We start from the raw sequence: 40549 nt of genomic DNA on the forward strand, positions 1-40549 counted from the left end.
GCTCGCGCAAGGAAACCCTGGTCGAGTACGGTTTCCGCCTGCCCTCGGCCCTGGACAACCGCCCGCTGCGCTTCGACGAGTTCGAGCGGCTGGCGCCGCAGACCATCTTCGTCTCCGCCACGCCGGGGCCCTACGAGCAGGCGCACGCCGGGCAGGTGGTGGAGCAGGTGGTGCGGCCGACCGGGCTGGTGGACCCGGAAGTGGAGGTGCGGCCGGTGGCCACCCAGGTGGACGACGTGCTGTCGGAGATCCGTGCCCGGGTCGCGGCCGACGAGCGGGTGCTCATCACCACCCTCACCAAGCGCATGGCAGAGGACCTGACCGAGTATCTGGCCGAGCACGGGGTGCGGGTGCGCTATCTGCACTCGGACATCGACACCGTCGAGCGCGTGGAGATCATCCGCGACCTGCGCCTGGGCGAATTCGACGTGCTGGTTGGCATCAACCTGCTGCGCGAGGGGCTGGACATGCCCGAGGTCTCGCTGGTAGCCATCTTCGATGCCGACAAGGAAGGCTTCCTGCGTTCCGACCGCTCGCTGATACAGACCATCGGCCGCGCCGCGCGCAACGTCCACGGCAAGGCGATTCTCTATGCCGACGAGATCACCGGCTCCATGCAGCGCGCCATCGAGGAGACCGAGCGCCGGCGCGCGAAGCAGATCGCCCACAACGAGGCCCATGGCATCACCCCGCGCAGCATCTGCAAGGGCGTGGCGGACATCATGGAAGGCGCCACGCCCGCGGCGCCGGGCATGCCGCGGGCGGCGAAGCAGGTGGCCGAGCCCGCGGCAGAGTACGCGGCGCTCACCCCGGAGGCCGCCATGCGCCGCATCGCCGAGCTGGAAAAGGCCATGTACGCCCACGCCCGCAATCTCGAGTTCGAGGAGGCGGCCCGCCTGCGCGACGAGATCGAGCACATCCGTGCCCGGGGGCTGGGACTGCCGGACAAGGAAGTCGGTTGAAACGGCGCGCGGGAAATTGGCTCGCGGTCCTGCTGTCGGCCCTGGCCGTGGCTGCGGCTGCCGCGCCGGAGGGCCGGGATGCCGGCCACTTCGACACCCGCGTCCGCCCCATCCTCGACCGTCGCTGTGTGGTCTGCCACGGCTGCTACGATGCCCCCTGCCAGCTCAAGCTGTCCTCGCCCGAGGGCCTGCGACGCGGAGCCAGCCGGCAGCCCGTGTACGACGGCACCCGCCTGCGCCCGGCGCAGCCGACCCGGCTGTTCATCGATGCCGACTCGATCGCCGGCTGGCGCGCGCTCGGCTTCCATCCGGTGTTGCCGGAGGGGGAAGCGACGCCCGAGGCCGGCCCGGAGGCTTCATTGCTGCGGCAGATGCTGGCGCTCAAGGAACGGCACCCGCAGCCGCGGTCGGGGCGGCTGCCGGCCGATTACACCCTGGGGTTGGACCGGGAGCAGGTGTGCACCGACCGCGCCGGCTTCGAGGAATTCGCCCGCGAGCACCCGCGCTGGGGCATGCCCTATGCCATGCCCAATCTGTCCAGTGCCGAGTACCGGGCGCTGGTGCGCTGGATTGCGCAGGGCGCGCCGCTGCCGCCCGACGAGCCGCCGTCGCCGGCCGCCCTGCCGCAGATCGCGCGCTGGGAGGCCTTCTTCAACGGGTCCGGCAACAAGCAGCGGCTGGTCAGCCGCTATCTCTACGAACACCTGTTTCACGCCCACCTGCATTTCGAGGGCACGCCGGCGCGGGAGTTCTTCCGCTTGGTGCGCTCGACCACGCCACCGGGCGAGCCGATCCGCGAAATCGCCACCGTGCTGCCCTACGACGATCCGGGCCGGCCCGATTTCCACTACCGCCTGCGCCGGGTGCAGGGCAGCATCGTGCAGAAGAACCACCTTGTCTACAGCTTGTCGGACGCGCGGCTGGCGCGCTTCCGCGCGCTCTTCATCGAGCCGGACTATGTCGTCGACCGGCTGCCCTCGTATCGCCCGGAGCTGGCGGCCAACCCCTTCAGGACCTTCGCTGCCATCCCCGCCAATGCCCGTTACCGCTTTCTGCTCGACGACGCCCATTTCTTCATCGAGGGATTCGTGAAGGGGCCGGTGTGTCGCGGGCAGGTTGCGCTGAGCGTGATCGAGGACCGCTTCTGGGTCATGTTCTTCGATCCGGATGCGCAGTTCTTCGCCGACGAGGGCGCCTTTCTGGCCTCTGTCGCAGACGAACTGCAGTTGCCCACCGCCGACGGCCCGGGCCTGGGCCTGCTGCGCATCTGGACCGACTACCGTGAGCGGGAGCGCCGCTACATGGCCGCCCGCCAGGCCCGGTTCCTGCGCCTGCCGGAAAGGGATCTGGACCAGGCGCTGGGCCTGGTCTGGAATGGCGACGGCCGCAATCCCTCCGCGGCGTTGACCGTGTTCCGCCACTTCGACAGCGCCTCGGTGGCCTGGGGACTGGTCGGCGAGGCGCCGGAAACGGCCTGGTTCCTCGACTATCCGCTGTTCGAGCGCATCCACTACCTGCTGGTGGCCGGGTTCAACGTCTTCGGCAATCTCAGCCACCAGCTCAACACCCGGGTGTACATGGACTTCCTGCGCATGGAGGGAGAAGACAATTTCCTCGCCTTCCTGCCCGCTGCCACGCGACGGCAGGTGCGCGCGCGGTGGTACCGGGGCCTGCGGGGCGAACTGCAGCGTTTCTTCCGCGAGCCCCAGGCCTGGCTGTCGGTGGATGTGGTCACCGGCTACCGCAGCGACGACCCGCTGCAGGAGCTTTACCGGCGCATGCGGGCGCTGGTCGCGCCGGTGGCCGAGCGCCAGGCCGGCCGCAACCGTTGCGATGCCCCGCCCTGCGGGACGCGCGGCATTCCGCCGGCGCTGCGGGCCCGTGCCGATCGGGCCATGGCCGGCATCACGCGCAACCGGGGTGCCCGCCTGCACGCCTTCCCGGAGGTCGCGCATGTCAGGGTACGCAGCGCACAGGGCGACATGGCCTACTCGATCCTGCGCAACAAGGCCTACCGCAACGTGTCTTCCTTTCTCGCCGACAAGGGCGAGCGGGAACGCGCCGACATCGAGCACGACACCGTGACGGTGGTCGACTGGCTGGAGGGCAACTACCCCAACTTTTTCTTCGAGGTCGACATCGACGACATCGAGGCCTTCGCCCGCCAGTGTGCCGCTATCCGCGACCCGGCGGACTACGAGCGCTTTGTGCTCCGCTATGGCGTGCGCCGCACTCACCCGGGCTTCTGGGCCGTGGCGGACTGGTTCCAGGGCCAGCGTAGCCGGCAGCATCCGCTCACCGGCGGCATCCTGGATCTGAACCGCTACGACAACCTGTGAGCCCGGGGGCGGCCGTGATTGACAAGCCGGGGGCGCCACCTATAATGCCCGGTTTACGACTTCAGGCGCGTAGCTCAGCTGGTTAGAGCACCACCTTGACATGGTGGGGGTCGTTGGTTCGAGTCCAATCGCGCCTACCAAATTCAGGCAGATGCAGGAGGCAAGTAGCAAGATACAAGTCGGTGCACAGCTGCTTGGTATCCTGTCTCTTGCATCTTGTATCTCGCCGCCGCGCTCCTCCCGGACCGGCGGCCGGGAAATCCCAACCAAGTGACCCCTCGTATCGGTCACCACTGGAGCCTTTCATGCCGACCATCACGCTGCCCGACGGTTCCCGCCGCAGCTACGATCACCCCGTCACCCTTCAGGACATCGCCGCCGACATCGGCCCCGGCCTCGCCAGAGCGGCGCTGGCCGGCAAGGTCGACGGCCGCATGGTGGATCTGAGTCACACCATCGACACCGACGCCGAAGTGGCGCTCGTCACCGCCCGCGACGACGAGGCGCTGCAACTGCTGCGCCACGATGCCGCCCATGTCATGGCGCAGGCGGTGCAGGAGCTCTATCCCGGCACCCAGGTCACCATCGGCCCGGTGATCGAGGACGGCTTCTACTACGATTTCGCCCGCGAGGAGCCCTTCACACCCGAGGATCTGGAGAAGATCGAGGCGCGCATGCACGAGATCGTCAAGCGCGACCTGCCCATCCGCCGCGAGGTCTGGGACCGCGACGAGGCCATCCGTGTCTTCGACGAACTGGGCGAGAAGTACAAGGTGGAGATCATCCGCGACCTGCCCGAGGGCGAGGAGATCTCCGTCTATCGCCAGGGCGACTGGTTCGACCTCTGCCGCGGCCCGCACCTGCCGTCCACCGGCAGGCTGGGCAAGGCCTTCAAGCTGATGAAGCTGGCCGGTGCCTACTGGCGTGGCGACTCGCGCAACCCGATGCTGCAGCGCATCTACGGCACGGCCTGGCGCGACAAAAAGGAACTGAAGGCCTACCTGCACCGGCTGGAGGAAGCGGAGAAGCGCGACCACCGCAAGCTGGGCAAGGCGCTGGACCTCTTCCATACCCAGGAAGAGGCTCCGGGCATGGTGTTCTGGCACGACCGCGGCTGGCAGATCTATCTCACCATCGAGCAGTACGTGCGCGACAAGCTGCGCCAGCACGGCTACCAGGAGGTGCACACCCCGGAGGTCATCGACCGGGTGCTGTGGGAGAAGTCCGGGCACTGGGACAAGTTCCAGGACATGATGTTCACCACCCACTCGGAGAACCGCGACTACGCGGTCAAGCCGATGAACTGCCCGGCGCACATCCAGATCTTCAATCACGGCCTCAAGTCCTACCGGGACCTGCCGCTGCGGCTGGCGGAGTTCGGCTCCTGCCACCGCAACGAGCCTTCCGGGACCCTGCACGGCCTGATGCGGGTGCGCAACTTCGTCCAGGACGATGCCCACATATTCTGCATGGAATCCCAGATCCTCGACGAGGTCTCGGCCTTCATCGACCTGCTGTTCGAGGTCTACCGGGATTTCGGCTTCGACGAGGTGCTGATCAAGCTCTCCACCCGCCCCGAGCAGCGGGTCGGCGACGATGCCCTCTGGGACCGCGCCGAGCAGGCGCTGGAGGACGCCCTCAACCACAAGGGCCTGGAATGGGAACTGCAGCCGGGGGAGGGCGCCTTCTACGGGCCCAAGATCGAGTTCTCGCTGCGCGACTGCCTGGGCCGGGTCTGGCAACTGGGCACCATTCAGCTTGATTTCTCCATGCCGGGGCGACTGGGCGCCCACTACATCGCCGAGGACGGCAGCAAGCAGGTGCCGGTGATGCTGCACCGGGCCATCTTGGGCTCGCTGGAGCGCTTCATCGGCATCCTGATCGAGCACTACGAGGGCAGGTTCCCGCTCTGGCTGGCCCCGGTGCAGGCCGTGGTGCTCAATATCACCGATCGCCAGGCCGAGGCCGTCCGGGCGGTGGAACAATCCTTGAAAAATCAGGGTATCCGGGCCATTTCGGACTTGAGAAACGAGAAAATCGGCTTTAAAATCCGCGAGCACACATTGCAACGGGTTCCCTACCTCCTGATCGTGGGAGACCGGGAAGCCGAAGCCGGAACCGTGGCCGTGCGCACGCGCAGCGGGGAGGACCTGGGTACCATGACACTGGATGCCCTGGTCGAACGACTCTCCTCGGAGATCGCGAGCCGCGGCCGCGCTGCTTTGGAGGAATAGGGCATCGCTAAGCCAAAGGAACAGTACCGCGTCAATGATCGGATCCTGGCGCCCGAAGTGCGGGTGATCGACCAGGACGGAGAACAGGTCGGCGTGGTGCCGATTGAAAAGGCGCTCGCCCTGGCCGAGGAAGCGGACCTCGATCTGGTCGAGATCTCTCCCAACGCGGAACCTCCGGTCTGCCGGATCATGGACTATGGCAAGTTCAAGTTCGAGCAGTCCAAGCGGCAGCAGTCGGCGCGCAAGAAGCAGAAACAGGTCCAGGTCAAGGAAGTGAAATTCCGGCCTGGCACGGACGTAGGGGATTATCGGGTCAAACTCCGCAACCTGATACGTTTCCTGCAGGACGGGGACCGGGTGAAAGTCACCCTGCGGTTCCGCGGCCGCGAGATGGCCCACCAGGAACTGGGACGCGAGCTGCTCGAACGGGTCAAGCAGGACCTGGAAGAGTACGGCGTCGTGGAACAGTTTCCGAAGATGGAAGGCCGTCAGATGGTCATGGTCATGTCCCCGAAGAAGACCGTCGCCGCGCAGTAACGCGGTCTCGGACATTGAACCGGTCGCCGCGGCGGCCGCCAATACGGAGTTGCAGAAATGCCGAAGATGAAGTCCAACCGGGGCGCCGCCAAGCGCTTCAAGCGGACGGCGAAGGGCGGGTTCAAACGCATCCAGTCCCACCGTCGTCATATCCTGACCAAGAAGAGTTCCAAGCGGAAGCGCCAGCTCGGCACGCCCGCGCGGATCGCGGAAGCGGATGTGGCCATGGTGCGCCGCATGCTTCCCTACAGCTGAGCGGGGTGATCCGACATGGCACGCGTAAAACGTGGTGTGGTCGCCCGCGAGCGCCACAAGAAGGTTCTGAAGAAGGCCAAGGGCTACTATGGCGCACGCCGCAAGGTGTTCCGGGTTGCCAAGCAGGCCGTCATCAAGGCCGGGCAGTATGCCTATCGTGACCGCCGGCAGCGCAAGCGGCAGTTCCGCGCCCTGTGGATCGCCCGCATCAATGCGGCGGCCCGCGAGAACGGACTGTCCTACAGCCGCCTGATCAACGGTCTCAAGAAGGCCGAGGTGGAAATCGACCGCAAGGTGCTGGCGGACCTGGCCGTGCACGACAAGGCCGCCTTCGCCGCCGTTGCCGAGCAGGCCAAGGCCGCTCTGGGTGGTTGAGCGCGCGCGTCAGCCAGGCTGATGCCGCGTCCATGACCCGGAAAAGGGAAGGCCTTCGCGCCTTCCCTTTTTCTTTTTCGCCAAGGATACGCCCGTGCAGGAACAACTCGACAAACTGACGGCGGAGGCCCTGGCCGCGATCGAGGCCGCCGCGGACCTGCGTGCGCTGGATGACATCCGGGTACGCTATCTGGGCAAGAAGGGGGAACTGACCGCCCAGCTCAAGCAGCTGGGCAAGCTGCCCCCCCAGCAGCGCCGCGAGGCCGGCCAGGTCATCAACGCAGCCAAGAGCCGCGTGCAGGCGGCGCTGGATGCCCGCCGCGAGGCGCTGGAGCGGGCCGAGCTGGAGGCGCGACTGGCCGCCGAGACCATCGACGTGACCCTGCCCGGTCGCGGCCAGGACATCGGCGGCCTGCATCCGGTGACGCGCACCCTGGAGCGCATCCGCGAACTGTTCGAGGGCATCGGCTTCGAGGTCGCCGAGGGGCCGGAAATCGAGGACGATTTCCATAATTTCGAGGCCCTCAACATTCCCGCCCATCATCCGGCGCGGGCCATGCACGACACCTTCTACTTCGATGCCCACACCGTGCTGCGCACCCATACCTCGCCGGTCCAGATCCGGGTGATGGAGAACCAGGCGCCGCCGCTGCGCATCATCGCGCCCGGGCGCGTCTATCGCTGCGACTCGGACCTGACCCACACCCCGATGTTTCACCAGGTCGAGGGCCTGATGGTGGACGAATCGGTCAGCTTCGCCGACCTCAAGGGCATCCTCGCGGATTTTCTGCGACGTTTCTTCGAACAGGATCTGGCCGTGCGCTTCCGGCCGTCCTATTTCCCCTTCACCGAGCCCTCGGCGGAAGTGGACATGGGCTGTGTCATCTGCGGCGGCGAGGGCTGCCGGGTCTGCAGCCACACCGGCTGGCTGGAAGTCCTCGGCTGCGGCATGGTGCATCCGAAGGTGTTCGAGCACGTCGGCATCGACAACGAGCGCTATACCGGTTTCGCCTTCGGCATGGGCGTCGAGCGCCTGGCCATGCTGCGCTACGGTGTCAACGATCTCAGGCTGTTCTTCGAGAACGACCTGCGGTTTCTGGCACAGTTCCGTTGAGAGGAATGGATGGCCACGGAATCCACTGAATGAATCCACCGAATGCGTTTCGGGTGCAGGATGGACAATCCATGACAGCCACAGCCGGTGTGCCCCCGAGTCAGGGTGTCCGGTCGAGCACCTGCCTGACAGCGAGTTTGCCGTGGGTGCAGTGGATCCCGTGGCCATCCATCGATATCAATAAAAGATCCGGATCATGAAATTCAGCGAACAATGGCTCCGCGAGTGGGTAAACCCGCCGATCGACACCCGGGAACTGGCCGAGCGCCTGACCATGGCGGGGCTGGAGGTGGACAGCGTCGAGCCGGCGGCACCGGACTTCGAACAGGTGGTGGTGGCAGAGGTGCTGGAGGTATCGCCGCACCCGGACGCCGACAAGCTCCGGGTCTGCCGCGTCGATGACGGCAGCGGCGAGCCGCTGCAGATCGTGTGCGGGGCGCCGAACGTGCGCGCCGGCATGAAGGCGCCGCTGGCGCGGGTCGGGGGCGTCATGCCCGGCGGCATGAAGATCCGGCGCGCGAAACTGCGCGGGGTGGAATCCTTCGGCATGCTCTGCTCGGCACGTGAGCTGGGCCTGTCCGAGGACCATGCCGGGCTGATGGACCTGCCTGCGGATGCCCCGGTCGGCCAGGACATCCGCGATTACCTGCAGCTCGACGATGCCCTGATCGACGTCGACCTCACGCCCAACCGCGCCGACTGCCTCGGCATTCTCGGCATCGCCCGCGAGGTCGGCGCCCTGACCCGGTCGCCGGTCACCGTGCCGCGGATGGACGAGGTGCCCGCAGCCATCGCCGATGTCTTTGCCGTGGAAGTCAAGGAACCGGCCGCCTGTCCGCGCTATCTCGGCCGTGTGATCCGCGGGGTGAATCCCGAGGCGCCGACGCCGCTGTGGATGCAGGAACGCCTGCGCCGCAGCGGCCTCCGTTCGCTGGGCCCGCTGGTCGATGTCACCAACTATGTGCTGCTGGAACTGGGCCAGCCCATGCATGCCTTCGACCTCGCCCGGCTGGAAGGCGCCATCCACGTCCGCAATGCGCTGCCGGGCGAACGGCTGGTACTCCTCGACGAACGCGAGGTGACACTGGATACGGATACCCTGGTGATCGCCGATGCCCGCCAGGCGCTGGCCATCGCCGGCGTCATGGGGGGCGAGGCCTCGGGCTGCAGCGACCGCACCCGCGACGTCTTTCTGGAATGCGCCTTCTTCACCCCCGAGCGGCTGGCCGGTGTCGCCCGCCGCTACGGGCTGCAGACCGATGCCTCCTACCGCTTCGAGCGCGGCGTTGATCCCTGGCTGCAGCGGCAGGCAATGGAACGCGCCACCCGGCTGCTGCTCGACATCGCCGGGGGCGAGGCCGGCCCGGTGGAGGCGGTCACCCGCGCGGACTTCCTGCCCGAGCGGGCGGCCATTCACCTGCGCGCGCCCCGTATCGGGCGGCTTCTGGGCCTGGACATGCCCCGCGACGAGGTCGAGGACATCCTCGGCCGTCTTGGCTGCAGCCTGGAGCCCCTGGCCGACGGCTGGCGGGTGACGCCGCCCGGTTTCCGCTTCGACATGGCCATCGAGGCCGATCTGATCGAGGAGCTGGGCCGCGTCCATGGCTACGACCGGCTGCCGGAGCGCACGCCGACCGGGGTGCTTGGCCTGAAGTCAGCCAGCGAGACCCGGCTGCCACGGGAGCGCCTCCGGGCCACGCTGGTGGACCGGGGCTACCGGGAGGCAATCACCTACAGCTTCATCGATCCCGAGCTGGCTGCCGCCTTCGACCCCGACCACACCCCGGTCGCACTCGCTAACCCCATTTCCTCGGAGATGGCGGTGATGCGCAGCAGCCTCTGGCCGGGCCTGGCCGGCGTGCTGCGGCACAACCTCAACCGCCAGCAGGAACGGGTTCGCATCTTTGAGTCCGGTCTCAACTTTATTTCTCAAGATAATGAAATAAAACAGATTGGATACCTCGGCGTCATGGCCTGCGGCAGTCGCTGTCCGGAACAGTGGGGGGTGCCGTCGGAGCCGATCGACTTCCACGATGTCAAGGGCGATGTCGAGGCCCTGCTGGCCCTGACCGGGCGCGCCGCAGACTTCGAATTCCGTCCCGATCGCCATCCGGCGCTGCATCCGGGGCGCTGCGCGCGTATCCTCGAAGACGGGCGGCCGGTCGGCTGGATCGGGAGCCTGCACCCGGCGCTCGCCGGTCGTCTCGACCTGCCGGCGAACACCCAGCTGGCCGAGATCGAACTGGCGGCTCTGGAATCGGCGCGGCCGGCGCGATTCGCGCCCATTTCCCGCTTTCCGGCGCTGCGTCGGGACCTGGCCGTGGTGGTCGACGCGACCGTTCCCTGGGGCGAAATCCGCCGCGTGGTGAGTGAGGCCGGGGGCGAAACACTCAAGGAAACCCGCCTGTTTGACGTATACATGGGGCAGGGGGTAGAAAAGGGACGTAAAAGCATAGCGTTAGGCTTGATTCTTCAAGATTCCTCACGCACACTTACTGACCAGGACATCGAGAGTGTCGTTTCCCGCGTGACCGCGGCACTCAGGGAGCAACTCGGGGCTAGTCTGAGAGAGTGACACATGGCGCTGACCAAAGCCGATCTGGCGGAAAAACTGTTCGAAGAACTGGGTTTGAACAAACGGGAAGCGAAGGAACTCGTCGAGATGTTTTTCGAAGAGATCCGGGTCGCCCTGGAAACCGGGCATCAGGTCAAACTGTCGGGATTCGGCAACTTCGACCTCAGGGACAAGAACGAGCGGCCGGGGCGGAACCCCAAGACGGGTGAGGAAATCCCCATCAGCGCCCGCCGCGTGGTGACCTTTCGTCCCGGTCAGAAGCTGAAATCCCGAGTAGAGGCCTATGCTGGAAGCGAGCAACAATAACGATCTTCCGCCGATCCCCGGCAAGCGCTACTTCACCATTGGCGAAGTCAGCGAACTGTGCGGCGTCAAGCCGCATGTGCTGCGCTACTGGGAGCAGGAGTTCCCGCAGCTCAAGCCCGTCAAGCGCCGCGGCAACCGCCGTTACTACCAGCGCCACGACGTGATCATGATCCGCCAGATCCGCAGCTTGCTCTACGAGCAGGGCTTCACCATCGGCGGTGCGCGCCAGCGCCTGTCCGGCCAGGAGGCCCGCGAAGATATTTCCCACAGCCAGCAGGTAGTGCGCCAGATGCGCATGGAGCTGGAAGAACTGCTGCAGATCCTGCGGCGCTGATTTCCTTGTTTCGGACGATCGGGTATGATGTGCGTCCCCTGCAGGCAGGGGTCACGGGGCGTAGCGCAGTCTGGTAGCGCACCGCAATGGGGTTGCGGTGGTCGGAGGTTCGAATCCTCTCGCCCCGACCAATAATGAGAAAGCCGCCGCTGGCGGCTTTTTTGATGGGATGGCTCGGGATTCCCGGCCCCTCGGCACAGCCTCGGGGCGTTCGCCCGGCGCGAAGCAGTGCTTCGCGCAAACCGCCGGGCTCACCCTCTCGCCCCGACCAATAATGAGAAAGCCGCCGCTGGCGGCTTTTTTGATGGGACGGCTCGGGAATCCACGACCAGGTCATCAACGCAGAGTTCGCAAAGGCGCAGAGGGCGCCGAGAACCTTGCATGATGGCGGCGGCTGGCACCGCGTAGCTCGGATGGAGGCCGAAGGCCGCAATCCGGGGCACTGCCAATGGGAAGCCCCGGATTTCGCTGCGCTTCATCCGGGTTTCACGGCGGGACTTTGGCTAAACCACCCAACTGGGAAACAGGTTTGCACAGGTCACGCTTTGCCTTGCCCGTCCCCGGCCGGGATCAAGCGAAGCACCTGTCATCCCCCCAATACCTTTGCGTCCTCGGCGCCTCTGTGAACTCTGCGTTCCCTGACCAGGACACAATGGCGGAGTTGGTAGGATGGGCAAAGGCCCGAAGGGCCGTGCCCATCATGACGGTCACGGGATGCTGATGGGCACGTCGCTACGCTCCTTTGCCCATCCTGCAAATTCTGCGTTCACACACTGCGGTACGGATCACCCATTCATCGTCTCAGTCGAACTTCGGCGGCGGGGGGTTGCCGTCGTGGATGCGGTTCCAGCGCAGCTGCCGGTAGGCCTCGCGGGTGAAAAGATAGCTGTCCAGCGCGGCCGTGTCGCGCACCTTGCTGGCGGTCAAAAGCTGGGCGCGGTCGTCCACGGCGCGCAGCCCGATCAGGGCATTGCGCTCGCGTACCTCGTCGTGTCGTGCCACCGGATCGAGTGCATAGTCCCCGAACAGGCCGATGCCGTCACGTATGTTGCTGGGACCGAGGAAGGGCAGCACCAGATACCAGCCCTCGCCGATACCCCAGCGGCCGAAGGTCTGGCCAAAGTCCTCCTGGTGCCGCGGCAGGTCCATGTGCGAGGCGACGTCGAACAGGCCGCCGATGCCGAAGGTGGTGTTGAAGGTGAAACGCAGCCCGTCCTGGGCGCCCTGGCGCAGCTTGCCCTGGAGCAGGTCGTTGACCAGGGTCAGCGGCTCTCCAAGGTTGGCAAAGAAGTTGTTCACACTGCGACGGACAGGTGCCGGGATGGTGCGTTCGTAGCCGGTGGCCAGGGGTTTCAGGAGCCAGCGGTCGACCTTGTCGTTGAATCGATCGATGACCCGGTTGACCGGTTCCAGCGGGTCGCTGGTCTCTTCCTCCGGCGGTACCACCGCGCAGGCGGAGAGGCCGAGAACGAGAAAGGCGGCCAGCAGACGGCGGCCGGTGCGCGCAAGACGGATTTCCATGTGAGGGCTCCTGCTTCCTGTTTCCTGGACGGGCAATGCGGTCCGATGCTCAGAGTTCAGAATTTGTAGCATGGGCAAAGGCCCGAAGGGCCGTGCCCATCATGACGGTCACGGGATGCTGATGGGCACGTCGCTGCGCGCCTTTGCCCATCCTACCCAGTCCGCCACCATCAGACAGAACGTAATATTTCCGACAAAATGTGTGCTCCGCTCTCAGAGTTCGGGTGACCGCACCACCAGCAGCTTTTCGATCTGCATGTCCTCGAAGGTGTAGGGGATGCCGCCGACGCCGAGGCCGGACTGGCGCAGGCCGGCGAAGGGCATCCAGTCCACGCGGAAGGCGGTGTGATCGTTGACCATCACGGCCGAGGCGTCCAGCCGGCGGTAGGCGCGCAGCGCGCGATGGATGTCGCGGGTGAACACGGCGGCCTGGAATGCGAAGGGCAGGGCATTGGCCTGCTCGATGGCGGCGGCCATGTCGCGGCAACTGTAGACACAGATCACCGGTCCGAAGATCTCCTCGCGCGACACGCGGGCATCCGTGGGCGGATCGAGCAGCACCGTGGGAGCGTAGGTGGTCTCCGACAGGGCCTTGCCTCCGCACAGCAGTTTCGCGCCGCCGGCCACTGCCTCCTGAACCCATTCGTCCACCCGCCGTACCTCGCGCGGCCGGATCAATGGGCCGACCTCGGTATCCTCCAGCCTGGGGTCACCCACGCGCATGTCCTCGCCCAGCGCCGCCAGGCCACGCGCCACGTCGCGGGCAACCGATGCATCGCAGAACACCCGTTGCACCGACACGCAGACCTGTCCGGCATGGTAGAAGCCGCCCTTGGCCAGCAGCGGCAGGGCATCGTCGAGATCGGCATCGGCCTCGATCAGCACCGGCGCCGCGCCACCGTGTTCCAGCGCACAGCGCGCCCCTGGCGCAAGCTTGGAGCGCAGCATCCAGCCCACCCGGGCACTGCCGATGAAGCTGAAAAAACCCACCCGCGCGTCGGTGACCAGGGCCTCGGCCACGGCCAGGTCCTTGACCACCAGCGCCTGGCACCAGGCCTCCGGCAGGCCGGCCTCCCGCAGCAGGCCGACGAAGCGCAGACAGGACAGGGGCGTGTCCTCGGCCGGCTTGACCACCACCGGGCAGCCGGCGGCGATGGCCGGCCCGACCTGATGGACGATGAGATTCAGGGGATGGTTGAAGGCGCTGACCGCCACCACCACGCCGATCGGCTCGCGGTGGGTCATGGCCAGGCGGTGGGCCGAGGCGGCGTTGATGCCCATGGGGATCTCGCGGCCGGCATTCTCGCGGATGCACTCCACGCAGTTGCGCACCCCGTCGATGGCCCGCGCCACTTCCACCCGGGAATCGATCAGCGGCTTGCCGCCCTCGCGGGCCGCCGCCAGCGCCAGTGTCTCCGCCCGGGCCTTCATCAGCTCGGCGACCCGCTCCAGGATGGCGATGCGCTCCGGTGCCGGCAGCCAGGCATCCCGGTTGCGAAACAGCGCATGGGCCTGGGCCATGGCCCGCTCGACCGTCTCGGGCCCGGCGGCATCGACGGTGGCGATCAGGCTGCGGTCGAAGGGGGCGTGGACTTCCAGTGTCTCCCCGGTCGCCGTGGCACCGGGGACCATCAGGGGGAAGTGCTCCGTCATTGCGGGTTCCTTTGCGCTGCGCGTCTGCCGTCACAGGATAGTACAGGACTTCGGGACCCGGCCCGAGCCTGACAGCCCGCGGCCTTTCTGGGATAATGCCGCCTTTCGCGGCCGTGCCCCGCCGGGGCCGGTCCTACCGAAGGATTTCGGTCCCTTGCGACCCGAACTTGAGCCGCCCGCGCGGCAGCGACAGCGATGAGCACACGGCAACCGACAGACGACCTGCGCATACTCGAGATCAAGGAGGTCTCGCCGCCGGCGCAGGTGCACGAGGAATTCCCGATCACCGAGCAGGCCGCGGAGACGGTATCGCGCACCCGCTGCGACATTCACCGCATCCTGGCCGGCGATGACGACCGGCTGCTCGCCGTGGTGGGGCCCTGCTCCATCCACGACCCCGAGGCCGCGCTGGCCTATGCCGACCGGCTCGCTGCCATCCGCGAGCGGCTGGCCGGGGACCTGCTGGTGGTCATGCGCGTGTATTTCGAGAAGCCGCGCACCACGGTGGGCTGGAAGGGCCTGATCAACGACCCGGATCTGGACGGCAGCTTCCACATCAACAAGGGCCTGCGCATCGCGCGCCGACTGCTGCGCGACCTGAACGAGCGCGGTGTTCCGGCGGCCACCGAGTTCCTCGATCTCATCAGCCCGCAGTACGTGGCCGACCTGGTGAGCTGGGGTGCCATCGGCGCACGCACCACCGAAAGCCAGGTTCATCGCGAGCTGGCCTCCGGGCTGTCCTGTCCCGTCGGCTTCAAGAATGCCACTGACGGCACCCTGCGGGTGGCGGTCGATGCCATCCGTTCCGCCTCCCAGCCGCATCACTTCCTGTCGCTGACCAAGCAGGGCCACTCGGCCATCTTCTCCACCAGCGGCAACGAGGACTGCCACGTCATCCTGCGGGGCGGGCGTGAACCCAACTATGCTGCCGCCAGCGTGGACGCGGCGGCGAAGGAGCTGGAGAAGGCAGGCCTGCCGCCGCGGATCATGATCGACTTCAGCCACGCCAACAGTCGCAAGCAGCCGGAGCGTCAGCTGCTGGTGGGCGAGGACGTGGGGCACCAGATCGCCGGTGGCGATCGCCGCATCATCGGCATCATGGCCGAGAGCCATCTGCTGCCCGGTCGCCAGGACGTGGTTCCCGGCCAGCCGCTGACCTTCGGCCAGAGCATCACCGACGCCTGCATCGGCTGGGACGACACCGTCACCCTGCTCGAGGGCCTAGCCGAGTCGGTGCGCAGGCGCCGCGGCCAGGGTTCCAGCGCCGCTGCTTCCTGAGCCGGCGCTTTCGCGGTGTCCGACTGGCGGCCATGGTGTATCATGGCGCGCTTCGATTGAACCGATCAAGCTGGAGTTTCCCGGTGGAAATCAATCCACTCATCAACCGCATCAAGGATCTGCAAGGGCGCGCCGAGTCCCTGAGGGGGTATCTTTGACTTCGAGGGCAAGCAGGAACGCCTTCAGGAAGTCACCCGCGAGCTCGAGCAGCCCGATGTCTGGAACGACCCCGAACGCGCCCAGGAACTGGGCCGCGAACGTGCCCGCCTGGAAGAGGTGGTGCACGGCCTCACCCGCATCCGCGACGGCCTGAACGAGGCCGAGGAACTGATCGAACTCGCCGCCGCCGAGGGCGACGAGGCAACCGTCGCCTCGGTCGAGGCCGACCTCGACGCGATCGAGAAGGAAGTCTCCAACCTCGAGTTCCGGCGCATGTTCTCGGGGGAGATGGATGCCAATAACGCCTTCGTCGACATCCAGGCCGGTTCCGGCGGCACCGAGGCCCAGGACTGGGCCGAGATGCTGCTGCGCATGTACCTGCGCTGGGGCGAGCGCAAGGGCTTCAGGACCGAGCTGATCGAGGTCTCGCCCGGCGAGGTCGCCGGCATCAAGAGCGCGACCATCCGCTTCGAGGGCCCCTATGCCTATGGCTGGCTGCGCACCGAGACCGGCGTCCACCGGCTGGTGCGCAAGTCGCCGTTCGATTCCGGCAACCGCCGTCACACCTCCTTCGCCTCGGTCTTCGTGTCGCCGGAGATCGACGACAGCATCGAGGTCGAGATCAATCCCGCCGATCTGCGCATCGATGTCTACCGTGCCTCGGGCGCCGGCGGCCAGCACGTGAACCGCACCGAATCCGCGGTGCGCATCACCCATCTGCCCACGGGCATCGTGGTCCAGTGCCAGAACGACCGTTCCCAGCACAAGAACAAGGACCAGGCCATGAAGCAGCTCAAGGCCAAGCTCTACGAGCTGGAGCTGCAGAAGCGCAACGCCGAGGCCCAGGCGCTGGAGGAAACCAAGTCCGACATCGGCTGGGGCAGCCAGATCCGCTCCTATGTGCTCGACCAGTCGCGCATCAAGGATCTGCGCACGGGCGTGGAGACCGGCAACACCCAGGCGGTACTGGACGGCGACCTCGACCCCTTCATCGAGGCCAGCCTCAAGGCGGGGTTGTGAGGCGTGAGGCGCTCAGCCGGTAGGATGGGCAAAGGCCCGAAGGGCCGTGCCCATCAATCCCTGCGGCAGGAACCCGCCCCAAACCGTCCGCCTACCGGCGGCACCAACGACAAGCGAAGAGAATTCTCGGCATGAGTGAAGACAGAACCCGAACCGCCCAGGACGAACACCGGCTGATCAGCGAGCGCCGCCGCAAGCTGGCGGCGCTGCGCGAACAGGGCATCGCCTTTCCCAACGACTTCCGCCGCGACGTCATGGCCGGCGAGCTGCATGCCGAGTACGACGACAAGGACGAGGCCTGGTTCGAGCAGAATCCCATCCGGGTCAAGGTCGCCGGACGCATGATGGCCAAGCGCATCATGGGCAAGGCCAGCTTTACCCATATCCAGGACATGTCCGGTCGCATCCAGCTGTTCGTCCAGCGCGACAGCCTGCCGGAGGGCGTCTACAAGGCCTTCAAGACCTGGGACGTGGGCGACATCGTTGGCGCCGAGGGCTACCTGTTCAAGACCCGAACGGGTGAACTGAGTGTGCGCGTGGAGCAACTGCGCCTGCTGGTCAAGTCGCTGCGCCCGCTGCCCGAGAAGTTCCATGGCCTGACCGATCAGGAGGCCCGTTACCGGCAGCGCTATCTCGATCTGATCATGAACGAGGTCTCGCGCGAGGTGTTCCGCACCCGTACCCGCGTGGTGCGCTACCTCCGCAACTTCCTCGACGACCGTGATTTCCTGGAGGTCGAGACGCCGATGATGCAGGCCATCCCCGGCGGCGCCACGGCGCGGCCCTTCATCACCTATCACAATGCGCTGGACATGCAACTGTTCCTGCGCATCGCGCCCGAGCTCTATCTCAAGCGTCTGGTCGTCGGCGGCTTCGAACGCGTCTACGAAATCAACCGCAACTTTCGCAACGAGGGGCTGTCCACCCGGCACAACCCCGAGTTCACCATGCTCGAGTTCTATCAGGCCTATGCGGACTACCGCGACCTGATGGATCTCACCGAGGAGATGCTCCGCGGCCTGACGCAGGAAATCCTCGGCAGTACCACGATCGAGTACCAGGGCGAGCGCTACGACTTCGGCAAGCCCTTTGCCCGCATGACCGTGCGCGAGTCCATCCTCCACTTCAATCCCGACCTGCAGCCGGCAGACGTCGACGAGCTGGAGCGTGCGCGCGCCGTGGCCGAGCGCCTCGAGATCGCGCTCAAGCCCAACTGGGGCCTGGGCAAGGTGCAGATCGAGATCTTCGAAAAGACGGTCGAACACCGGCTCAAGGACCCGACCTTCATCACCGCCTATCCCACCGAGGTGTCACCGCTGGCAAGACGCAATGACGATGATCCCTTCGTCACCGACCGCTTCGAGTTCTTCGTCGGCGGGCGCGAGATCGCCAATGGCTTTTCCGAGCTCAACGACTACGAGGACCAGGCCGAGCGTTTCCGCCAACAGGTCGCGGAGAAGGAGGCAGGCGACGAGGAGGCCATGCATTTCGACGCGGACTACATTCGCGCCCTCGAACACGGGATGCCGCCGACGGCAGGCGAGGGCATCGGCATCGACCGGCTGGTGATGCTGCTGACCGATTCGCCGTCGATCCGTGACGTGCTGCTGTTCCCGCATTTGCGGCCGGAGGCGTGAGCCGGCACAGATCCAGAGCGCCTGCCTTGCCGAGCAGGGTCGCCGTTTGTTCAATTAATTGAGTTTGAAGGACTTTTTTCCGAAGGGGATCCACCGCAGCCTGGGTTTTCGCCTGGGTGGCGAAGCCCCGGATTTTCTTCTACGCTGTCAGCAGGCTGCCATAGTTAAACCCTTTGCGCCGCCAGCCGCCAACATGAAGAAGAACAGGCTGGCAAAGGTAGGGGAATGCCGACCACCGACCCGGAGCATCTGGCCGCACTCGAGCGTGCCCTCGCGGAGCGCGAGCGCGAGATCGAGCTGCTCAAGGAAACGGCCTTCGCCGTGGGCAGCGAGCTGCACCTGCAGCCTGTGCTCGATCTGATCGCCCAGCGTGCCCGCCAGCTCATCAACGCCGAAACCGTGCTCATCCCCATTCTGGACCGTGCCTGCCAGCAGTACACCTACCGCGCAGGTGCCGGCGCCAATGTGGCAGAGATCGTCGGTGAATCCTTGCCACTGGATTTCGGCGTTTGTGGCTGGGTATGGCGTCATCAGAAGCCCTGGTGGCGCGGTACGCTTGCGTCCCTGTCGCCCGAGGAGCGCAATCGCTGGGAAAAGGAAGCGGGGACCCTGATCATGGTGCCGCTGGTGGGGCGCCATCACTTCCTGGGGGGACTCGCCGGCATGAACAAACAGGGCGGGGGCGACTTCTCCCGGCGTGACCTGGACCTGCTGACACTGTTCGCCAGCCAGGCTGCCATCGCCATCGAGAATGCCATGGCCTACCAGGACCTGGAAGAGGCGCGCAAGGCCGCCGAGGACTTCCAGGAGGAACTCTTCCAGACCAACAAGCGCCTGGTGGCGGTGAACCAGGAACTCGAATATCTCTCCCTGTATGACACCCTCACCGGGCTGCCCAACCGATCCCTGTTTCGCGACCGTGTCCGTCAGCAACTGCTCAACACGCAGCGTGATACCGGTCATTTTGCGGTCGTTCTGCTGGACCTCGACCGCTTCAAGGCCATCAACGAGACCCTGGGACACGAGGTCGGCGACCAGTTGCTCAAGCAGGTCAGCACCCGCCTGGCCGGCGAGCTGCGCACCACCGATACCGTCGCCCGGCTGGGCGGCGACGAGTTCGCGGTGCTGTTGCCGCAGGCGGACGAGGCGGCGGCGCGCGTCGTTGCCGAGCAATTGCTGCGGGCGCTGGATCCGCCCTTCACGGTCGATCACCAGCAGCTCGCCGTGGGCGCCAGCGCAGGCATCGCCATCTACCCCCAACATGGCGACGACCTCTCCCAGTTGCTGCGTCACGCCGATACGGCCATGTACATGGCCAAGCAGGAACATGCCGGCGTGGCAGTCTATGATCCGTCGCAGGACGATCTCAGTGTTCGCCAGTTGTCTCTGATGGCTGATCTCAAGTCGGCGCTCGCAGGGAACCAGTTCCAGCTCCATTTCCAGCCGAAGGTCGACCTGTGCCGTGAGCGGGTGGTGGGCGTGGAGGCGCTGGCGCGGTGGCAGCATCCCGAGCAGGGCATGGTCCCGCCCGACCGCTTCATCGGCGCACTGGAGGAAACGGGTCTGATGCACGCCTTCAGTCACTGGGCGCTGGACACGGCCCTTGCCCAGTTGGCCAGCTGGCGCGATCGTGGCTGGGAACTGAGCATGGCGGTCAACCTGTCGGTCAAGAACCTGCTCGAGGCAGACTTCGCACAGCGGCTGGAGATGCTGCTGGAGAAATGGCAGATCCGTGGCGGGCTGGTGCTGGAAATCACGGAAGACCTGTTCCTCAGCGACTACGACCATCTCAACAGCGTGCTTACCCGCATCTGCGACCTGGGCGTGACCCTGTCGATCGACGATTTCGGGACCGGCCATTCCTCGCTCAGTCGGCTCAAGAAACTGCCCGTCGGAGAACTCAAGATCGACCGCTCCTTTGTCATGGACATGGTCAACGACAGCGATGATGCCACCATCGTCCGGTCCACGGTCGAGCTTGCCCACAACCTGGGGCTGGTAGTGGTCGCGGAGGGCGTCGAGGATGAAGAAGCGCTTTCCCGGTTGCGCACCCTGGGCTGCGACATGGCGCAGGGCTATCACATCAGTCGGCCGCTTTCTGCCGGTGATCTGGATCAGTTTCTCGCCGAATCGCCCTGGCCGGTGGTCGGCCTCACCCGCGCCTTTGCCTGAAGCAGCACCCGCTGCGCAGCATCCCCAACGGCCGCGCCGTCAACGCGGAGGCGCGGAGCGCACCGGGATACCCGGGGCGGCTATTCTCCTGCCGTCGCTTCAGCCACCGGGTAGGGCAGGTCCAGAAACTCCAGCACGGGTCCGTCCGCCGAGCCGAGGTGCAGATCACCCTTGTCCGCGGCGGCGATACGGATCACTGCCAGCGCCACCTGTCCGCCATCCGGATGCGGCCGCGCCTCGACGATCTGGCCGGCGCTCTGTTCCGGGTCATCGGCGCTGAAGATGTCGGTGCCGGGCGCGGCGGGGGGCTCGTCGGCGATGCGCACCAGGTACATGCGACGCTTGAGCTTGCCCAGATACTGCATGCGCGCCACCACCTCCTGACCGGGGTAGCAGCCCTTCCTGAAGCTGACGCCGCCCAGCAGCTCCAGGTTCGCCATCTGCGGCACAAAGGCCTCGACCGTTTCCGCATGGATCACCGGGATGCCCGACATCACCTCGAGCAGGCCCCAGGCCGGCTCGCCGACGGGCGCGCAACGCACGTTCAGGCCCTGCCAGAGGCGCTGGGCGCAGTCCAGCGGGCCGTAGATCTCGAACCGCGGGTGAATGCCCGCGACCCGGATCACGGTACAGTCGTCACTGCGCAGGACGTCGTCCACCGATTTCGGCACCTCGCCGAGCAGATTTTCCAGCTCCGCCCCGGCGTCCGGTCCCGAGGCACCCAGGTGAACGAAGGTGTCGGTCACGATTTCCAGCGTGACATCGGAGCGCAGCACGAACATGCGCAGCCTTTGTACCACCGACTCCACCAGTTCCTCCGGCAACGAAAGGTAGAACTCGTCGCCACGGCGGAACAGCCGGAAGATGGCCAGCATGCGCCCCTTGGGCGAGCAGTAGCTGGTCAACTGGCTGCGACTCTCGCTGACCTCTCGAACATCGTTGCTGAGCTGATTCTGCAGAAACTCGGCCGCGTCCTTGCCGTGCACTGCCACCAGCGCCCGGTGGGAGAGGTCGGCAAACACATTGCCGGTCAGCGCCATGCTCAACTCGCGCCTGGCCGAGCCGTAGCTGACCACCCGATCGCCGTCGAACTCGGCACCGTTTTCCTGCAGAAATGTGCGCCATTCGGCCTTCATCGTGCACTCCCGGTGAACTGTTCAGGGGCCGTCAGTCTAGCCAAAAGCGGCCGCGCTTTCAGCCGTGCCGTTCGCGGGGACATGGCCCCTTGGCAAAGCCCGGGTCGAGGTGTATAAACCGGTGAGGCAAAGAAAAAACGGAACATGCCGACCACCACCCAAAGACCGCGGTTTCTGAACCTGCTGCAGATCCGGATGCCCATCGGCGCCGTGACCTCGATCGCGCACCGCGTCTCCGGCGTGCTCTTGTTCCTGGCCATTCCCCTGGGCGCCTTCCTGTTCGAGCTGTCGCTGAAAAGCGAGGCCGGATTCGAGCGGGCCGCGACCCTGTTGCAGAGTCCGCCGCTGCGGCTGTTCGGCCTGCTGCTGGCCTGGGCCCTGATGCACCACCTGCTCGCCGGCCTTCGCTTCCTGATGCTCGATCTCGGGGTGGGGCTGGACAGGCCACAGGCCCGGCGTTCGGCCTGGCTTGCGACGCTGCTGGCACCGATCGCCGCCCTGGCGCTGTTGTGGAGGTTCTGGTGAGCCGCCGGGCGCATGGTCTGCGCGCCTGGCTGCTGCAACGCTTCACGGCCGTTTACCTGGCCGGATTCATCCTGTTCGTGCTGGCGCGTGCCTGGCAGGCACCCATGGCCACTCATGGTGAATGGAAGGCCTGGGTCGCCGATCCGCTGGTCAATCTCTCCATCGGCCTGTTCGTGCTTGCGCTGCTGCTGCACGCCTGGGTGGGCATCCGCGACGTGATCATGGACTATGTGCGCCATACCGGGCTGCGCGTCAGCCTGCTGGCCCTGGTGGCCCTGACCCTCGCCGGCAGCGGACTGTGGCTGCTGCGGGTACTGTTCGTGCTGGCCTACTGAAGGGACTGCCTTCGCCGACGTCATGGACATTCCGAGACGAAAGTTCGATACCCTCATCATCGGCGCCGGCGGCGGCGGCTTGCGTGCCGCGCTCCAGCTTTCGCGCGCCGAGGCTCACGTGGCCGTGGTGTCCAAGGTGTTCCCGACCCGCTCCCACACGGTTGCCGCGCAGGGCGGCGTGAACGCGGCGCTGGCCAATGTACTGCCCGACAACTGGCACTGGCACATGTTCGACACCGTCAAGGGCAGCGATTATCTCGGCGACCAGGATGCCATCGAATACATGTGCCGTGCCGCCCCGCGCGTGGTCTACGAGCTGGAGCACATGGGGGTGCCCTTCTCGCGGCTGGACAACGGGCGCATCTACCAGCGGGCCTTCGGTGGCCAGAGCCGGGATTTCGGCGGCGAGCAGGCGGCGCGCACCTGTGCCGCCGCCGACCGCACGGGACATGCCATTCTGCATTCCCTGTATCAGCAGAACATCCGCGCCCGTACCCACTTCTTCGACGAATACTTCGCCGTCGACCTCATCCGCGATGACGAGGGTGTGGTGCTGGGCGCCGTGGCGCTGGAGATCGCCACCGGCGAACCCATCGTCATCGAGGCCAAGACCACCCTGCTGGCCACCGGCGGGGCAGGGCAGTTGTTCCGAACCAACACCAATGCCCTGATCAACACCGGCGACGGCATGGCCATGGCGCTGCGCGCCGGCATTCCGCTGCAGGACATGGAGTTTTTCCAGTTCCATCCCACCGGCATCGCCGGCAAGGGCATGCTCATCACCGAGGGCGCGCGCGGGGAGGGTGGTTATCTCATCAACAGCGAGGGCGAACGCTTCATGGAACGCTACGCCCCCAAGGCCAAGGACCTCGCCAGCCGCGACGTGGTCAGCCGCGCCATCGCCATAGAGGTGCGCGAGGGCCGCGGCTGCGGGCCCAACAGGGACCACGTGCTGCTCAAGCTCGACCATCTGGGCGTGGACATCGTCGCCAGGCGCCTGCCGGGTATCCGCGACACCGTGCGCACCTTCCTGCACATCGACCCGGCGGAAACGCCCATCCCGGTCTATCCCACCGCCCACTACACCATGGGCGGCATCCCCACCGACCGCTTCGGGCAGGTGGTGGTGCCCGAACACAACGGGCCGGAGGAGCCGGTGGTCGGCCTGTACGCGGCCGGCGAGTGCGCCTGTGTCTCGGTGCACGGCGCCAACCGGCTGGGTGGCAACTCGCTGCTGGACATACTGGTATTTGGCCGCGCGGCGGCCAACCACATCATCGAGTTCCTGCGCGAGAACCGCTATCACCGGCCGCTGGACGAAACCAGCATCGAACGGGCGCTGGCCCGGTTGGTACGCTGGGATCAGCCCGGGCGGGGCGAAACGGTCGATGGCCTGCGCCAGGAGCTGCAAAAGGTGATGGAAGAGGACTGCGGCGTGTTTCGCAACGAGGAGACCCTGCGTCAGGGTACGCAACGGGTGGCCGCCATCGCCGAGCGCCTGCAGGACGCCGGCATCCGCGATCACAGCAAGGTGTTCAACACCGCCCGGATCGAGGCACTGGAGCTGGAGAATCTGGTCGAGGTCGCGCTGGCCACGGTGCACTCTGCCCTGGAACGCAAGGAGAGCCGGGGCGCCCATTCACGGGTGGACTTCCCGGACCGGGACGACATCCACTGGATGCGTCACACCCTGTTCTATCGCGACGGCCGCCGGCTGGACTACAAGCCGGTGCGCATCAAGCCCATTACCGTGGAGCCGTTCCCGCCGAAGGAGAGGGTGTATTGAAATGAGGGATACAAGATACAGGATGCAAGATACAAGTAACGAGGTGCGTGGCTTCTTCCGGCCTGGGCATGACATGCCCGGCAGCAGGATGCGCTTGCCACGGTGTTCAGGACTTGTATCTTGTATCTTGCCACTTGTATCTGACCATCCATGAAATTTTCGATCTACAGATACAATCCCGACGTCGACGCCGAGCCGCGGATGCAGGACTATGAGCTGCCGGCGTCGGCCATTGAACCGGGCATGATGCTGCTCGATGCGCTGCTGGCGCTGAAGGCCATGGACGAGTCACTGAGCTTCCGTCGTTCCTGCCAGGAAGGTGTCTGCGGCTCGGATGCCATGAACATCAACGGCCGCAACGGTCTGGCCTGCGTGACGGCGCTCAATACGCTCGCCGAGCCCGTGACCCTGCGGCCGCTGCCGGGCATGCCGGTGATCCGCGACCTGATCGTGGACATGGAACCCTTCTATCGCCAGTACCGGGAGGCCCGCCCCTACCTGATCAACAACGATCCGGAGCCCGAGGTGGAACGCCTGCAGAGCCCCGAGGACCGCGAAAGGCTCGACGGGCTGTACGAGTGCATTCTCTGCGCCTGCTGCTCCACCTCCTGTCCTTCGTTCTGGTGGAACCCGGATCGCTTCCTCGGCCCAGCGGCCCTGCTGCAGGCCTGGCGTTTCCTTGCCGACAGTCGCGACCAGGCCACGGACGAACGACTGGATGATCTCGAGGGGCCGTTCAAGCTGTTCCGCTGTCACACCATCATGAACTGCGTGGAGGTCTGCCCCAAGGGTCTGAATCCGACCCGGGCGATCGGGCACATCAAGGAGCTGATGCTCAAGCGTTCCCTGTGACCGGCATGGCATCCACCACAGCGAACCGCCATGGTCGCCTGTACTGGCAGTGTCGGCGCGGCATGCGCGAACTCGACCTGCTGCTGGGCGCCTACCTGGAAAGGCGTTATGATCAGGCACCGGCTGCCGAACGGCAGGCCTTCGAGCGCCTGCTGTCCTATCCCGACCAGGTCCTGTTCGAGGTCCTGCTCGGTCGCCAGACACTCAGCGAGAAGGAACTTGCCGATGTCATCGAACGAATCCGCGCCCCCGCTGATCCTTGAAGTCCGCCGTTCGCGGTGGTTGATCGCCCTGTATGCGCTGTCCTGGCTGGCCGTGCTGCTGGCACTGGTGCTCGGCCGGCCCCCGGTCTGGCTTCTGGTAGTCGCGTTGGCAGTGCTGGTCGATGCCGTGCTGCGCCAGTGGCACAGCTTGGATCCCACCCCGTTGCGCATCGACGGGCGAGGGCGCCTGCACCTGGAGGGACTGTCGGGCCGGGTGCAGACGGGTCGCGGTCTGTCCCATCCCTGGCTGCTGGTCCTGGTCTGGCGCCCCGACGGCAGGCGCCGCAACCGTCGCCGGGTGCTGACGCCCGACAGCCTGGCCGGGGACGGTTTCCGCCGGCTGCGGCGCCATCTCGACGACCTGTCCGCACACACCTGATTTGCAGCCAGGCTCAAGGCACGGCGCCTGAACGCGGAGATCATTGCCATCGCCATCTGCCATGTCGCCCGCATGCAGCGCACGCGGAACCCGGTCACGGCGTCGATCGCTACCATTCGCCTCCCGGCTGCTCTACCATGCCCCGAACGCCACCGGCAGCGGGCGGGGCGTGCGGACGATCACGCATGGCAATCGAAATCGAGCGCAAGTTTCTGGTACGCGACGATGGCTGGCGAACAGGTGCGGACGCCGGCACCCGCTATCGCCAGGGGTATCTCACCGGCATGCCGGGCGAGTCGGGGCTGCGCAGCTCGGTGCGGGTGCGGATCGCGGGTGATCGTGCGGAACTCAACATCAAGAGCGCCGAGCTGGGCATCCGCAGGCTGGAATACCAGTACGAGATCCCGGTCGCCGATGCCGAGGAAATGCTGGACCGGCTGTGCATCGGCCATACCGTGGAGAAGGTGCGTCATCATGTCCGCATCGGGCGGCACCTGTGGGAAATCGACGTCTTCGGCGGCGACAATGCCGGGTTGGTGGTCGCCGAGATCGAACTGGCGCGCGAGGACGAGCCCTTCGAGCGGCCGGACTGGCTGGGCGAGGAGGTCTCCGACGACCCGCGCTACTACAATGTGTACCTGGCCGCACATCCCTACCGGACCTGGCAATGAAGACAGGCCTGGACAGATTCGGCCTGGCGGGGGTGCTGCTCTGTGTTGCTCTGCTGCTCTGGGGATGCACACAGCCACCCGATCCCGCTGTGATCCGGTTTGGCCTGGCCAGCGCGCCGACCACGCTCGATCCCCGTCATGCCACCGATGCCGCCTCGGCGCGTGTCAATCGCCTGCTGTACGCGCGGCTGGTCGATTTCGACGAGCGCATGCGGCCCGTACCCGCCCTCGCGCACTGGGTCCGGGAAACGCCCACCCGCTACCGCTTCGTGCTCCGTGCCGACCGGCGTCCCTTCAGCGACGGTCGGCGCCTGACCGCCGCGGACGTCGCCGCGACCTACCGCTACGTGCTGGATCCGGCGAACGGATCGCCCCACCGCGGCAGCCTGGCACTGATCGAGCGCATCGAGGTGCTGGACGAGGACAGCCTGCGCTTTCATCTCAACCGCGCCGATCCGCTCTTTCCCGGCTACCTGGTGATCGGCATCGTGCCGGCGGATGCAACCGGCGACCTGGCCCGCCGGCCACAGGGTTCCGGACCCTTCGAGCTGGTCGCCTGGCCCGACGCCGGGCGCCTGCGGCTGCGCCGGCGGGACGACGGTCAGCAGGTGGAACTGATCGAGGTGAAGAACGCCACCGTGCGCGCCCTCAAGCTGCGCCGCGGCGAGATCGACCTGCTGCAGAACGATCTCGACAGTGAACTGATCGCCTGGCTGGAGCGGCAGCCGGGGATCCGGGTGGAACGCAGCCGCGGCAGCAATTTCGCCTATCTGGGATTCAACCTCGAAGATCCCGTCACCGGCCAGCTGAAGGTACGCCAGGCCATCGCCCGGGCCATCGACCGGGAGGCCATCATCCGTTACCTGCTGGCGGGCGCGGCGCGCCCGGCCGGTGGCCTGCTGCCGCCGGATCACTGGGCCGGCAACCCGGAACTGACCGGCATCGAGCACGATCCGGCCGCGGCCCGGGCGCTGCTCGCCGAACTGGGTCATGGTCCGGAACAGCCGTTGCCGCTGGTCTACAAGACCTCCAGCGATCCCTTTCGCATCCGCATTGCCACCGTGCTGCAGGAACAGCTAAGCCGGGTCGGCTTTTCGGTCGCCCTGCGCAGCTACGACTGGGGCACCTTCTACGGCGACATCAAGGCCGGGCGCTTCCAGATGTACAGCCTGGCCTGGGTGGGGATCAAGACCCCGGACATCTTCCGCTACGTGTTCCACAGCACATCGATACCGCCCGCGGGCGCCAATCGCGGCCGCTACCGCGACCCGGTCACGGATGCCCTGATCGAGGCCGCGGAACGGGCAGGGGATCTGGACAGCCAGGCGGTGCTGTACCGGAAACTGCAGGCGCGGCTGCTGCAGACCCTGCCTTACGTGCCGCTGTGGTACGAGGACAACGTGCTCGCTGCGCGCGAGGACATCGCCGGCTACCGGCTGGCACTCGACGGAAATCATGACGGACTCATCGACATCCACCGGCGCTGAACGGCGCATCCTGGTCAGCATTCCCGAGCAGCGGCTGGCGCTGGTGGCCGGCGGGACCCTGATCGCCGAGTACCCGGTCTCCACCGCGCGCAACGGGCCCGGCGAAAGCATCGGGAGCGAGTGCACGCCGACCGGCTGGCACCGCATCCGCGCCCGCATCGGCGCCGGCTGCCCGCCCGGGACCGTGTTCGTGGGTCGCCGACCCACCGGCGAGATCTACAGCCCGGCGCTCGCGGCACGCGAGCCGGACCGGGACTGGATACTGACCCGCATCCTGTGGCTGTGCGGCATGGAACCCGGACGCAACCGGCTGGGGGATGTCGACAGCCAGCGCCGCTACATCTACATCCACGGCTGTCCGGACGAACTGCCGATGGGTATCCCCTTGTCCCACGGCTGCGTGCGCATGCGCAACACCGATGTCATGGCGCTGTTCGACGCAGTCGGTGTCGGCACCCGGGTGCTGATCGAGAACCGGCCGCTGCAGGCACTGCTCGCGGTCTCCTAGCCCGCATATTGCCGGGCAAAGTCGATCCGCAGGATTTCCGGAGGTTTTGGCGTATCATGGGGTGCCCAGGTACCCGCACCTTGCCTCACAGGGACTCGATGCCAGCACTGCTCCTCCGCCGCCTGCTTGCGACCGCCTTCGTGGTACTGGGCGTCGCGCTGCTGGTGTTCCTGCTCATTCACCTGATACCCGGCGACCCGGTCGACGTGATGCTGGGCGAGTCGGCCTCGGCGGCCGACCGCGAGGCCCTGCGCCAGAACCTCGGCCTCGACCGCCCGCTGGGCGCGCAGTTGCTGGCCTGGTTCGAGGGCCTGGCCCGGCTCGATCTCGGACTGTCGCTGCACGAGCGGCAGCCGGTCACGCGCCTGATCGCCGAGCGCCTGCCCGCCACCCTGGAGCTGGCTGCCGCGGGCCTGGGCGTGACCCTGCTGCTGGCGCTGCCACTGGGCCTGCTGGCCGCGGCACGGCGCAACACGCCCTGGGACCGCGGCGCCATGGTCTTCTCCCTGCTCGGCGTGTCCATTCCCAACTTCTGGCTGGGGCCGCTGCTGATCCTGGTGTTCTCGCTCTGGCTCGGCTGGTTTCCGGTGAGCGGGCGGGAAGCGCCCGCCTCGGTGGTGCTGCCGGCGCTGACTCTTGGCCTGTCGCTGGCCGCCATCCTCTCGCGCATGGTGCGCAGCAGCCTGCTCGAGGTGCTGGGCGAGGACTACATCCGCACCGCGCGCGCCAAGGGCCTGGACGCGCGACGTGTCCTGCTGGGCCACGCGCTGCCCAACGCGCTGCTGCCGGTAATCACGGTCATCGGCCTGCAGCTCGGTGCCCTGCTGGCCGGTGCCGTGATCACCGAAACCATCTTCTCCTGGCCCGGCATCGGCCTGCTCACCATCGAGGCCATCCAGACCCGCGATTACCCGCTGGTGCAGGGCTGCGTGCTCTTCATCGCCCTCGCCTATGTTTTGATCAACATGTTCACCGACCTGCTCTACGGGTTCATCGATCCCCGCATCCGGCTGGGAGCGGCCCGATGAGACGCCTCGATCCCGCGCTGCTGATCCTCGCCCTGTGGGCCGCGGCCGCGGTGGCCGGTCCCTGGCTGCCGCTGAACCCGGACCAGATCCGGCTGGAGCGCATCCTGGCCACGCCCTGGGAGGCGGGCGGGCTGGGCTACGACGATCTCGGCCGGCCGCTGTTCGACCGCATGCTGGCGGGCGCCCGGACCTCGTTCTGGGTCGCGCTCTGGGTGGTGGCCGTGTCGGCCATTGCCGGCACCCTGATCGGCGGTCTGGGCGGCTATCTGGGCGGCTGGCTCGACCGCACGCTGGTGCACCTGATCGACCTGTTCCTGGCCTTTCCGGGCATCCTGCTGGCGATCGCGATGGCGGCCATTCTTGGCCCCGGCATCGGCAACGTGGTGATTGCGCTCAGCCTGGTCGGCTGGGTGGGCTACGCACGCCTGACCCGTGCCCAGGTGCTGGCGCTGAAACACCGGGAACACGTGCAGGCCGCCGAGGCGCTGGGCGCGCGGCACCGGCGCATCCTGCTGCGACACCTCATACCGCTGGCCGCGGCGCCGCTGATCGTGGAGGCGACCTTCGGCGTGGCCTCGGTGGTGATCGCCGAGGCCAGCCTGTCCTTTCTCGGGCTGGGCGTGCAACCGCCCGCCGCCTCCTGGGGCAGCATGATCCGCGACGGTACCCGCTACCTGCTGGTGGCGCCGCACATGGTCCTCGTGCCGGGGCTGGCCATGGTGCTGGTGGTGCTGGCAGTCAATTTGCTGGGCGACCGCCTGCGCGATCGTCTCGACGTGCGCAGTGACATCCGAAGCGGGAGGGCGACGGCATGACACTGGGGCCGGTGATGGTGGACCTGCAGGGCAAGGCGCTCACCGAGAGCGAACGCCGCCGGCTGCTACGGCCGGAGGTCGGTGGCGTGCTGCTGTTTACCCGCAACTACGAATCTCCGGAACAGATCCGCGCACTGGTGAGCGAGATCCACGCCCTGCGTGATCCGCACCTGCTGGTGGCCGTCGATCACGAGGGCGGGCGGGTGCAGCGCTTCCGCGACGGCTTCACCCGTCTGCCGCCGGTGGCGGAACTGGGCCTGGTACACGACCGCGATCCCCGCGAGGCAGAGACGCTGGCCGAACTGAGTGGCTGGCTGATGGCGATCGAGCTGCGCGCCGTGGGCGTGGATCTGTCCTTTGCGCCGGTACTGGACATCGGGCGGGACCTCTGCCCGGTGATCGGCGACCGGGCCTTCCATCGCAACCCCGAGGTCATCGCCCGCCTGGCCGGCGCCTACCAGCGCGGCATGAAGCGGGCCGGCATGGCCGCGGTCGGCAAGCACTTCCCCGGTCACGGCGGCGTGTACGAGGACTCGCATGTGGCCTTGCCGCACGACACCCGCAGCCTCGCCGACCTGCAACTGGAAGACCTGGTGCCCTTCGAGCGCCTGATTCACCAGGGGCTGCCCGGCATGATGATCGCGCATGTACGCTACAGCGCCATCGACGATCGTCTCGCGGGTTTTTCACCCTTCTGGCTGCGCGACTGCCTGCGCGGCGAGCTGGGCTTCCAGGGCGCCATCTTCTCCGACGACCTGAGCATGGTTGCCGCCGAGGCCGCCGGTGAGGTGCCCGACCGTGCCCATGCCGCGCTGAAGGCGGGCTGTGATATGGTACTGGTCTGCAATGCACCGGACGATGCCGATGCCGCCGTCGACCGGCTGCGTGGCCACGCCGATCCCGCCGCGCAACTGCGCCTGACACGGCTGCACGGGCGGCAACCGGCGCCCGACTGGGAAGCGCTGCACCGTGACCCGGCCTGGATCGAGGCGCGCGATCGGGTGCGCGGCTATGACCAGGAACCCCTGCTCGACATGGACATGTAGGAAGGCCTGATCACCATGGACCCCAACGCACTGCTCGAACCGCTGCGGAGCTGGCTGGGTGACAACACCTGGATCGCCCAGATCTTCGTGGTCATCTTCGCGGCCCTGCTGGTCAGCTACATCGCGCGCCGCCTGCTCAAGCGTCTGCACGCTCGCCTGCAGGTCACCCGTACCCCCTGGGACGATGCACTGATCGATGCCATGCGCCGGCCGCTGACCGTGCTGATCTGGGTGGTGGGCATCGCCTTCGCCGGCGAGATCGTTCTCCGGGAAACCGGCACGACCCTGTTCGAGGCCGTGGACCCGGTCCGGGATGTTGCCATCATCGGCATCCTGGCCTGGTTCCTGATCCGCCTGACCACCAACGTTCAGAACAACCTGATCGAGCGTCACCAGCGCGAGGACATCCACTACGACCGTACCACCATCGAGGCCATCGGTCGGCTGTTGCGGGCCTCCATCGTCATCACTGCGGTTCTGGTTGCGCTGCAGACACTGGGTTTCAGCATTTCCGGCGTGCTCGCCTTCGGCGGTATCGGCGGTATCGCCGTCGGCTTTGCGGCCAAGGATCTGCTGGCCAATTTCTTTGGCGGCCTGATGGTCTACCTCGACCGGCCCTTCGCGGTGGGCGACTGGATCCGTTCCCCCGACCGCGACATCGAGGGCACGGTGGAGCAGATCGGCTGGCGCCTGACGCGCATCCGCACCTTCGACAAGCGCCCCATCTATGTACCCAACTCGGTCTTCACCAGCATCGCAGTGGAGAACCCGCAGCGCATGACGCATCGACGCATCTACGAGACCATCGGCATCCGCTACGAGGACATCGACAAGATGGACGCCATCACCCGCGAGGTACGGGAGATGCTGGTCGCGCACCCGGCCATCGACGAATCGCAGACGCTGATGGTCCACTTCAATGCCTTCAACGCCTCGTCCATCGACTTCTTCGTCTACACCTTCACCCATACCACGGTGTGGACGGAGTTCCACCGCATCAAGCAGGAAATCCTGCTGAAGATCGCGGACATCATCGCGGCACACGGCGCCGAGATCGCCTACCCGACCCGCACCCTGCATATGGCCGACGGGTTGCCCTCACCTGAACCGGCACCGGCCACGGGCTGAGCTGGCATGGGACGCAAGCCCCGCATCGGGCTGGCACTGGGCGGCGGCGCGGCACGCGGCTGGGCCCACATCGGCGTACTGCGCTATCTCGAATCGGTCGGTATCCGCCCCGAGGTGGTCTGCGGCACTTCCATCGGCGCCATCGTCGGCGGTGCCGAGGTCAGTGGCCGGCTGGGCCAACTTGAAGACTGGGTGCGCACGCTGGAATGGCGTGACATCGTCGCTTTCCTGGATGTCAGCTTCAATGGCGGGCTTATCGAGGGTGGCAAGCTGATCGAATTTTTCGCGCAGTATTTCCAGGACTGCCCCATAGAGTCACTCGACCGTCCTTATGGCGCTGTCGCCACCGACCTGTTCAGCGGTCAGGAGGTCTGGCTGAACGAGGGTTCCCTGTACAGTGCCATCCGTGCGTCCATCGCACTTCCCGGCCTGTTCACGCCGGTTCGCCAGGACGAGCGCTGGCTGGTCGATGGCGGACTGGCCAATCCGGTGCCCGTGTCCCTGTGCCGCGCCCTGGGTGCCGACCGCATCATCGCCGTCGATCTCAATGCCGACCTGCTCACCCGAACCCGCCATCGCCTGCGGCCTCCGACACGTTCTTCCGGCAGGGAAACGGCGGAGGAGAAGGCGCTGGGCGAGCTGCTGCGCAAACGGGACTGGCGCGGTCTGTTCTCTGCCGTGATCGCCGAGCCGGCAGGACAGTGGCGGAATCAGCTTTTCGGCAACGGCAACGGCGCGCCCTCGCTGATCGATGTGGTCGCCCAGAGCGTGTACATCATGCAGGTGCGCCTGACCCGGGCGCGCATGGCGGGTGATCCGCCAGACGTCCTGCTCACGCCACGGCTGGCCCACATCCGCCTGATGGAGTTCCACCGCGCCAGCGAGGCGATCGACGAAGGCTGGCGGGCCGCCGAGCGTGCGGCCGAATCGCTGACCGACTTGCTGGAGTACTGACACCGTGGCAGAGAAGCTCATCATCGTGCTGGCCAACAGCGATCCCGCCTATCCGCTGGAAGTGATTCCGCCGCTGGTGCAGGCCAATGTCGCCTCGGCCATGTCCTATGAGGTGGAGGTGATACTGAGCGGCCGCTGTGCGTGTCTGGCCACTGCCGATGTCGCCGCCCGGCTGAGTCTGGACAGCGACCCGCCGCGCACGGCACTGGACCTGATCCGGGAGGCCGTGGACAATGGCGCCCGGTTCAAGCTGTGCGCCCCGCTGGGCAAGGCGCCCGAGGGCGAGCTGATCGCCGAGATTGGCGAAACCATCGGTGCGGTCTATGTCATCAGCGAGGCCATGAACGAGGATACCGTCGTTTTTACCTACTGACCCAAGCCAGGAACACTATCGCATGCCCATAGACGCCCGAACCGCGGCAAGGGTGCTCGCCGAATCCGATCAGCTCGTCTCCCCGGAACAGGTACAGGCGACGCTGGAGACCATGGCGGCTGGCATCAGCGACCGTCTGAGCGACAGCGATCCTCTGGTGCTGTCGGTGATGACCGGCGGCCTGATCTTCACTGGCCAGTTGCTGCCCTTGCTGGACTTCCCGTTGCAGCTCGACTACATCCATGCCAGCCGCTATCGGGGCGAAACCCGGGGGGGTGACACACTACACTGGATTGCACGCCCCACGCTGCCGGTCGAGGGCCGCAATGTGCTGGTGCTGGACGACATCCTGGATGAGGGCCTGACCCTGGCTGCCATCGTCGACTGGCTGAGGCAGGCCGGGGCGCGTTCGGTGACCACGGCCGTGCTGGTGCGCAAGCTGCATGACCGTTGCATTGAGGAGATCGAGGCGGATTTCGTCGGGCTGGAACTGGAGGATCGCTACCTGTTCGGCTGCGGCATGGACTATCACAACTATCATCGCAACCTGCCCGGCATTCATGCCGTCGGCGAATCAACCTAGAGACTCCACATGGCAGAACTCGCAATCATTGGCGGCACCGGACTGACCCAGCTCAAGAATCTGGAGATCGAGCGCCGCGAAGTCCTGCAAACGCCCTACGGAGAACCGTCCAGTCCACTGACCCATGGCCGCATCTGCGGTGTGCAGGCGGTGTTCCTGCCCCGGCATGGCACCGCCCACACCATTCCGCCCCACCTGGTCAACTACCGCGCCAATCTCTGGGCCCTGCAGTACATTGGCGTGAAGAAGGTGATCGCGGTCGCCGCAGTGGGCGGGATCCGTTCCGACATGGCGCCCGGCGTGCTGGCCTTTCCGGACCAGATCATCGACTACACCTACGGCCGGGAACACACCTTCTTCGGTGAAGGCAGGTCCGGCGTTACCCACATCGATTTCACCGAGCCCTACTGCGAGGCACTCCGGTCCGTGCTGATCGAGGGTGCTGCCAGAGCCGGCATCGAGGCGGTGGACAACGGCACCTATGGCGCCACCCAGGGGCCGCGGCTGGAAACCGCGGCCGAGGTCAACCGGCTGGAACGCGACGGCTGCAGCATGGTCGGCATGACCGGCATGCCGGAAAGCGCGCTGGCGCGCGAACTGGACCTGTGCTATGCCACCTGCGCCGTGGTGGCCAACCGGGCGGCCGGACGTGGTGACGAGGCCCTCAGCATGGAGGCCATCGAGCGCAATCTCAGGGAAGGCATGGCGCGGGTGCGCAAGCTGCTGGAAACCGTGATCCCCATGCTCTGAACGGGAGGAACGACCATGTTGAAACCCGGTGATCGCGCCCCCGGCTTCGGACTGCCCGAAAGCGACGGCGAACGGGTCCATCTGTCCGAATTCCGCGACGAGAAGAACGTCGTGCTCTACTTCTATCCGAAGGACGACACCCCCGGCTGCACGGTGGAGGCACAGGACTTTACCCGTCTGCTGCCCGAGTTCGAGGCCCTGCACACGGTGGTGCTGGGCGTGAGCCGTGACGACACCGCCAGCCACTGTGCCTTCCGTGACAAGTTCGGCCTGCGGGTGCCCCTGCTGGCGGACGTCGACGGCCAGGTCTGCGAACAGTACGGTGTCTGGCAGGAGAAGGCGCGCAACGGCGAGAAACACATGGGCATCGTGCGCTCGACCTTTCTTATCGACCGCAACGGCATCATCCGCGAGGCGCTCTATGGGGTCAGCGCGGAAGGCCATGCCGCAGACATGCTGGAGCGAGTGAGGAGACTGGAGGAGGACGGCTGAGATCCGGCAAGCGCGCCGGCCTGATATCAGTCGCTTTCCACTGGCGTGACCCGCACCAGGATCCCCAGCCGGGGATGATCCAGATAGTGCAGCTCGCCGCTGCGCATGCGCCGCGACTGCCGTAGCGCGACCCGCAGGGGTTCGAAGCCTTCGCCCGGCCCCAGTTCCGGGTCGGCATAGCGCAGGTCGGCCTGCAGGTGCAGGTAACGGCCGCGATACAGGCGCAGGGTGCCTTCCAGCACCGAATGTCCCTCCATGTCCGTTGCGCCCGCGGCCACGCGGATCGACACTGCGTCGTTGCGGTCCCAGCCCGGCTGCCGCCACACCTGGTACCAGAGCGCCTGGTAGAGATCGGAACGGTCGATGGCCGCGTAGAGGTTGCCGAGTTCCCAGTCCTTCGCCGGCACTGGCCGCAGCGTGCCCAGCTCGCCGACGGGCACGGCGCTGTCGAGGGCGTCAGGCGGGGGTGCCGGACGCCAGAGTTCCTCGCCATCGTCGGGCAGCCGCGAGGCGAACACCATCAGCTCGACCTGGTACCAGGTCTCCTCGGGCGCCGCCCGGAGGGGCAGGGCGAGGCACAGCAGAAGCAGCGGAATGTATCGGTACATGTCGAGAGCTTGCCGCATCGTGTTCATCCCCGCAATGCCGCCAGCAACGCGCGCACGGCCTCGACCCGCGCCAGCGGGTCCGGCAGCTCGTCCAGAATGCGCAGCCGGTCGCCGTCCAGCCGGTAGCGCGCCGGTTCGGACTGGATCAGCGCCACCAGCCGGGCGGGATCGACCGCCGTCTCGGCGCGGAACTGGACCCGGCCGCCGCGCGTGCCGAAGTCGATCTTGGCGATGCCCAGCGGCAATGCCATGAGCTTGAGCTCGGTCAGCGTGAACAGGTTCTTCACCGGCTCTGGCAGCAGTCCGAAACGGTCGATCATCTCCACCTGCAGATCGCGCAGGGCCTCGGCATCCGGGGCGCTGGCAATGCGCTTGTAGAGAATCAGCCGGCCATGCACATCCGGCAGATAGTCCTCGGGAATCAACGCCGGCAGCCCCAGCTCGATCTCCGCACCGTGATCCAGCGGCCGGTCGAGCTGCGGCTGCTCCCCGGCCTTCAGCGAGCGCACGGCGCGTTCCAGCAGCTCGGCATACAGGGTGAAGCCGACCTCCTGGATCTGGCCGCTCTGCTCGTCACCGAGCAGCTCGCCGGCACCACGGATCTCCAGGTCATGGGTGGCCAGCGAGAAGCCGGCACCCAGATCCTCCAGCGACTCGATGGCCTCCAGGCGCTTGATGGCATCGGGGGTCATGGCCTGTCGGGGCGGGGTGATCAGATAGGCGTAGGCACGATGGTGCGAGCGCCCCACCCGGCCGCGCAACTGGTGGAGCTGCGCCAGACCCAGCTTGTCGGCGCGGTTGATGATGATGGTGTTGGCGGTGGGGACGTCGATACCGCTTTCGATGATGGTGGTGCACACCAGCAGGTTGGAGCGGCGATGATAGAAGTCCAGCATCACCTGTTCCAGCTCGCGCTCGCGCATCTGGCCGTGGCCGATGCTGACCGTGGCCTCCGGCACCAGCTCGGCCAGCTCACGCGCCATGCGCTCGATGCTTTCCACCTCGTTGTGCAGGAAATACACCTGGCCACCGCGGCGAATCTCGCGCAGGCAGGCCTCGCGCACGGTGGGCGCGTCCCATTCGCCGACGAAGGTCTTGATCGCAGTGCGCTCCGCCGGTGGCGTGGCGATGATGGACAGGTCGCGCAGCCCGGACAACGCCATGTTCAGGGTGCGCGGAATCGGCGTGGCCGTGAGGGTGAGCAGGTCCACCTCGGCACGCAGGGCCTTGAGCCGCTCCTTCTGGCGCACGCCGAAGCGGTGCTCCTCGTCGATCACCACCAGCCCCAGATTGGCGAAACGCACCTCGGGCTGCAGGATCTTGTGGGTCCCGATCAGAATATCGACCTTGCCCGCTGCCAGATCGGCCAGTACCGCCTGCTGCTGCCTGCCGGAACGGAAGCGGGACAACACCTCGATGCGGATGGGCCAGTCGGCCATGCGATCGCGGAAGTTCTCGTAGTGCTGCTGGGCAAGCAGGGTCGTGGGCACCAGCACCGCCACCTGGCGGCCGGCGGTCGCGGCCACGAAGGCCGCGCGCATGGCCACCTCGGTCTTGCCGAAACCGACATCGCCGCATACCACGCGGTCCATGGGTTGGGGTGCGGCCATGTCCGCCAGCACGGCCTCGATGGCCGACTGCTGGTCCGGGGTCTCCTCGAAGGGGAAGGCCGAGGCGAACTGGCGGTACTCCTCGGTATGTACCTCGAAGGCGTGGCCCTTGCGCGCGGCGCGCCGGGCATGGATGTCGAGCAGCTCCGCGGCCACGTCCCGCACCCGCTCGGCGGCCTTGCGCCGGGCCTTCTGCCACTGGTCGCTGCCCAGCCGGTGCAGCGGTGCCGCCTCGGGACTGGCCCCGGTATAGCGGCTGACCAGGTGCAGCGAGGACACCGGCACGTACAGCTTGTCGCCGCCGGCATATTCCAGGGTCAGGAATTCCTGCACCTGGCCACCGACCTCCAGCCGGTTGAGGCCCAGAAAGCGCCCGACCCCATGGTCCTCGTGCACCACCGGCGCGCCGATGGCGAGATCGTTGAGGTCTGCGACCACCCGTTCGGCGTCACGCCCCTTGCGCCGCCGCCGCGCCTGCTCCACCCGCCGGCCGAGCAACTGGGTCTCGGTCACCAGGGCGATGCCGGCGGCATCCAGCAGCAGGCCTTCCTCCAGCGGCGCCACCGTCAGTGCAGGGTGCGCATCCCCGCGCGCGAAGTCCTGCCAGCCCTCCACCAGCTGTGGCCGCAGTCCCTGGTCACGCAGCAGGTCCTGCAGGTACTCGCGCCGCCCCGCAGACTCGGCGGTAATCAGCACGCGGCCGGGGAAGCGGTCCAGAAAGCTCCGCAGGCGGTCGGCGGGCTCTGCGGCACGCGGCTTGATGGAAACATCGGGCAGGGCAGCGGTGGCAAAATTGATCTGTTCGGCAGCGGGGTTCGGGAACTCGAACCGTTGCAGGAGGATGCGCGGCCGGGCCGAGAGCGACGCGGTGACCTCCTGCGGCGCCAGATACAGCTCGTCCGGCGCCAGGATGGGGCGCTCGCTGTCATGCTGCCGCTGTTCGTGGCGGGCCTCGAGATCGCTGTGGAAGGCCTCCAGCGTCTCCAGGCTGCCGGGCAGGGCGATGAACAGCGTGTTGTCCGGCAGATAGTCGAACAGGCTGGCCATCTTGTCATGGAACAGCGGCAGATAGTACTCGATGCCCGCTGGCGCCAGCCCCTGGCTGACGTCGCGGTACAGGCCGCTGCGCCGGGGGTCGCCCTCGAAGCGGCGGCGCCAGGCCTGGCGGAAGTGCCGGATAGCCTGTTCCGTGAACGGGAACTCGCGTGCCGGCAACAGGCGCACGTTGTCGACCTTCTCGATCGAACGCTGGGTCTCGGGATCGAAAGTGCGCAGGGTCTCGATCTCGTCGTCGAACAGATCGATGCGGTAGGGCAGGGCACTGCCCATGGGGTAGACGTCCACCAGCGAGCCGCGCACCGCAAACTCGCCGTGTTCCATCACCTGGGCCACGCACTGGTAGCCGGCCTGCTCGAACCGGTTGCGCAGACTGTCGAGGTCGATCCGCTCGCCGGTAGAGAGCATCAGCCCGGTGGCCTGGACGTAGGCCGGCGGCGCCAGCCGCTGCAGCAGGGTCGGGGCCGCCATGACCACGAAGCCCCGCGCCAGCGAGGGCAGCCGATACAGGGTTTCGATCCGCTCCGAAATGATGTCCTGGTGTGGCGAAAAAGCGTCGTAGGGCAGGGTCTCCCAGTCGGGGAACCCCAGCAGCGGCAGCTCCGCCCCGGCGAACCAGGGTAACTGGGCACGCAGTCGATCCGCCTGGGCCGGATCCTCGGCCAGCACCACCACCGGGCCGGCATGGACCCGGGCTGCCTGCGCGATTGCCAGCGGCAGGGCGTCACCATACAACCGGCCCCAGGCGAGCTGGCAGGTGGCCCGGGGCAGCGGCGGACGGCGCGGATCGGCCGGTTCAAACGAGGCGGAAACGGAGGGGGCGGACTCGGTCATCGGGTTCGGTTCGGGGCAAAGGCCGTATTTTCCCACAGCGCGACCGCCCACGCACCCGCGTCCATGGTCCTGTTCGGAGTGGACTTCAGGGTTGAACGGGCTGGCCACGGAATCCACTGCATCCACGGAAAGGAAGACTGTGAAAGCGCATGTCACAGCAGGATCGGCGGCCGCCGCAGCCTGTCCCCTCACGCCTGACTCGCGACTTCCCCCGCATCCCTCAAACAGAAAGGCCCCGCCGAAGCGGGGCCTTTCTGGGTGGGAAGCACCCGCCTCAGATGAACAGGCACACGTCCGACTTCCTCGCCACCGGCAGAAAGTAGGTCGCGCCCACATAGTCCACGCCATCGATGAACTCGTCATGACTGAAGCCGAACACGTCCACCGTCATCTGGCAGGCATACATCTTCACCTCCGCCTCGATGCACAGGTCCCGCAGCTCCTCCACCGTCGCCACGCCCTTGTTCTTGAACGTCTTCTTCATCAGCGACGTGGCCACCTTCTCGAACCCCGGTATGCCCGCCATGATCAGGTTCGGCATCGGCCAGGAAATGTTCTGGAACCACTTGGGACCAAACGGCATCTTCATCGGCATCGCCGGGTTGCCCAGCGGGCTCACCTCGCAGGGAATCTCCTTCTTCAGCAGCAGCAACCCATAGAAGGTGAAGAAAACGCTCGTCTCCCACCCCAGCGCGGCCGCCGTCGAGGCCAGAATGAAGGGCGGATACGCCCAGTCCAGCGTGCCCTTGGTCGCAATGATCGACATCGCCGGAATCTGCGACTCCTCGATCGCCTCCAGCTTCGAAGGCAGCAGTTCGTCCAGCTTCTGGTTCAGCCACTGGTCCATCTGTTCGTTCGG

Annotated in this window: 38 protein-coding genes and 2 tRNA genes; 34 read left to right on the forward strand and 6 right to left on the reverse strand. The window is 66.6% G+C overall.

The window, feature by feature from the left end:
• The 12 genes from MVF76_RS08595 to MVF76_RS08650 form a co-directional block, all read left to right on the forward strand.
• Positions 1–962 (forward strand): helicase-related protein (locus MVF76_RS08595; protein ID WP_297528400.1); only part of this gene is annotated, 962 nt, incomplete at its 5' end.
• Positions 959–3301, forward strand: a complete 2343-nt coding sequence (locus tag MVF76_RS08600; protein WP_297528401.1) for a fatty acid cis/trans isomerase — start codon at positions 959–961, stop codon at positions 3299–3301. The genes MVF76_RS08595 and MVF76_RS08600, both read left to right, overlap by 4 nt.
• Before the next feature lie 63 nt (positions 3302–3364).
• Positions 3365–3441, forward strand: a tRNA-Val gene (locus MVF76_RS08605).
• Positions 3442–3606: 165 nt separating this feature from the next.
• The gene (gene thrS, locus MVF76_RS08610; RefSeq protein WP_297528402.1) at positions 3607–5535 is read left to right on the forward strand and encodes a threonine--tRNA ligase; all 1929 of its coding nucleotides are present in this window, start codon (positions 3607–3609) and stop codon (positions 5533–5535) included.
• A gap of 57 nt (positions 5536–5592) precedes the next feature.
• Positions 5593–6072 (forward strand): translation initiation factor IF-3, encoded by a 480-nt coding sequence (gene infC / locus MVF76_RS08615; RefSeq protein ID WP_411293553.1) that lies wholly within the window; start codon positions 5593–5595, stop codon positions 6070–6072.
• A 57-nt stretch (positions 6073–6129) separates the two neighbouring features.
• Positions 6130–6327 (forward strand): 50S ribosomal protein L35, encoded by a 198-nt coding sequence (gene rpmI / locus MVF76_RS08620; RefSeq protein WP_297528403.1) that lies wholly within the window; start codon positions 6130–6132, stop codon positions 6325–6327.
• 15 nt (positions 6328–6342) lie between these two features.
• Positions 6343–6702 (forward strand): 50S ribosomal protein L20, encoded by a 360-nt coding sequence (gene rplT, locus MVF76_RS08625; RefSeq protein WP_297528404.1) that lies wholly within the window; start codon positions 6343–6345, stop codon positions 6700–6702.
• A gap of 94 nt (positions 6703–6796) precedes the next feature.
• Complete coding sequence (gene pheS / locus MVF76_RS08630) at positions 6797–7816, forward strand: phenylalanine--tRNA ligase subunit alpha (protein ID WP_297528405.1); 1020 nt, start codon at positions 6797–6799, stop codon at positions 7814–7816.
• Positions 7817–8012: 196 nt separating this feature from the next.
• Positions 8013–10391 carry a phenylalanine--tRNA ligase subunit beta gene (gene pheT, locus MVF76_RS08635; protein ID WP_297528406.1) on the forward strand — a complete coding sequence of 793 codons (2379 nt, stop codon included), beginning with the start codon at positions 8013–8015 and terminating at the stop codon, positions 10389–10391.
• Between the two features lie 3 nt (positions 10392–10394).
• The gene (ihfA, locus tag MVF76_RS08640; RefSeq protein ID WP_297528407.1) at positions 10395–10697 is read left to right on the forward strand and encodes an integration host factor subunit alpha; all 303 of its coding nucleotides are present in this window, start codon (positions 10395–10397) and stop codon (positions 10695–10697) included.
• A complete protein-coding gene (locus MVF76_RS08645; protein WP_297528408.1) occupies positions 10675–11031 on the forward strand; it encodes a MerR family transcriptional regulator in 357 nt (118 codons plus the stop codon). The genes ihfA and MVF76_RS08645 overlap by 23 nt, the downstream gene beginning before the upstream one ends.
• Before the next feature lie 54 nt (positions 11032–11085).
• A tRNA-Pro gene (locus MVF76_RS08650) sits at positions 11086–11162 on the forward strand.
• A 670-nt stretch (positions 11163–11832) separates the two neighbouring features.
• Here MVF76_RS08650 and MVF76_RS08655 read toward each other — a convergent pair.
• Both MVF76_RS08655 and MVF76_RS08660 read right to left on the reverse strand, forming a co-directional pair.
• The gene (locus tag MVF76_RS08655) at positions 11833–12552 is read right to left on the reverse strand and encodes an MlaA family lipoprotein (RefSeq protein ID WP_297528409.1); all 720 of its coding nucleotides are present in this window, start codon (positions 12550–12552) and stop codon (positions 11833–11835) included.
• 213 nt (positions 12553–12765) lie between these two features.
• Positions 12766–14205, reverse strand: a complete 1440-nt coding sequence (locus MVF76_RS08660) for an aldehyde dehydrogenase family protein (protein WP_297528410.1) — start codon at positions 14203–14205, stop codon at positions 12766–12768.
• Positions 14206–14400: 195 nt separating this feature from the next.
• Between MVF76_RS08660 and aroG the strand changes: the two genes are divergently transcribed.
• The 4 genes from aroG to MVF76_RS08680 all read left to right on the forward strand — a co-directional run bounded on the left by aroG (position 14401) and on the right by MVF76_RS08680 (position 20471).
• Entirely contained in the window at positions 14401–15483 is a 1083-nt protein-coding gene (gene aroG, locus MVF76_RS08665) for a 3-deoxy-7-phosphoheptulonate synthase AroG (protein WP_297528411.1), read from the forward strand.
• A 32-nt stretch (positions 15484–15515) separates the two neighbouring features.
• Positions 15516–16662 (forward strand): peptide chain release factor 2 gene (prfB, locus tag MVF76_RS08670; RefSeq protein WP_297528412.1). Its coding sequence is split into 2 segments (ribosomal slippage): positions 15516–15638 and positions 15640–16662, totalling 1146 coding nucleotides; the frame shifts between segments, so codons are not numbered across the junction.
• Positions 16663–16793: 131 nt separating this feature from the next.
• Positions 16794–18299 carry a lysine--tRNA ligase gene (gene lysS / locus MVF76_RS08675; protein ID WP_297528413.1) on the forward strand — a complete coding sequence of 502 codons (1506 nt, stop codon included), beginning with the start codon at positions 16794–16796 and terminating at the stop codon, positions 18297–18299.
• Positions 18300–18524: 225 nt separating this feature from the next.
• Positions 18525–20471, forward strand: a complete 1947-nt coding sequence (locus MVF76_RS08680) for a putative bifunctional diguanylate cyclase/phosphodiesterase (protein WP_297528414.1) — start codon at positions 18525–18527, stop codon at positions 20469–20471.
• 80 nt (positions 20472–20551) lie between these two features.
• Here MVF76_RS08680 and ygfZ read toward each other — a convergent pair whose 3' ends face one another.
• Positions 20552–21607, reverse strand: coding sequence for a CAF17-like 4Fe-4S cluster assembly/insertion protein YgfZ (ygfZ, locus tag MVF76_RS08685; RefSeq protein WP_297528415.1), 1056 nt, complete (start codon positions 21605–21607; stop codon positions 20552–20554).
• Between the two features lie 144 nt (positions 21608–21751).
• Here ygfZ and sdhC point away from each other — a divergent pair, with 144 nt between their 5' ends.
• From sdhC to MVF76_RS08775, 18 genes are all read left to right on the forward strand, one after another.
• Positions 21752–22132, forward strand: coding sequence for a succinate dehydrogenase, cytochrome b556 subunit (gene sdhC, locus MVF76_RS08690; protein ID WP_297528416.1), 381 nt, complete (start codon positions 21752–21754; stop codon positions 22130–22132).
• Complete coding sequence (sdhD, locus tag MVF76_RS08695) at positions 22129–22467, forward strand: succinate dehydrogenase, hydrophobic membrane anchor protein (protein WP_297528417.1); 339 nt, start codon at positions 22129–22131, stop codon at positions 22465–22467. Before sdhC ends, sdhD begins: the two co-directional genes overlap by 4 nt.
• Positions 22468–22489: 22 nt before the next feature.
• Entirely contained in the window at positions 22490–24253 is a 1764-nt protein-coding gene (sdhA, locus tag MVF76_RS08700; protein ID WP_297528418.1) for a succinate dehydrogenase flavoprotein subunit, read from the forward strand.
• 150 nt (positions 24254–24403) lie between these two features.
• Positions 24404–25105: a succinate dehydrogenase iron-sulfur subunit gene (locus tag MVF76_RS08705; protein ID WP_297528419.1), complete on the forward strand. Its 702-nt coding sequence runs from the start codon at positions 24404–24406 to the stop codon at positions 25103–25105.
• A gap of 5 nt (positions 25106–25110) precedes the next feature.
• A complete protein-coding gene (locus tag MVF76_RS08710; protein WP_297528420.1) occupies positions 25111–25368 on the forward strand; it encodes an FAD assembly factor SdhE in 258 nt (85 codons plus the stop codon).
• Complete coding sequence (locus MVF76_RS08715; RefSeq protein WP_297528421.1) at positions 25331–25747, forward strand: protein YgfX; 417 nt, start codon at positions 25331–25333, stop codon at positions 25745–25747. Before MVF76_RS08710 ends, MVF76_RS08715 begins: the two co-directional genes overlap by 38 nt.
• A 185-nt stretch (positions 25748–25932) precedes the next feature.
• Positions 25933–26418 (forward strand): CYTH domain-containing protein, encoded by a 486-nt coding sequence (locus MVF76_RS08720; protein ID WP_297528422.1) that lies wholly within the window; start codon positions 25933–25935, stop codon positions 26416–26418.
• On the forward strand, positions 26415–27905 hold the full coding sequence (locus MVF76_RS08725; RefSeq protein ID WP_297528423.1) for an ABC transporter substrate-binding protein: 1491 nt from the start codon (positions 26415–26417) through the stop codon (positions 27903–27905). Before MVF76_RS08720 ends, MVF76_RS08725 begins: the two co-directional genes overlap by 4 nt.
• Positions 27874–28413, forward strand: a complete 540-nt coding sequence (locus MVF76_RS08730; RefSeq protein WP_297528424.1) for a L,D-transpeptidase — start codon at positions 27874–27876, stop codon at positions 28411–28413. The genes MVF76_RS08725 and MVF76_RS08730 overlap by 32 nt, the downstream gene beginning before the upstream one ends.
• A gap of 98 nt (positions 28414–28511) precedes the next feature.
• Positions 28512–29441: a nickel ABC transporter permease gene (gene nikB, locus MVF76_RS08735; protein WP_297528425.1), complete on the forward strand. Its 930-nt coding sequence runs from the start codon at positions 28512–28514 to the stop codon at positions 29439–29441.
• The gene (locus tag MVF76_RS08740; RefSeq protein ID WP_297528426.1) at positions 29438–30256 is read left to right on the forward strand and encodes an ABC transporter permease; all 819 of its coding nucleotides are present in this window, start codon (positions 29438–29440) and stop codon (positions 30254–30256) included. Before nikB ends, MVF76_RS08740 begins: the two co-directional genes overlap by 4 nt.
• Positions 30253–31302: a beta-N-acetylhexosaminidase gene (gene nagZ, locus MVF76_RS08745; protein ID WP_317622955.1), complete on the forward strand. Its 1050-nt coding sequence runs from the start codon at positions 30253–30255 to the stop codon at positions 31300–31302. Before MVF76_RS08740 ends, nagZ begins: the two co-directional genes overlap by 4 nt.
• 15 nt (positions 31303–31317) lie before the next feature.
• Positions 31318–32430 (forward strand): mechanosensitive ion channel family protein, encoded by a 1113-nt coding sequence (locus MVF76_RS08750; RefSeq protein WP_297528427.1) that lies wholly within the window; start codon positions 31318–31320, stop codon positions 32428–32430.
• A 6-nt stretch (positions 32431–32436) separates the two neighbouring features.
• The gene (locus tag MVF76_RS08755; RefSeq protein WP_297528428.1) at positions 32437–33384 is read left to right on the forward strand and encodes a patatin-like phospholipase family protein; all 948 of its coding nucleotides are present in this window, start codon (positions 32437–32439) and stop codon (positions 33382–33384) included.
• Positions 33385–33388: 4 nt separating this feature from the next.
• On the forward strand, positions 33389–33757 hold the full coding sequence (locus MVF76_RS08760; RefSeq protein ID WP_297528429.1) for a peroxiredoxin: 369 nt from the start codon (positions 33389–33391) through the stop codon (positions 33755–33757).
• Positions 33758–33779: 22 nt separating this feature from the next.
• Entirely contained in the window at positions 33780–34340 is a 561-nt protein-coding gene (locus MVF76_RS08765; RefSeq protein ID WP_297528430.1) for a hypoxanthine-guanine phosphoribosyltransferase, read from the forward strand.
• 9 nt (positions 34341–34349) lie between these two features.
• Positions 34350–35090 carry an S-methyl-5'-thioinosine phosphorylase gene (locus MVF76_RS08770; RefSeq protein ID WP_297528431.1) on the forward strand — a complete coding sequence of 247 codons (741 nt, stop codon included), beginning with the start codon at positions 34350–34352 and terminating at the stop codon, positions 35088–35090.
• Between the two features lie 15 nt (positions 35091–35105).
• Positions 35106–35582, forward strand: a complete 477-nt coding sequence (locus tag MVF76_RS08775) for a peroxiredoxin (protein ID WP_297528432.1) — start codon at positions 35106–35108, stop codon at positions 35580–35582.
• Between the two features lie 26 nt (positions 35583–35608).
• Here MVF76_RS08775 and MVF76_RS08780 read toward each other — a convergent pair whose 3' ends face one another.
• The 3 genes from MVF76_RS08780 to dsrE2 all read right to left on the reverse strand — a co-directional run bounded on the left by MVF76_RS08780 (position 35609) and on the right by dsrE2 (position 40456).
• Entirely contained in the window at positions 35609–36190 is a 582-nt protein-coding gene (locus MVF76_RS08780) for a CsiV family protein (RefSeq protein WP_297528433.1), read from the reverse strand.
• A gap of 23 nt (positions 36191–36213) precedes the next feature.
• Positions 36214–39690, reverse strand: a complete 3477-nt coding sequence (gene mfd / locus MVF76_RS08785; RefSeq protein WP_297528434.1) for a transcription-repair coupling factor — start codon at positions 39688–39690, stop codon at positions 36214–36216.
• A 274-nt stretch (positions 39691–39964) separates the two neighbouring features.
• The gene (gene dsrE2, locus MVF76_RS08790; RefSeq protein ID WP_297528437.1) at positions 39965–40456 is read right to left on the reverse strand and encodes a sulfur carrier protein DsrE2; all 492 of its coding nucleotides are present in this window, start codon (positions 40454–40456) and stop codon (positions 39965–39967) included.
• Positions 40457–40549: the final 93 nt, after the last annotated feature.

This window comes from Thiohalobacter sp. (genome assembly GCF_027000115.1).
Classification (GTDB): Bacteria; Pseudomonadota; Gammaproteobacteria; order Thiohalobacterales; family Thiohalobacteraceae; genus JALTON01.

Coding starts and splice junctions, on each gene's coding strand:
- thrS (WP_297528402.1), top strand. CDS start 3,607: ATGCCGACCATCACGCTGCCCGACGGTTCCCGCCGCAGCTACGATCAC.
- rpmI (WP_297528403.1), top strand. CDS start 6,130: ATGCCGAAGATGAAGTCCAACCGGGGCGCCGCCAAGCGCTTCAAGCGG.
- rplT (WP_297528404.1), top strand. CDS start 6,343: ATGGCACGCGTAAAACGTGGTGTGGTCGCCCGCGAGCGCCACAAGAAG.
- pheT (WP_297528406.1), top strand. CDS start 8,013: ATGAAATTCAGCGAACAATGGCTCCGCGAGTGGGTAAACCCGCCGATC.
- ihfA (WP_297528407.1), top strand. CDS start 10,395: ATGGCGCTGACCAAAGCCGATCTGGCGGAAAAACTGTTCGAAGAACTG.
- MVF76_RS08645 (WP_297528408.1), top strand. CDS start 10,675: ATGCTGGAAGCGAGCAACAATAACGATCTTCCGCCGATCCCCGGCAAG.
- MVF76_RS08655 (WP_297528409.1), bottom strand. CDS start 12,552: ATGGAAATCCGTCTTGCGCGCACCGGCCGCCGTCTGCTGGCCGCCTTT.
- MVF76_RS08660 (WP_297528410.1), bottom strand. CDS start 14,205: ATGACGGAGCACTTCCCCCTGATGGTCCCCGGTGCCACGGCGACCGGG.
- aroG (WP_297528411.1), top strand. CDS start 14,401: ATGAGCACACGGCAACCGACAGACGACCTGCGCATACTCGAGATCAAG.
- lysS (WP_297528413.1), top strand. CDS start 16,794: ATGAGTGAAGACAGAACCCGAACCGCCCAGGACGAACACCGGCTGATC.
- MVF76_RS08680 (WP_297528414.1), top strand. CDS start 18,525: ATGCCGACCACCGACCCGGAGCATCTGGCCGCACTCGAGCGTGCCCTC.
- ygfZ (WP_297528415.1), bottom strand. CDS start 21,607: ATGAAGGCCGAATGGCGCACATTTCTGCAGGAAAACGGTGCCGAGTTC.
- sdhC (WP_297528416.1), top strand. CDS start 21,752: ATGCCGACCACCACCCAAAGACCGCGGTTTCTGAACCTGCTGCAGATC.
- sdhA (WP_297528418.1), top strand. CDS start 22,490: ATGGACATTCCGAGACGAAAGTTCGATACCCTCATCATCGGCGCCGGC.
- MVF76_RS08705 (WP_297528419.1), top strand. CDS start 24,404: ATGAAATTTTCGATCTACAGATACAATCCCGACGTCGACGCCGAGCCG.
- MVF76_RS08710 (WP_297528420.1), top strand. CDS start 25,111: ATGGCATCCACCACAGCGAACCGCCATGGTCGCCTGTACTGGCAGTGT.
- MVF76_RS08715 (WP_297528421.1), top strand. CDS start 25,331: ATGTCATCGAACGAATCCGCGCCCCCGCTGATCCTTGAAGTCCGCCGT.
- MVF76_RS08720 (WP_297528422.1), top strand. CDS start 25,933: ATGGCAATCGAAATCGAGCGCAAGTTTCTGGTACGCGACGATGGCTGG.
- MVF76_RS08725 (WP_297528423.1), top strand. CDS start 26,415: ATGAAGACAGGCCTGGACAGATTCGGCCTGGCGGGGGTGCTGCTCTGT.
- MVF76_RS08730 (WP_297528424.1), top strand. CDS start 27,874: ATGACGGACTCATCGACATCCACCGGCGCTGAACGGCGCATCCTGGTC.
- nikB (WP_297528425.1), top strand. CDS start 28,512: ATGCCAGCACTGCTCCTCCGCCGCCTGCTTGCGACCGCCTTCGTGGTA.
- MVF76_RS08740 (WP_297528426.1), top strand. CDS start 29,438: ATGAGACGCCTCGATCCCGCGCTGCTGATCCTCGCCCTGTGGGCCGCG.
- nagZ (WP_317622955.1), top strand. CDS start 30,253: ATGACACTGGGGCCGGTGATGGTGGACCTGCAGGGCAAGGCGCTCACC.
- MVF76_RS08750 (WP_297528427.1), top strand. CDS start 31,318: ATGGACCCCAACGCACTGCTCGAACCGCTGCGGAGCTGGCTGGGTGAC.
- MVF76_RS08755 (WP_297528428.1), top strand. CDS start 32,437: ATGGGACGCAAGCCCCGCATCGGGCTGGCACTGGGCGGCGGCGCGGCA.
- MVF76_RS08765 (WP_297528430.1), top strand. CDS start 33,780: ATGCCCATAGACGCCCGAACCGCGGCAAGGGTGCTCGCCGAATCCGAT.
- MVF76_RS08770 (WP_297528431.1), top strand. CDS start 34,350: ATGGCAGAACTCGCAATCATTGGCGGCACCGGACTGACCCAGCTCAAG.
- MVF76_RS08775 (WP_297528432.1), top strand. CDS start 35,106: ATGTTGAAACCCGGTGATCGCGCCCCCGGCTTCGGACTGCCCGAAAGC.
- MVF76_RS08780 (WP_297528433.1), bottom strand. CDS start 36,190: ATGTACCGATACATTCCGCTGCTTCTGCTGTGCCTCGCCCTGCCCCTC.
- mfd (WP_297528434.1), bottom strand. CDS start 39,690: ATGACCGAGTCCGCCCCCTCCGTTTCCGCCTCGTTTGAACCGGCCGAT.
- dsrE2 (WP_297528437.1), bottom strand. CDS start 40,456: ATGTCGATCATTGCGACCAAGGGCACGCTGGACTGGGCGTATCCGCCC.